This is a genomic window from Streptomyces sp. A01 (assembly GCF_059026195.1).
The window spans coordinates 113007-170677 of sequence record NZ_JBWLKN010000016.1 but is presented as its reverse complement, the minus strand read 5'-3'; the positions used below and the strand labels follow the sequence as shown (position 1 = coordinate 170677).

General features: G+C 70.9%; 48 protein-coding genes (2 of these 48 cut by a window edge). 24 read left to right on the top strand and 24 right to left on the bottom strand.

The genetic code is table 11. The features are described 5' to 3' along the window. From AC5P1B_RS22540 to AC5P1B_RS22500, 9 genes are all read left to right on the top strand, one after another. On the top strand, window positions 1-17 hold the 3' portion of the coding sequence (locus AC5P1B_RS22540) for a phosphatidylglycerol lysyltransferase domain-containing protein (protein WP_493889178.1). It extends 1747 nt beyond the left edge of the window; the window shows 17 of its 1764 coding nt (coding positions 1748-1764); its start codon lies off the left edge, out of view; it ends in the stop codon at window positions 15-17. After that, on the top strand, window positions 14-721 hold the full coding sequence (locus tag AC5P1B_RS22535; protein ID WP_493889176.1) for a hypothetical protein: 708 nt from the start codon (window positions 14-16) through the stop codon (window positions 719-721). Before AC5P1B_RS22540 ends, AC5P1B_RS22535 begins: the two co-directional genes overlap by 4 nt. An 84-nt stretch (window positions 722-805) precedes the next feature. Further along, the gene (locus AC5P1B_RS22530) at window positions 806-1651 is read left to right on the top strand and encodes an adenosylcobinamide-GDP ribazoletransferase (RefSeq protein ID WP_493889174.1); all 846 of its coding nucleotides are present in this window, start codon (window positions 806-808) and stop codon (window positions 1649-1651) included. 476 nt (window positions 1652-2127) lie between these two features. Next, entirely contained in the window at window positions 2128-3663 is a 1536-nt protein-coding gene (locus AC5P1B_RS22525) for a leucyl aminopeptidase (protein ID WP_493889173.1), read from the top strand. Window positions 3664-4096: 433 nt separating this feature from the next. After that, entirely contained in the window at window positions 4097-5485 is a 1389-nt protein-coding gene (gene lpdA / locus AC5P1B_RS22520) for a dihydrolipoyl dehydrogenase (RefSeq protein WP_493889171.1), read from the top strand. A 50-nt stretch (window positions 5486-5535) separates the two neighbouring features. Next, window positions 5536-7311, top strand: a complete 1776-nt coding sequence (sucB, locus tag AC5P1B_RS22515; protein WP_493889169.1) for a 2-oxoglutarate dehydrogenase, E2 component, dihydrolipoamide succinyltransferase — start codon at window positions 5536-5538, stop codon at window positions 7309-7311. A gap of 289 nt (window positions 7312-7600) precedes the next feature. Further along, on the top strand, window positions 7601-8224 hold the full coding sequence (locus AC5P1B_RS22510; protein WP_493889167.1) for a GntR family transcriptional regulator: 624 nt from the start codon (window positions 7601-7603) through the stop codon (window positions 8222-8224). 473 nt (window positions 8225-8697) lie between these two features. Beyond that, the gene (aceE, locus tag AC5P1B_RS22505; protein ID WP_493889166.1) at window positions 8698-11403 is read left to right on the top strand and encodes a pyruvate dehydrogenase (acetyl-transferring), homodimeric type; all 2706 of its coding nucleotides are present in this window, start codon (window positions 8698-8700) and stop codon (window positions 11401-11403) included. Window positions 11404-11490: 87 nt separating this feature from the next. Then, window positions 11491-12456, top strand: a complete 966-nt coding sequence (locus AC5P1B_RS22500) for a helix-turn-helix transcriptional regulator (RefSeq protein WP_493889164.1) — start codon at window positions 11491-11493, stop codon at window positions 12454-12456. A 95-nt stretch (window positions 12457-12551) separates the two neighbouring features. On the opposite strand, the gene AC5P1B_RS22495 is transcribed toward AC5P1B_RS22500, so the two are convergent. Continuing rightward, window positions 12552-13565, bottom strand: a complete 1014-nt coding sequence (locus AC5P1B_RS22495) for an SDR family oxidoreductase (protein ID WP_493889162.1) — start codon at window positions 13563-13565, stop codon at window positions 12552-12554. A 270-nt stretch (window positions 13566-13835) separates the two neighbouring features. Here AC5P1B_RS22495 and AC5P1B_RS22490 point away from each other — a divergent pair, with 270 nt between their 5' ends. Beyond that, complete coding sequence (locus AC5P1B_RS22490; protein WP_493889213.1) at window positions 13836-14363, top strand: DUF4240 domain-containing protein; 528 nt, start codon at window positions 13836-13838, stop codon at window positions 14361-14363. 34 nt (window positions 14364-14397) lie between these two features. On the opposite strand, the gene AC5P1B_RS22485 is transcribed toward AC5P1B_RS22490, so the two are convergent. Beyond that, the gene (locus AC5P1B_RS22485; protein ID WP_493889161.1) at window positions 14398-14895 is read right to left on the bottom strand and encodes a GNAT family N-acetyltransferase; all 498 of its coding nucleotides are present in this window, start codon (window positions 14893-14895) and stop codon (window positions 14398-14400) included. 438 nt (window positions 14896-15333) lie between these two features. Between AC5P1B_RS22485 and AC5P1B_RS22480 the strand changes: the two genes are divergently transcribed. Then, entirely contained in the window at window positions 15334-16260 is a 927-nt protein-coding gene (locus AC5P1B_RS22480) for a TIGR01777 family oxidoreductase (protein ID WP_493889160.1), read from the top strand. 299 nt (window positions 16261-16559) lie between these two features. Then, window positions 16560-17876 (top strand): NAD(P)/FAD-dependent oxidoreductase, encoded by a 1317-nt coding sequence (locus tag AC5P1B_RS22475; RefSeq protein WP_493889159.1) that lies wholly within the window; start codon window positions 16560-16562, stop codon window positions 17874-17876. Between the two features lie 223 nt (window positions 17877-18099). On the opposite strand, the gene AC5P1B_RS22470 is transcribed toward AC5P1B_RS22475, so the two are convergent. After that, window positions 18100-19791, bottom strand: coding sequence for an NsdA family TPR-like regulatory protein (locus tag AC5P1B_RS22470; RefSeq protein WP_493889157.1), 1692 nt, complete (start codon window positions 19789-19791; stop codon window positions 18100-18102). A 257-nt stretch (window positions 19792-20048) separates the two neighbouring features. Here AC5P1B_RS22470 and lipB point away from each other — a divergent pair, with 257 nt between their 5' ends. The 4 genes from lipB (at window position 20049) to AC5P1B_RS22450 (ending at window position 23118) form a co-directional block, all read left to right on the top strand. Further along, a complete protein-coding gene (lipB, locus tag AC5P1B_RS22465) occupies window positions 20049-20858 on the top strand; it encodes a lipoyl(octanoyl) transferase LipB (RefSeq protein ID WP_493889156.1) in 810 nt (269 codons plus the stop codon). A gap of 189 nt (window positions 20859-21047) precedes the next feature. Beyond that, window positions 21048-21998 carry a lipoyl synthase gene (gene lipA, locus AC5P1B_RS22460; protein WP_493889155.1) on the top strand — a complete coding sequence of 317 codons (951 nt, stop codon included), beginning with the start codon at window positions 21048-21050 and terminating at the stop codon, window positions 21996-21998. 219 nt (window positions 21999-22217) lie between these two features. Beyond that, window positions 22218-22427: an SCO2195 family GlnR-regulated protein gene (locus AC5P1B_RS22455; protein ID WP_493889211.1), complete on the top strand. Its 210-nt coding sequence runs from the start codon at window positions 22218-22220 to the stop codon at window positions 22425-22427. Between the two features lie 10 nt (window positions 22428-22437). After that, entirely contained in the window at window positions 22438-23118 is a 681-nt protein-coding gene (locus tag AC5P1B_RS22450; protein WP_493889154.1) for a DUF4191 domain-containing protein, read from the top strand. A gap of 288 nt (window positions 23119-23406) precedes the next feature. On the opposite strand, the gene AC5P1B_RS22445 is transcribed toward AC5P1B_RS22450, so the two are convergent. Further along, complete coding sequence (locus tag AC5P1B_RS22445) at window positions 23407-23874, bottom strand: RDD family protein (RefSeq protein ID WP_493889153.1); 468 nt, start codon at window positions 23872-23874, stop codon at window positions 23407-23409. A 242-nt stretch (window positions 23875-24116) separates the two neighbouring features. On the opposite strand from AC5P1B_RS22445, the gene glnA reads away from it, so the two are divergent. Further along, window positions 24117-25526: a type I glutamate--ammonia ligase gene (gene glnA / locus AC5P1B_RS22440; protein ID WP_493889152.1), complete on the top strand. Its 1410-nt coding sequence runs from the start codon at window positions 24117-24119 to the stop codon at window positions 25524-25526. Between the two features lie 209 nt (window positions 25527-25735). On the opposite strand, the gene AC5P1B_RS22435 is transcribed toward glnA, so the two are convergent. The 3 genes from AC5P1B_RS22435 to AC5P1B_RS22425 all read right to left on the bottom strand — a co-directional run bounded on the left by AC5P1B_RS22435 (window position 25736) and on the right by AC5P1B_RS22425 (window position 29538). Continuing rightward, window positions 25736-27565: a choline/carnitine O-acyltransferase gene (locus AC5P1B_RS22435; protein WP_493889151.1), complete on the bottom strand. Its 1830-nt coding sequence runs from the start codon at window positions 27563-27565 to the stop codon at window positions 25736-25738. Window positions 27566-27971: 406 nt separating this feature from the next. Beyond that, window positions 27972-28841, bottom strand: a complete 870-nt coding sequence (locus AC5P1B_RS22430) for a HalD/BesD family halogenase (protein ID WP_493889150.1) — start codon at window positions 28839-28841, stop codon at window positions 27972-27974. 409 nt (window positions 28842-29250) lie between these two features. Next, window positions 29251-29538, bottom strand: coding sequence for a hypothetical protein (locus tag AC5P1B_RS22425; protein ID WP_493889149.1), 288 nt, complete (start codon window positions 29536-29538; stop codon window positions 29251-29253). A 120-nt stretch (window positions 29539-29658) separates the two neighbouring features. Between AC5P1B_RS22425 and AC5P1B_RS22420 the strand changes: the two genes are divergently transcribed. Next, window positions 29659-30021 (top strand): arsenate reductase family protein, encoded by a 363-nt coding sequence (locus tag AC5P1B_RS22420; protein ID WP_493889148.1) that lies wholly within the window; start codon window positions 29659-29661, stop codon window positions 30019-30021. A 142-nt stretch (window positions 30022-30163) separates the two neighbouring features. Here the strand turns inward: AC5P1B_RS22420 and AC5P1B_RS22415 are convergent, their stop codons facing one another. Next, window positions 30164-30661: a MarR family winged helix-turn-helix transcriptional regulator gene (locus AC5P1B_RS22415; protein ID WP_493889146.1), complete on the bottom strand. Its 498-nt coding sequence runs from the start codon at window positions 30659-30661 to the stop codon at window positions 30164-30166. 163 nt (window positions 30662-30824) lie between these two features. On the opposite strand from AC5P1B_RS22415, the gene AC5P1B_RS22410 reads away from it, so the two are divergent. Continuing rightward, window positions 30825-31238, top strand: coding sequence for an organic hydroperoxide resistance protein (locus tag AC5P1B_RS22410; protein ID WP_493889144.1), 414 nt, complete (start codon window positions 30825-30827; stop codon window positions 31236-31238). 190 nt (window positions 31239-31428) lie between these two features. Here the strand turns inward: AC5P1B_RS22410 and AC5P1B_RS22405 are convergent, their stop codons facing one another. The 12 genes from AC5P1B_RS22405 to AC5P1B_RS22350 all read right to left on the bottom strand — a co-directional run bounded on the left by AC5P1B_RS22405 (window position 31429) and on the right by AC5P1B_RS22350 (window position 46819). Further along, window positions 31429-32280, bottom strand: a complete 852-nt coding sequence (locus tag AC5P1B_RS22405; RefSeq protein WP_493889142.1) for a DJ-1/PfpI family protein — start codon at window positions 32278-32280, stop codon at window positions 31429-31431. Window positions 32281-32565: 285 nt separating this feature from the next. Then, window positions 32566-33390 (bottom strand): ABC transporter ATP-binding protein, encoded by an 825-nt coding sequence (locus AC5P1B_RS22400; protein WP_493889141.1) that lies wholly within the window; start codon window positions 33388-33390, stop codon window positions 32566-32568. Between the two features lie 102 nt (window positions 33391-33492). Then, complete coding sequence (locus AC5P1B_RS22395) at window positions 33493-34530, bottom strand: FecCD family ABC transporter permease (protein ID WP_493889140.1); 1038 nt, start codon at window positions 34528-34530, stop codon at window positions 33493-33495. Beyond that, entirely contained in the window at window positions 34527-35582 is a 1056-nt protein-coding gene (locus AC5P1B_RS22390) for an ABC transporter substrate-binding protein (RefSeq protein ID WP_493889138.1), read from the bottom strand. Before AC5P1B_RS22390 ends, AC5P1B_RS22395 begins: the two co-directional genes overlap by 4 nt. 72 nt (window positions 35583-35654) lie before the next feature. Next, on the bottom strand, window positions 35655-40340 hold the full coding sequence (locus AC5P1B_RS22385) for an amino acid adenylation domain-containing protein (protein ID WP_493889137.1): 4686 nt from the start codon (window positions 40338-40340) through the stop codon (window positions 35655-35657). Continuing rightward, the gene (locus tag AC5P1B_RS22380) at window positions 40327-40584 is read right to left on the bottom strand and encodes a phosphopantetheine-binding protein (protein WP_493889136.1); all 258 of its coding nucleotides are present in this window, start codon (window positions 40582-40584) and stop codon (window positions 40327-40329) included. The genes AC5P1B_RS22385 and AC5P1B_RS22380 overlap by 14 nt, the downstream gene beginning before the upstream one ends. Before the next feature lie 45 nt (window positions 40585-40629). After that, window positions 40630-42267: a long-chain-fatty-acid--CoA ligase gene (locus AC5P1B_RS22375; protein ID WP_493889135.1), complete on the bottom strand. Its 1638-nt coding sequence runs from the start codon at window positions 42265-42267 to the stop codon at window positions 40630-40632. A gap of 87 nt (window positions 42268-42354) precedes the next feature. Beyond that, window positions 42355-42894: a (2E)-enoyl-ACP glycyltransferase gene (gene scoD / locus AC5P1B_RS22370; RefSeq protein ID WP_493889134.1), complete on the bottom strand. Its 540-nt coding sequence runs from the start codon at window positions 42892-42894 to the stop codon at window positions 42355-42357. Then, window positions 42891-43778 (bottom strand): (3R)-3-[(carboxymethyl)amino]fatty acid oxygenase/decarboxylase, encoded by an 888-nt coding sequence (scoE, locus tag AC5P1B_RS22365; protein WP_493889133.1) that lies wholly within the window; start codon window positions 43776-43778, stop codon window positions 42891-42893. The genes scoD and scoE overlap by 4 nt, the downstream gene beginning before the upstream one ends. A 99-nt stretch (window positions 43779-43877) precedes the next feature. Next, window positions 43878-44114, bottom strand: a complete 237-nt coding sequence (locus AC5P1B_RS22360; protein WP_493889131.1) for an acyl carrier protein — start codon at window positions 44112-44114, stop codon at window positions 43878-43880. Between the two features lie 49 nt (window positions 44115-44163). Continuing rightward, window positions 44164-45144: a beta-ketoacyl-ACP synthase III gene (locus tag AC5P1B_RS22355; protein WP_493889210.1), complete on the bottom strand. Its 981-nt coding sequence runs from the start codon at window positions 45142-45144 to the stop codon at window positions 44164-44166. Window positions 45145-45403: 259 nt separating this feature from the next. Continuing rightward, a complete protein-coding gene (locus tag AC5P1B_RS22350; protein ID WP_493889130.1) occupies window positions 45404-46819 on the bottom strand; it encodes an MFS transporter in 1416 nt (471 codons plus the stop codon). A gap of 903 nt (window positions 46820-47722) precedes the next feature. Here AC5P1B_RS22350 and AC5P1B_RS22345 point away from each other — a divergent pair. Next, on the top strand, window positions 47723-47980 hold the full coding sequence (locus tag AC5P1B_RS22345) for a hypothetical protein (RefSeq protein WP_493889129.1): 258 nt from the start codon (window positions 47723-47725) through the stop codon (window positions 47978-47980). Window positions 47981-48187: 207 nt separating this feature from the next. Here the strand turns inward: AC5P1B_RS22345 and AC5P1B_RS22340 are convergent, their stop codons facing one another. The 3 genes from AC5P1B_RS22340 to AC5P1B_RS22330 form a co-directional block, all read right to left on the bottom strand. Next, the gene (locus AC5P1B_RS22340) at window positions 48188-48940 is read right to left on the bottom strand and encodes an aspartyl/asparaginyl beta-hydroxylase domain-containing protein (RefSeq protein WP_493889128.1); all 753 of its coding nucleotides are present in this window, start codon (window positions 48938-48940) and stop codon (window positions 48188-48190) included. A gap of 183 nt (window positions 48941-49123) precedes the next feature. Continuing rightward, window positions 49124-49735, bottom strand: coding sequence for a sigma-70 family RNA polymerase sigma factor (locus AC5P1B_RS22335; RefSeq protein WP_493889127.1), 612 nt, complete (start codon window positions 49733-49735; stop codon window positions 49124-49126). Window positions 49736-50302: 567 nt separating this feature from the next. Further along, window positions 50303-51037 (bottom strand): hypothetical protein, encoded by a 735-nt coding sequence (locus tag AC5P1B_RS22330; RefSeq protein WP_493889126.1) that lies wholly within the window; start codon window positions 51035-51037, stop codon window positions 50303-50305. Between the two features lie 271 nt (window positions 51038-51308). Here AC5P1B_RS22330 and sph point away from each other — a divergent pair, with 271 nt between their 5' ends. From sph to AC5P1B_RS22315, 3 genes are all read left to right on the top strand, one after another. Beyond that, window positions 51309-52370: a sphingomyelin phosphodiesterase gene (gene sph / locus AC5P1B_RS22325; RefSeq protein WP_493889125.1), complete on the top strand. Its 1062-nt coding sequence runs from the start codon at window positions 51309-51311 to the stop codon at window positions 52368-52370. Between the two features lie 291 nt (window positions 52371-52661). After that, window positions 52662-53273 (top strand): winged helix-turn-helix domain-containing protein, encoded by a 612-nt coding sequence (locus tag AC5P1B_RS22320; protein ID WP_493889124.1) that lies wholly within the window; start codon window positions 52662-52664, stop codon window positions 53271-53273. Window positions 53274-53329: 56 nt separating this feature from the next. Then, window positions 53330-53869 carry a hypothetical protein gene (locus tag AC5P1B_RS22315; RefSeq protein ID WP_493889123.1) on the top strand — a complete coding sequence of 180 codons (540 nt, stop codon included), beginning with the start codon at window positions 53330-53332 and terminating at the stop codon, window positions 53867-53869. Window positions 53870-54008: 139 nt separating this feature from the next. Here the strand turns inward: AC5P1B_RS22315 and AC5P1B_RS22310 are convergent, their stop codons facing one another. Continuing rightward, window positions 54009-56213 carry an MMPL family transporter gene (locus AC5P1B_RS22310; protein ID WP_493889122.1) on the bottom strand — a complete coding sequence of 735 codons (2205 nt, stop codon included), beginning with the start codon at window positions 56211-56213 and terminating at the stop codon, window positions 54009-54011. A 234-nt stretch (window positions 56214-56447) separates the two neighbouring features. On the opposite strand from AC5P1B_RS22310, the gene AC5P1B_RS22305 reads away from it, so the two are divergent. Beyond that, window positions 56448-57671, top strand: the 5' portion of a protein-coding gene (locus AC5P1B_RS22305; protein WP_493889120.1) for a sensor histidine kinase. Its footprint extends 57 nt past the window's final position; the window shows 1224 of its 1281 coding nt (coding positions 1-1224); it begins with the start codon at window positions 56448-56450; its stop codon lies beyond the right edge, outside the window.

Below are 57671 nucleotides of genomic sequence, written 5' to 3'. Positions count from 1 at the left end.
TGGAAACCGCGCGGTGAGCCTGTCGGCACCGCGCCGGGCCGCGCGTGCCGAATGGGGACCACTACTGGGAGCCGTACGTGCCGGGCTGGCGCGCGGCGGGGTGACGGCGATCCCGATGACGCTCGTCGCCGTCGCCCTGACCGGCCTGTGCCAGGCCGTCCAGAACCAGCCCTGGGGCTATGAGCCGGTCCGGTTCCTCGGCATGGTCCAGGCGTCCCAGCCCTGGTGGTCCGCGCTGCCGCGCACCCCGCTGTCGCTGTTCGTGCCCGCGCTCGACCTGCCGGTGTGGGGCGCCCTCGTACAGCTCCTCGTCGTGTTCGGGATCTGCGAGCTGGCGCTGGGCCGTGGCCGCACCCTGCTGATCGCGTACGTGGCCACCCTGGCCGGCACGACGTACGCGCGCCTGGGTATCGCGGTCGGCCCCGGCGGCCTCCTCGGCCTGCCCGCCTCCGACGCGGCCGTGCACGACACCGGGCCCTCGGCGGCGGTCGTCGGGCTGGCGGTGTACGTGTGCTGGCGCCACCGGGCCCGGTTGACCTGTGCGCTGGTGGTGGCGGCGATGGTGGCGGAGGCGTTCATCAAGCCGAACCTGGCGGGCAAGGAGCATGTGGCCGCGGTCGTGGCGGTGCTCACGGTGTGCGCGGTGAGCACGTACCGGCAACGGCGCCGAGCACGCGCCGACCGCGCGGCCCGGCCGGGGGCCCGCGCGCCGGGCGGCTGAGCGCCCGCCGCCGGTCCGCGGCCTCCCCCCGCGCCTCAGGGCCCCGCCAGGCCGCTCAGCGGGTGCGCGATAGCCTGCGGCCCGATGGACACCACGCCTTCCCAGCCCCCGCGTCAGCCGCCCGCTCGGCCGGTCCGCCCGCCGCGCGCCGGTTCCGGCACGCTCGTCGACGGGCTGCGGTTCGCCTTCGGCACGCTCACCGCGCTGCCGGTGCGGGTGACCCGCTGGGACCGGGAGGCAGCGCGTGCGGGCATGCTGTGCGCTCCGCTGGCCGGGCTGACCGTCGGGCTGGCGGCCGCCGGTGCCGGGGGGCTGCTCATGCTCTGTGGTGGCGGGCCGCTGCTCGCCGCCGTCGCCACGGTGGCCGTGCCCGCGGTGGCGACCCGTGGCCTGCACCTCGACGGCCTCGCCGACACCGCGGACGGCCTAGGCAGCGCGAAGCCCGCCGATGAGGCGCTGAGCATCATGAAGCGCTCCGACATCGGCCCGTTCGGCGTCATCACCCTGCTGTTCGTGCTGCTCGCCCAGGTCGCCGTCGTGTACGAGCTGTACGCGGACCACTGGGCGCGCGGCGCGCTCGCCGTGGCCGTCGCCGCGCTCACCGCGCGCTGCGCACTGACCCTCGCCAGCCGCGCCGGGGTCCCGGCGGCCCGTCCCGAGGGGCTCGGCGCCGCGGTCGCCGGGGTGGTCCCGGCGCGCGCCGCGGCCATCGCCGCCGTCCTGGCCGTCGCCCTCTGCGCGGGCGCGGGCGCGCTGGACGGACCGTACGGCGCGCTGCGGCACGGACTCGCGGTGCTCATCGCGCTGGCCGCCGCCGAACTCCTGCTACGGCACTGCCGACGCCGCTTCGGCGGGGCGACGGGCGATGTGTTCGGCGCCCTGGCCGAAACAGGGGCGACGGCGGCCCTGGTCGTGCTGGCGTGTGGCTGACCGGCCATCACCTGGCACCCGGGAACAAGCCGGACGCTCCCGTTCCGCGCCGCGACACGCCCGCACCGTCAGCTGACGGCTGTGGTCAGCCGCGGTCGGCCGGGATCACCGCACCCCGGATCTCGGCACGTTACCGCGCGAGCCCCACCCGGGGGCGTCGTGAGGAAGCAGCCCCGGCCCAGCGCAGGGGCATCCCCCGTCAGGGGCGCGGGGAACCGCGCGACCGGCCACCACGCACCCGCGGTCCGCGACGCGCACACAGGAACTCCCCCAACACGATCCGCCGCACACGGCGCAGGCCGGCCACCGCGTCGTGCGCATAACACGCCCCGTACAGCGCGAGTTAGGCTCGCGATGGCCGCCACGACCGCCGCACCAGGCCGCTCCCTGTCAGGGACCGGCGCATACGATGCCCACCGGCGCGGTCGGCCCACCCAACGGCCGTGACTTTTCAACGGAAGAGAGACCCCACCACCGTGACTGCTCTGACTCTCAGCACGTCCAGTGCGACCTCACTGCGTGCGGACGCCATCGTCGTCGGTGTGGCGAAGGGCGCCAAGGGCCCCGTCGTCGCACAGGGCGGCGAGGCCATCGACAAGGCGTTCGGCGGGAAGCTGGCCGCCGTCCTCGAAACGCTCGGCGCGACCGGCGGTGAGGGCGAGGTCACCAAGCTCCCCGCCGCGTCCGGTCTCAAGGCCCCGGTCGTGCTGGCTGTCGGCCTCGGGGACAGCCCCGCCGACGACGAGGTCTTCGACGCCGAGGTGCTGCGTCGGGCCGCCGGTGCCGCCGCCCGCGCGCTGGCCGGTGCGAAGAAGGGCGCGTTCGCGCTGCCGGTGGACGACGCGCATGACGTCGCCGCCATCGCCGAGGGCGCGCTGCTCGGCGCCTACGCCTTCACCGCCTACCGCGCCTCGGCCAACGGCAAGGGCAAGGGCAAGGCCGCGGCGAACCGTGCGCCGCTCGCCGAGATCGCCGTGCTCGGGGGCAAGCCGCGCGACAAGGAGTTCAAAGCCGCGGCAGAGCGGGCCATCGCCGTGGCGAGCGAGGTCAACCGCGCCCGGGACCTGGTCAACATGCCGTCCAACGACCTGAACCCGAAGACCTTCGCGGCCGAGGCGCAGACGGCGGCCAAGGAGTACGGCCTCAAGGTCGAGGTGCTGGACGAGAAGGCGCTGAAGAAGGGCGGCTACGGCGGCCTGCTGGGCGTCGGCCAGGGCTCGGAGAACCCGCCCCGCCTGGTGAAGCTCGCCTACACGCACCCCAAGGCGAGCAAGACCCTCGCACTGGTCGGCAAGGGCATCACGTACGACTCGGGAGGCATCTCCCTCAAGCCCGCCGGGCACAACGAGACGATGAAGTGCGACATGAGCGGCGCGGCCGCCGTGTTCGCGACCGTCGTGGCCGCGGCCAGGCTGGGCCTTGAGGTCAACGTCACCGGCTGGCTGGCGCTCGCCGAGAACATGCCGTCGGGCTCGGCCACCCGCCCCGGCGACGTGCTGACCATGTACAGCGGCAAGACGGTCGAGGTGCTGAACACCGACGCCGAGGGCCGCCTGGTGCTCGCCGACGCGCTCACCCGCGCCTCGGAGGAGAACCCGGACGCGATCATCGACGTGGCGACGCTGACCGGCGCGATGGTCCTCGCGCTCGGCAACCGCACCTTCGGGATCATGTCGAACGACGACGCGTTCCGTACGACGATCCACGAGGTCTCGCAGGAGGCCGGCGAGCAGTCCTGGCCCATGCCGATGCCGCCGGAGCTGCTCAAGGCCATGGACTCCCCGGTCGCCGACATCTCCAACATGGGTGAGCGGGCGGGCGGCGGTCTGGTCGCCGGTCTGTTCCTCCAGGAGTTCGTCGGCGAGGGCATCACCTGGGCGCACCTGGACATCGCGGGCCCCGCGTTCCACGAGAGCGCGCCGTACGGGTACACCCACAAGGGCGGCACCGGTTCCGCCGTACGCACCCTGGTCCGGCTCGCCGAGCGCACCGCCGCCGGCGACCTGGGCTGACCAGCCCGGCTTGATCCGGGGGACCCGGCATACGGACACCGGCCCCCGGATGAACGTCGCGGTACCCACGGCCCCGTGCGACTGCGCCCGGGGCCGTCGCGCGTTCGCTGAGAGCGATCTACTCGCCGGTAGGTGTAGCGCCGACCGTCTCGTGTGTCCGTCTTTATGGGCATACACCCGCTTTAGCCCACCTCAGACCCCGGCCCGCCGTCCCGTCACCCGGCAACAAGTGCGAAGATGTTGTCTCGGCAGGACAGGGCCCCCGGCTCACTCACACACCGAGCCAGACCGCAGGGCCGAGTATTACAGCGGCCGAACAACAGCCGCCGCCCGGTCACGGGCTCTGCTTCCGTAGGCTCTGCTGGAGACAGCAGAGAAACCGAAGCGCAGCGGAGTGACCGGCTCCGGCGTACCCATGCATGGAGGACGTGACGTGGCGAACGACGCCAGCACCGTTTTCGACCTAGTGATCCTCGGGGGCGGCAGCGGTGGCTATGCCGCTGCCCTGCGCGGAGCTCAGCTGGGCCTGGACGTCGCACTGATCGAGAAGGACAAGGTCGGCGGCACCTGCCTGCACAACGGCTGCATCCCCACCAAGGCGCTTCTGCACGCCGGTGAGATCGCCGACCAGGCTCGCGAAAGCGCCGAGTTCGGCGTCAAGGCCAGCTTCGAGGGCATCGACATCGCGGCGGTCCACAAGTACAAGGACGGCGTGATCTCCGGCCTGTACAAGGGCCTGCAGGGCCTGATCGCCAGCCGCAAGGTGACGTACGTGGAGGGCGAGGGCCGACTGTCCTCCCCGACATCCGTGGACGTGAACGGCCAGCGTTACGAGGGCCGCCACATCCTGCTCGCGACCGGCTCCGTGCCGAAGTCGCTGCCCGGCCTGGAGATCGACGGCAACCGCGTCATCTCCTCGGACCACGCGCTGGTCATCGACCGCGTGCCCCAGTCCGCGATCGTGCTCGGCGGCGGCGTCATCGGCGTCGAGTTCGCTTCCGCGTGGAAGTCCTTCGGGACCGACGTGACCATCGTCGAGGCGCTGCCGAACCTCGTCCCCGTCGAGGACGTGAACAGCTCCAAGCTGCTGGAGCGCGCCTTCCGCAAGCGCGGCATCAAGTTCTCCCTCGGCTCCCGCTTCTCGGGCGTCGAGTACACCGCCGACGGTGTGAAGGTCTCGCTGGAGAACGGCAAGACCTTCGAGGCCGAGCTGCTGCTCGTCGCCGTCGGCCGCGGCCCGGTCTCGCAGGGCCTGGGCTACGAGGAGGCCGGGGTCACTATGGACCGCGGCTACGTCCTCGTGGACGAGTACATGCGGACGAACGTCCCGACCATCTCGGCCGTCGGTGACCTCGTCCCGACGCTCCAGCTCGCGCACGTCGGCTTCGCCGAGGGCATCCTGGTAGCGGAGCGGCTGGCCGGTCTTCAGACCGTGCCGATCGACTACGACGGCGTGCCGCGCGTCACGTACTGCCACCCCGAGGTCGCCTCCGTCGGCATCACCGAGGAGAAGGCCAAGGAGCTGTACGGTGCCGACAAGGTCGTCGCTCTGAAGTACAACCTCGGCGGCAACGGCAAGAGCAGGATTCTGAAGACGACGGGCGAGATCAAGCTCGTCCAGGTGCGTGACGGCGCCGTGGTCGGTGTCCACATGGTCGGTGACCGTATGGGCGAGCAGGTCGGCGAAGCGCAGCTGATCTACAACTGGGAGGCACTGCCCGCCGAGGTGGCGCAGCTCATCCACGCACACCCGACGCAGAACGAAGCCCTCGGCGAGGCCCACCTGGCTCTGGCCGGCAAGCCTCTGCACTCGCACGACTAGCAGTCCCGGGCGCGACCACATCCGCAAGATCGTTAGGAGCAACCGAAACCATGGCGGTTTCCGTAACCCTGCCGGCGCTCGGCGAGAGCGTCTCTGAGGGCACCGTCACCCGCTGGCTCAAGGCCGAGGGTGAACGCGTCGAGGCCGACGAGCCGCTGCTCGAAGTCTCGACCGACAAGGTCGACACCGAGATCCCGGCCCCCGCGTCCGGCGTCCTCGCCTCCATCAAGGTGGCCGAGGACGAGACGGTGGAGGTCGGCGCAGAGCTGGCCATCATCGACGACGGCTCCGGCGCCCCCGCCGAAGCCCCCGCCGCGCAGCCCGAGCCCACCCCGGCCGCCCAGCCCGAGCCGACCCCGGCTCCGGCGCGGGCCGAGGCCCCGGCTCCGGCCCCGGCGCAGGCCGAGGCTCCCGCCCAGGCGGCGGCTCCGGCCGGTGGCGCCGAAGGCACCGCTGTCACGCTGCCCGCACTGGGCGAGTCCGTGACCGAAGGCACCGTCACCCGCTGGCTGAAGGCCGTCGGCGACTCGGTCGAGGCCGACGAGCCGCTGCTTGAGGTCTCCACCGACAAGGTCGACACCGAGATCCCGGCCCCGGCCTCCGGCACGCTGCTGGAGATCGTGATCGGCGAGGACGAGACCGCTGAGGTCGGCGCGAAGCTGGCCGTGATCGGCGCCGCGGGTGCTGCCGCTCCGGCCGCCGCCCCCGCTCCGGCCGCTCCGGCCCCGGCGCAGGAAGCCCCGAAGCAGGCCGCTCCGGCGCCCGCCCCGCAGGCTCCGTCGGCTCCCGCCCCGCAGGCGGCCACCCCGGCTCCGGTCGCTCCGGAGCCGACCCCGGCCGCCCCGGTGCCCGCTCCGGCTCCGGCTGCCGCCCCGGCGGCTCCGGCGTCGGCTGACGCCGAGGGCGCGTACGTCACTCCGCTGGTGCGCAAGCTGGCCTCGGAGAGCGGCGTCAACCTGTCCACGGTCAAGGGCACCGGCGTCGGTGGCCGCATCCGCAAGCAGGACGTCATCGACGCCGCCGAGGCCGCGAAGGCGGCGAGCGCCGCTCCGGCGCCCGCGGCCGCCGCGGCACCGAAGGCCCCGGCGCTTGAGGCGTCGCCGCTGCGTGGCCAGACCATCAAGATGCCGCGCATCCGCAAGGTCATCGGCGACAACATGCTGAAGGCCCTGCACGAGCAGGCGCAGCTGTCCAGCGTGGTCGAGGTGGACGTCACCAAGATCATGAAGCTGCGGGCCCGTGCGAAGGACGCCTTCGCGCAGCGTGAGGGCGTCAAGCTCTCGCCGATGCCGTTCTTCGTCAAGGCCGCCGTCCAGGCAGCGAAGGCCCACCCGGCCGTCAACGCCCGGATCAACGAGGCCGACGGCACGATCACCTACTTCGACACCGAGAACGTCGGTATCGCTGTGGACGCCGAGAAGGGCCTGATGACCCCGGTCATCAAGGGCGCGGGTGACCTCAACCTCGCCGGCATCGCCCGTAAGACGGCGGAGCTGGCGGGCAAGGTCCGGGCGAACAAGATCAGCCCGGACGACCTGGCCGGTGCGACGTTCACCATCAGCAACACCGGCTCGCGCGGTGCGCTGTTCGACACGATCATCGTGCCCCCGAACCAGGTGGCCATCCTGGGCATCGGTGCGACCGTCAAGCGCCCCGTGGTCATCGACCACCCGGAGCTCGGCGAGACCATCGCCGTCCGCCACATGACCTACCTGACGCTTTCCTACGACCACCGCCTGGTGGACGGCGCCGACGCCGCCCGCTACCTGGGTGCCGTGAAAGCAGTCCTGGAGGCCGGTGAGTTCGAGGTCGAGCTCGGCCTCTGAACAACACCGCCGCCGAACACGCGGTAACGGCCCGGCCCCGGTTCATCCCATGAACCGGGGCCGGGCCCTTTCCCGCATCCCGCCGGCTGCCACTCCTCCCGAGCGGACGGTTCCCACCGTCCGGACGGGAACGTATCGCTGCCGCGCTACAGGACGGACATGCGGGGACAGGGATACGGGGACGAGGGGCGGGGATACGGTCGGCGACCGCGATACCGGGATACCGGGATAATGGCCCTCGTTCACCGCGCTCACCCTCATACAGCGCGCGACCGCAAGGAGCGCTTTTATGACCCCGCCCGTCGTCCATTCGCTGCGCGAGCAGATCCGCGAGCACATCCTTGAGGGGATCGTCAGCGGCCGATGGCAGCCGGGCCAGCGGATCGTGGAGCGGCACATCGCCGTCGAGCTGGAGGTCAGCCAGACGCCCGTACGGGAGGCGCTGCGCGAACTGGAGTCGCTGCGGCTGATCGAGTCGGCCCCCAACAAGGGCGTGCGGGTCCGCAACCTCACCGCCGACGACCTCAAGGAGAGCTACCCGGTGCGCGCCGGGCTGGAGCAGGTGGCCGCCGAGCTGGCCGCCTCACAGCTGATGAAGGACGCCACGGCACTGGAGCGCGAGGTGGCCGCACTCCGCGACGCCGACCGCGAACACGACGGAGAAGCCCAGGTCAGGCACACGGTCGCCTTCCACCGCGAGATAGTACGAGCCTCCGGCAACAGCGTCCTCCTGCACACCTGGGAGTCCCTGGGTATCGAGGTCTGGACGACCCTGTCCATCCGCTGGCTCAGCCCGGAACCCCGCTCCCACGCCGACGAGCACCAGCAGATCGTCGACGCCTTCCGCCGCCACGACCCCCACATAGGCGAACTCCTGAGAACCCACGTCCTCAGCTGCGCCCCAAAACTCTGACCCGCCGCAGCCCGTCCGACGGATGAGGCATCCGATTAAGCCCGTCCGGCGATTGAGGACGAAACTCCGGCGGCTGGGGGCCCATCAACCTGGCGCCATAGGGCACCCGTCGTACGTGCCCGATGGATGAGGCATCCGATTAAGCCCGTCCGGCGATTGAGGGCTGGGGCCTGGGGCGAAGCCCCAGGAAACGAAACCCGCCACCGGACACCACACGGCTCACGCGCCCCGTCAGACCCACCACACCCACCCCACCTGGGCGGAGCCCCACCCGGGCAGAGCCCGAAAACCCCGGCACTCCGTGCCGAAGAAAACGGCACTCCGTGCCGACTTTTACGGATTCGTAGAGGCGCCATTGATCGATCATCGATCAGACGCGTATCGTCGAACACGGGCGCGACACCCCTGCCCGCAACCCAAGCTCACAGCCCAAGCTCAAGCTCAAAGCTGCACCGTCCGGAAAGGGGCCACCCATGCCCGACCCCGTAGGCGTTCCTTACGCACAGCTCGACCAGATCCCGGACCGGGACCCGCAGGAGACCGCCGAATGGCGGGAGTCGCTTGACGCCGTGACGAAGGCGGCAGGCCCCCACCGCGCCGCCTACCTGATGCGCCGCACGCTTGAGCACGCCGCGCACACCACCCAGTCCGCGGAAGGCCGCTTCGGCCTGCCCGCCCTGCTGGAGACCGATTACGTCAACACCATCCCCACCGCCGCCGAGCCCGCTTTCCCCGGCGACGAGGCGATGGAGGCGCGGATCACCGCGTGGAACCGGTGGAACGCCGCCGCGATGGTCACCCGTGGCGCACGCTTCGGCCTCGGCGGGCACATCGCCACCTTCGCCTCCGCCGCCTGGCTCTACGAGACGGGCTTCCAGCACTTCTTCCGGGGCAAGGAAGCCGCTGACGCGGCCGGTTCCGGCGACCAGCTGTACATCCAGGGCCACGCCTCCCCCGGTATCTACGCCCGCGCCTTCCTCGACGGCCGGCTCACCGAAGCCCACCTCGACCGCTTCCGCCAGGAGGCTGGCGGCGGCGCCGTCCCGGGGCTCCCCTCCTACCCGCACCCGCGTCGGCTCCCGTGGCTGTGGGAGTTCCCCACCGTCTCCATGGGCCTCGGCCCGCTCTCCGCGATCTACCAGGCCCGCTTCAACCGCTACCTGGAGCACCGGGGCGTCAAGGACACCTCCAGCTCGCACGTGTGGGCGTTCCTCGGTGACGGCGAGATGGACGAGCCCGAGTCGACCGCCGCCCTCGCGCTGGCGGGCCGCGAGGGCCTGGACAACCTGACGTTCGTCATCAACTGCAACCTCCAGCGGCTCGACGGCCCGGTGCGGCCCAACTTCAAGATCGTTCAGGAGCTGGAGGCCCAGTTCCGCGCCGCCGGGTGGAACGTCGTCAAGTCGCTGTGGGGCGCCGCCTGGGACGAGGTCTTCGCCCGTGACAGCGAGGGCGCCCTGCTGCACCGCCTGCGCGAGGTGCCCGACGCCCAGTTCCAGACGTACGCGACGCGTGACGCCGCGTATCTGCGGGAGCACTTCTTCGGCGCGCGCCCCGAGCTCGCGGCGATCGGCCGCGAGCTGAGCGACGCGAAGCTGCTTGAGCTGTTCCAGACCTCCCGCGCGGGACACGAGCCGCGCAAGGTCTACGCGGCGTACCGCGCGGCCGTGGAGCACAAGGGCGCGCCGACCGTGATCCTCGCGCAGACCGTCAAGGGCTACACGCTCGGTCCCGCGTTTGAGTCCCGCAACGCCAACCACCAGATGAAGAAGCTGACGGGCAAGGAGTTCCGTGCCATGCGGGACCTGCTGGAGCTGCCCATCCCGGACAGCGCGCTGGACGTCGACCTCGTGCCGTACGCGCATCCCGGTGAGAACTCGCCCGAGATCCAGTATCTGCGCGAGCGGCGCGCCGCCCTCGGCGGTCCCGCCCCGGCCCGCAAGGTCGTGCCCAAGCCGCTGCCCGCCCCGCCCGCCAAGCCGTTCGAGGCGCTGCAGAAGGGGTCGGGCAGCCAGGAGATCGCCACGACGATGGCGTTCGTCCGGCTCGTGAAGGACCTCATGCGGGACAAGGAGACCGGCCACCGCTGGGTGCCGATCGTCCCGGACGAGGCCCGGACGTTCGGCATGGAGTCGCTGTTCCCGTCGGCCGGGATCTACTCGCCCGTCGGCCAGACCTACGACCCGGTCGACCGCGACCAGCTCCTTTACTACAAGGAGGCCAAGGACGGCCAAGTCCTGAACGAGGGCATCACCGAAGCGGGTTCGCTGGCGGAGTTCACCGCGGCGGCGACGGCGTACGCCACGCATGGCGAGCCGATGATCCCCTTCTACATCTTCTACTCGATGTTCGGCTGGCAGCGCACCGCCGACCAGTTCTGGGCGCTCGCCGACCAGCTCGGGCGCGGCTTCGTCATCGGAGCGACGGCGGGCCGTACGACGATGACCGGCGAGGGCCTGCAGCACGCCGACGGCCATTCGCATCTCATCGCCTCGACCAACCCGGCAGCGATCTCCTACGACCCGGCCTTCGCCTACGAGGTCTCGGTGATCGTCAAGGAGGGCCTGCGCCGGATGTACGGTCCGGAGGCGGAGGACGTCTTCTACTACATGACCGTCTACAACGAGACCAAGGTGCAGCCCGCCATGCCCGAGGGCGTGGAGGAGGGCATCCTCAAGGGTCTCTACCGCTTCCAGGAGGCGGCAGCGGCGGGCGACGACAGCCCGCGCCTTCAGCTGCTCGCCTCCGGCACCGCCATCCACTGGGCGCTCGACGCCCAGCGGCTTCTCGCCGAGGACTGGGGTGTCTCCGCCGACGTATGGTCGGCACCCTCCTGGACCGAGCTGCGCCGCGACGCCCTGTCCTGTGACGCGGCGCAGCTCAAGGGAGAGGACCGGGTCCCGTACGTCAACCGTGCCCTGGCCGGCGCACCGGGCCCGGTCCTCGCCGTCAGCGACTGGATGCGCGCGGTCCCCGACCAGATCGCCCCCTGGGTGGAGCAGGACTGGACGTCGATCGGCACGGACGGCTTCGGTCTGTCCGACACCCGTGAGGCGGCCCGCCGTCACTTCGGCGTGGACCCGCAGTCGATCGTGGTCGCCGCGCTCGCGGCGCTGGCCAAGCGCGGCGACGTCAAGCCGGAGACGATACGGGAGGCCGCCGAGCGCTACGGGCTCTGAGGCTCGTCCCCCAGGTTCTCAGCGCTGCGGCGATGTGATCTCACCCCAGGGTCGGCGGCTGTCAGTGGCCGCGTGCATGATGACGTCATGCGCGCGGCCCGACTGATCAAGATGGTGCTGCTGCTCCAGTCCCGGCCGTCGATGACGGGTGCCGAGCTGGCGCGGCAACTTGAGGTATCGGAGCGTACGGTCTCCAGGGACGTGCTGGCCCTGTCAGAGGCCGGGGTCCCGGTGTACGCGGACCGTGGGCGGGCCGGTGGATACCGCCTGATCGGCGGGTACCGCACCCGGCTCACCGGCCTCGGCCGGACCGAGGCGGAGGCGCTGTTCCTGTCCGGAGTGCCGTCCGCGCTGCGCGAGATGGGGCTCGCCGACGCGGCGTCGGCCGCCCGGCTGAAGGTGTCGGCGGCGCTCCTCCCGGAGTTGAGCGACGCGGCGGACGGCGCGGCCCAGCGCTTCCACCTGGACGCGCCCGCCTGGTATCAGGAGCCGAGCACGCCCGAGCTGCTGCCGGTGATAGCGGACGCGGTCTGGGACGACCGGCGGATGACCGGGCGGTATCGCCGTGGTGAGTCGGAGGTGGAGCGCGTCCTGGACCCGTACGGTCTCGTGCTGAAGGGCGGCATCTGGTATCTGGCGGCGCGGTCGGAGGGTGACCTGCGGGTCTACCGCGTAGACCGCTTCACCGCCGTGGAGCTCACCCAGGAGCACTTCGACCGGGACCGCGACTTCGAGCTGCCCGAGTTCTGGGCGGAGCGGGCGGCGCAGTTCGCCCGTTCCCTGCTGCGCACGGAGGTCGTGCTGCGGCTGAGCGAACTGGGGGCGTGGCGGCTGCCGTACGTGGTGGACCGTGCGGCGTCCCAGGAAGCCATCGCGGCGGCCGGCGAGCCCGACGGGCAGGGCCGGATCACGGTCACCCTGCCCGTCGAGTCGCTGGACGTCGCCTACGGCCAGCTACTCACCCTCGGCCCCGAAAGCGAGGTGCTGGAGCCGCCGGAGCTGCGTCAGCGCTTCGCGGCAGCGATGGCGCGGGCAGCCGCACTGTACGCGTAGCGCGCCACCCCGCCCTGTGCGCCTGGCGCGCCGCCCTGTCCGCGCCCGCACCCCGCGCGCCCGCACCCCATGCGTCCCGCCAGGAGCTGCGCACGCTAGCGGTAGTCCTCGGCCGTCCCCTCCTTGCCGCCGAAGACGACGTCACGGAAGTAGCCGATGGCGTCCGGCTGCGACCCGTCGGTGTCGGTGAAGCCGTACGCCTTGGCGAGTTCACCGCTGAAGACCGAGTCGCCGTTCCAGCGCGCCCTGTCCTTGTCGGCGGCGAGTGCGGCGACCGCCTTTCCCACGAAGGCCGGGGATTCCGCGACAGCGAAGTGCGGCTCCTGCCGTACCGCGTCGCGCCAGTTCGCCTCGGTCACCCCGAAGTGGTCCAGCATCTCCTCCGACCGCAGAAAGCCCGGCGACACGCTGACGGCCGTGCCGCCGTACTCCCTCAGCTCGGTGGCGAGACCGAACGCCGCCCGGATCGGGGCGTTCTTCGCGAGGTCGAAGAAGAGGTTGCCGCGGTAGGTCTTGTTGAATTCGGCCGTCCCGTCGGTCATCTCGACCAGCAGCCCGCCAGGCCGCCGGATCAGCAGCGGCAGCGCGTAGTGACTGGTGATGAGGTGCGTCTCCACGCCGAGCCGCAGCATGCGCAGCCCCTTGTCCAGGTCGACCTCCCACGCCTTCGTCTCGAACTCGATCAGCCGGTCGCCGCCCCACATCCCGTTCACCAGGATGTCCAGCCGTCCCTGCTCGGTGTCGATCCGCTCGACCAGCGCCCGCACCTGGTCCCGCTCCAGGTGGTCGGTGCGCACCGCGATGCCGGTGCCCCCGGCCGCCGTCACCAGTTCCGCCGTCTCCTCGATGGTCTCCGAGCGGCCGACCTCGCTCGTCACCACCTCACCGCCGGTGCCTCCGGGCTTGCGCGTCGTACGGCCGGTCACGTACACCGTGGCGCCCGCCGCCCCCAGTGCCACGGCGATCGCGCGGCTCGCTCCCCGGGTGGCCCCGGCGACGAGTGCGACCTTGTCCGACAGTGCGAGTGAGCCCTGAGTCTCCACGTACGTACGTCCCTTCGGGTTGTGCTGCTGTTGCGTACGGACGACCCTTCCAGTCAATGTGGACATCCTCTGTCGTAATTTCCGTCGTGATGCGCGAGCCGGTTCGTCCGCACGTGTCGTACGGAGTACACGGCGGCCGACGGCTCCCCTCCGGCCGCATCACAGGGGGACTGGCTGCTCACCCCGGCCGGAGACCGGGCCGGAATCGCCGCGCGACCGGTGCGACAGTCACACGATGTGGTGGATAACGAGCCGACCCGTGGGCGATAACGACACAGCGGCATCCGGGTGACTCCGCGTGCACGGTGCGGCAGGAGGAACGATGCTGGTCCCGTGATGGACGAGACCGAGTTCTGGGCGTTGATCGACGCATCCCGCGACGCCGCCGACGGCGACCCCGAGTACCAGGCCGACCTGCTCATCGACCGGCTCCTACGGCTCGACCCCGAGTCCGTTCTTGACTTCGCCCGCCACTTCGAGGCCCGCTACAACCGCGCCTGCCGCTGGGACCTGTGGGGAGCGGCCACCGTGCTGCTCGGCGTCGCCAGCGACGACGCGTTCGACGACTTCCGGTGCTGGCTCATCGGTCAGGGCCGGGAGGTCTTCGAGGGCGCGATGCACGACCCCGACGATCTCGCGAACCTGCTGGAGAGCTTCGACGCGCGCCAGGACGGGGACGCTGAGGACCTCGGCTACGCGGCCGACGAGGCATACGAGCAGCTCACTGGCGCCGAGACGCCGGATCTGGGCCTGCCGGAGCCCCCCGGCGAGCCGCTGGGCACCGCCATCGACCTCGATGACCACGCCACGCTGACCGATCGCTTCCCGCAGCTCTGGGACCGCTTCAGGGCAGCGGACGACTGAGCCCGGCGCCACCGTGGCAGCCCGCCGTCGCAGCTCAGCCAGTGAGCGCGCGGCCCATCAACACATCGTCCACGTACGCGCCGTGGAGGAAGAACTCCCCGGTCAGCACGCCCTCGACGACAAAGCCCTCCGAGGCGTAGAGGCGCCGTGCGGGGGCGTTGTGCCCGAGTACCCGCAGCGTCATCCGGACCGCGTCCTGTCGCCGCGCCTCCTCGTACGCCGCGCGCAGCAGCGCCCGCGCCACTCCCCTGCCGCGCGCCCACTCGTCCACCGCCAGCCCCTGGATCTGGCGTACGTGCGCGTTGCATGCCAGCGGGGTCGGCGGCACCAGGCGCAGGTATCCAGCGAGGCGCCCGTCGGCCTCGGCGGCGAGGATGTGCTCGGGAAGGTTCCGTTCGGTGAAGAACGGCTCGTACGGCGGCTCGTCACGCGGCTGTACGGAGTGCAGCGGCGACCAGGTGCGCCGGTCCAGCTCAGCGAGGCCCGCGCCGTCGGCGAGCGCGGCACGGCGAATGATCAGTGGCTCGGACACGGGGGTCACTGTGCCGCACGCGCACGGCACCGGCAAACGAAAAAGGCCCCCAGGGCACCTTGCTACGCGCCCGGCCGCACCGCACCAGCCGGCAGGCCGCGTTCCGTGGTCGCGCCGCGGCCGGATATGCGCGGCCTTTCCGCAGCCGCACGGGATTCCCGCTCGACGACACGTCACACATTCCGCTCACACCCGTCTCATGCCACCAAACCCGGCACCGGCTCCGGCACCGGCATCACCGGGGCCGCAGATCGCCACGGGGCGGGCGCAGGCCATAAGACACAGGCCGCAATAATTCCCCCCTTTCCATGCCGGAACACAGAGGCCGAATTCCCCAGCACAGCAACGCGATAACGGCAAACCCGAGCGGCGACTCATAACTCAGCGCTCTCATCTATAACTCGGGATATTTCCGGGAGAACGGGAGAGGATACGTCCATGCAGATCGCGATTACCGGTTCGACCGGCCTCATCGGCTCCGCACTCGCCCACTCGCTCCGCGCGGATGGGCACCATGTCGTACGTCTCGTACGGCGCACGCCCCATACGGACTGCGAGGTCGAGTGGGACCCGCGCCGCCAACGGGTGGACACGGCCGGGCTGAGTGGCTGTGCGGCCCTCGTGCATCTCGCGGGGGCGGGCATCGCCGACCGGCGCTGGACCACCGCGCGCAAGAAGGAGATCCGCGACAGCCGGGTGCTCGGCACCTCCGCCATCGCGGAGGCGGTCGCCTCCCTCGACACACCGCCGCGGGTCTTCGTGTCCGGCAGCGCCATCGGCATCTACGGCGACACCGGTGACCGCGCCGTCGACGAGACCTCGCCGCCTGGCGACGGCTTCCTCGCCGAGATCTGCCAGGAGTGGGAAGAGGCAGCGGCGCCCGCCGAAGAGGCGGGCGTCCGCACGGTGTTCGCCCGTACCGGACTTGTCGTGGCGCGCGAGGGCGGGGCCTGGGGCAAACTCTTCCCGCTCTTCAAGCTCGGCCTGGGCGGGCGGCTCGGTGACGGCCTCCACTACTGGAGCTTCATCGCCCTGCGGGACCACGTCGCCGCGCTCCGCCACATCATCGACACAGAGACGCTGTCAGGCCCGGTCAACCTCACGGCGCCCGAGCCCGTCACCAACCGCGAGGTCACCGCGGCCATGGGCCGGGTGCTGCGGCGGCCGACCCTGCTGACCGTCCCGAAGCCCGCACTCCGGCTGGCGCTGGGCGAGCTGGCCACGGACGTCCTCAGCAGCCAGCGGGTGATCCCCCGACATCTCATCGACTCCGGCTTCCCGTTCGCCTTCCCGCGCATCGACGACGCCGTCCAGGCCGCGCTGACCGGACGCGGAGCCGAGCGGGGCATGACCGGCAGGCGCTGACACGGAGGGGCGCCAGACCGGCCCCGCCCCGCTCCGCTTTCCTCCGCTCTCCGCCTCAGCGCCCCGTCCGGGGACGGCGCACTCAGCGCCCTTCGCGCGCGCCCGACCGGCAGAGCGCGATTCCGCCTCCATACGACCACTGTGCGACGCATGTGCGACCGCCGTGCGTCCGTGCTCGTCCTATGCGCGACTGCCTTTGAACGTTTTTCTTCTTACCGTCGAGTCCGATCCACGCATCCCCAGAGCTTGTTGGGGGCATCAGGCCCCCGAAACCACGGACCGACCTCGGGGAGGGGCACGTGCTGGACAGCGCACGCCAAACGGACGTCGTCATCATCGGAGCCGGGCTCTCGGGTCTGTCCGCGGCCCATCAGCTGACCAGTGCGGGGCTGACCGTCACGGTGCTGGAGGCGGCCCCTCATGTCGGGGGCCGGATGGCGACCGACGAGATCGACGGCTTCCGGCTGGACCGCGGCGGCCAGTTCTTCGCCACCTCCCTCGCCGAACTGCGCCGTACTCCGGGGCTCAGCGAGCTGCCGCTGCGGCCGTTCTCCTCCGAGATCCTGGTCCACAGCGAGGGGCGTACGCATCGCGTCGGCGCACCCCGGAGCACGGGGGGCGCATTCCCCACGGCGCGCGCCCTAGCGACCGCCGCCCGCACGCCCCGTACGGGCGGGATCGACCAGGCGCGGCTCGGAGCCGCCCTCGGCAGACTCGCCACGCTCCCCACCCAGCGGCTGCTCGCCCGGCCCGAACGTCCGGCATCGGCCGCACTGGCCATCCGCGGGCTCCCCGCCCGCACCGTCAACGGCTTCCTGCGCCCCTTGCTGACCTCGCTGCTGTGCGACCCGGAACTGATCACCTCAAGCCGCTGCGCCGACCTCGCACTGCACGGCTACGCGCGTGGCCGTCTGTGCCTGCCTGCAGGCGGTGCGGCCACCGTCCCGGAGCTGCTCGCCGCCGCGCTGCCCTCTGGGACGATCCATACGGGGGTACGGGCCGTGACGGCGTCGACCACGACCGTTGCCACCGCCGAGCACGGCGAACTCAGCTGCCGCTCCGTGCTGGTGGCGACCGGGGCGGAGGCGGCCGCCCAACTCCTGCCGGGGCTCCGGCTCCCCGCCTTCCACCCCGTCACCGTGCTGCACCACACGGCCGACGAGGCACCCCTGCGCGAACCGGCGCTCATCCTCACCGCCGACCGGCGCGGCCCCGTCGCCCACACCACCGTCGCCAGCGAGGTGGACCCCTCCCGCACCAAGCCGGGCCGGGCGCTCATCACCTCCACGGTGCTCGGCGCCGCCGCCACGACACCGACGGCCGCACTCGACACCGCCGTCCGCGCCCAGCTCTCCGGCGTCTACCGCACCTCGACCACCGGCTGGCGGCTGCTCACCGCCCACCACGACCCGTACGCCGTCCCGGCGATGCCCGCACCGCACGACATGCGGCGCCCCGTCCGGCTGCTCGGCGGCCTGTACGTGTGCGGCGACCACCGCGACACGAGCACGGCGCAGGGCGCACTCGCCTCCGGACGCCGGGCGGCCCGCGAAGTGCTCAGGGACTTCGGACTGCGCTCCTGTCACGAGACGGCACCACTGCGCGCGGCGGCGTAAGCCGCGGTCGGCGGCGTAAGCCGCAGACCGCAAGCCCGACCAGGTGCCACGCCGGACCACCGAGCGGACCGTACGACTGGACCTACGACGGGACCGTACGACTGGACCGGACAGCCGGACCACCGGGCCGACCCGGCGCACCCGCCTACGGGCCGGACCGGGCAGCCGCGCCGGACAGCCGGCGCCCAGCCGCCCGGCCCGGCCAGGACGCGCCAGGTCATCGCTACCCGAGCGCGGCCACCCGCTCCCGGTAGCCGCGCACCGGCGCCGCGTCGCGATAGGGCTCCAGCCGCCGCTCGAACTCGCGCACGTACTCCACCGCGCGCACCGACCGCATCTCCGACGCCTGCTGCGCCGCCTCAGCGCCCAGCACGCACGCCTGCTCAAGCTCCCCGAGCCCCAGCCGGGCCGTCGCCAGCACGACCCGGCAGAAGACACGGCTGCGGGCGAATCCCGCGCCGCGCAGCTGGAGGGAGCGCTCCGCGTGCTGCGCGGCCGCCCGGTACTGCTGGAGGTCGCGGAAGCAGTGGCCGAGGTCGTCGGCCAGTTGTGACTCGTCGAAGAAGCGCGCCCAGTACGGCACGTCGTCGCCCGGCCGAGCGGTCTCCAGGGCCCGCTCCGCCCGCGCCATCGAGGCCGTGCAGGCCCGGGCCTCGGAGAGGACCCCGTGCCCGCGTGCCTCGGCCGCGTGCAGCAGCGCCTGGACCACCGGTGGCGCGCCGGAGCCGACACCCTGCTGCGCGACCCGCGCCAGCTGCACCGCTTCCCGGCCGTGCCCCAGGTAGACGGCCTGGCGGCTCATCGTCACCAGGACGTAGCTGCCGTACGCGCGGTCCCCGGCGGCCTGGGCGAGCCGGAGCGACTGGACGAAGTAGCGCTGGGCGAGGCCGTGCGCCGCGATGTCGTACGACGTCCATCCGGCGAGCCGGGTCAGGTCGGCGACGGCGGCGAAGAGGCGGCGGCCGATGGCTTCCCCGTAGGTGCCGCGCAGCATGGGCTCGCCCTCGTGCTCCAGGTAGCGCACCAGGGCCTGCCGGGCGTGCCCGCCGCCGTAGGCGTGGTCGAGGGCGCGGAACAGCTCGCCGACCGAGCGCAGCGCGGCGATGTCGCCGGTGGTGACCCGGTGGCCGGGCCCCCGGTCGGTCCGCTCGGTGAGCCGCTGCCTTGGCACGACGACCCGCCCCTGGAGGGGGACCCGCGCGCTGCCCGTCACGGTGGCCTGCCCGGCGGCCGTGCCGCCGGGTCCGCTCGCGCCGCCGGCCCCACCGGAACCGGACGCCCCATGGGCGCCGTGCGCCCCGTGCACGCCGTGTACCGCGGCGGACCCGCGCGCCGCGTGGGACCCAGAAGGCCCGCCCGCGCCGCCAGGGCGGCCGCCGGGCGCCGCTGCCCCGCCGGGGCCGCGACCGGGGCCCTCGGGGGCGCCCGGCCCCGTCCGGGCGGGCGCGGGCGCGGGCACCCCGTGCGCCACCCGTTCGTCGGCACGCCCGATGAGCCAGTCCCTGCTGGGCACCACGAGTCCGGCCGGGGTGAAGGCGATCTTCCGCAGTTCGCTGTGGGTGCCGGAGTCCTTCCGCCACAGCCCGCTGACGATGTCCACCGCCTCCTCGGGGGAGGACGCGAACTCCAGCCCCGCGTAGACCGGGGCGCACGCGTCGAGGCCGAGGTCCTGGGCGGAGAGCCGTCTGCCGAGCCGCCGCGTGAAGACCTCGGCGATCAGTGCGGGGGTCGTACCGCGCGGCTGCTGGCCGCGTAGCCAGCGCGTCACCGACGTCTTGTCGTATCGCAGGTCCAAGCCGTGCTCTAGCCCAAGCTGGTCCACCCGCCGGGCGAGCCCGGCGTGCGAGAAACCGGCCTCGGCGATGAGCGCGGCGAGCTGACGGTTGGGGGTGTGCTGCGGGGGTCGTTCCGTCATCAGCCTGCCGGTCTCCCTGATCGCATCGCTCTGTGGAACGGCGTGAATTTAGCGGTTGAGCGTGCCTTTCTCGCCACCTTCGCCCCACATTCATCCGATCGTGTGAGAAGCGATGAGATACGTAACGCGCTCCGTGCGCCCGATGGCGCCTGTCCGCACCTTGAGCGCTCCCCCAGGCGGGCGCGTACGGGTGCGGCGCACCGCCGCCGTACAGTGGCTGAGGCGCATCGGTTGTGAGTTTGTTCGAAGGAGCTGCCATGGAGCTTCCCCGGCCTGGCGAAGAGCGGCATGAGCTGCGTTTCGTCCACTTGGGCTTCGGCGCTGAGGCCGTCGAGTACCAGGAGGCGTGGCAGGAGCAGCGCCGGGTGCACGCGGCCCGGTTCGCGGACGAGATCCCGGACACCTGCCTGCTGCTGGAGCACCCGCCGGTGTATACGGCCGGGCGCCGCACGCACGACAGCGAGCGCCCGCTGGACGGCACCCCGGTGGTGGACGTGGACCGTGGCGGCAAGATCACGTGGCACGGCCCCGGGCAGCTCGTCGGCTACCCGATCCTGAAGCTGCCGCGCCCCGTGGACGTCATCGCGCACGTGCGCCGGCTGGAGGACGCCTTGCTGCGTACCTGCGCGGAGTTCGGCGTGGAGGCGACCCGGGTGGAGGGCCGCAGCGGCGTCTGGGTGCTCGGCGACCCGGTCGACGAGCGCCCCGGCGTCGGCGGGCTGAAACTGGACTTCGACCCGCGCCTGGCGGACGACGAGTTCGACCCACGCCTGAACGGCCCCGAGTACGCGCCGTCCAACGCGGGCCAGCGGCGCGAGGACCGCAAGCTCGCCGCCATCGGCGTGCGGATCGCCAAGGGCGTCACGATGCACGGCTTCTCGCTGAACTGCGACCCGGACAACACCTGGTTCGACCGCATCGTGCCGTGCGGCATCCGCGACGCCGGGGTGACCTCGCTCTCCAACGAGCTGGGCCGCGACGTCCCGGTGGCCGAGGTCGTCCCCGTCATCGAGAAGCACCTGCTGGATGTGCTGGGGGCGGCCGTGCCGCTTCCCCGGGCCGTCTGAGGGAATGCGGACCGCGCCGCACAGGTTGCCCTGAGACCGCCTCGGGGCGTCGGTACGGGCCCGCTCCCAGTCGTCGGCCGAGGCCGCCCATGGCCGCCAGTCAGGGGCGTAAGAGCACACAAAAGACAGGCGTACCCTGGTGTTCGCCGAAGATTCGAATGCCGCGCCAAGCGAAGGGGAGTGCCGGACGTGTCCGCAGTCGCACCCGACGGACGCAAGATGCTGCGCCTGGAGGTCCGGAACAGCCAGACCCCCATCGAGCGCAAGCCTGAGTGGATCAAGACCCGGGCGAAGATGGGCCCGGAGTACAACCACCTGCAGAAGCTGGTGAAGACCGAGGGCCTGCACACGGTGTGCCAGGAAGCCGGCTGTCCCAACATCTTCGAATGCTGGGAAGACCGCGAGGCGACGTTCCTCATCGGCGGCGACCAGTGCACCCGGCGCTGCGACTTCTGCCAGATCGACACGGGCAAGCCGCAGGCGCTGGACCTGGACGAACCGCGCCGCGTCGCGGAGTCCGTGCGGACCATGGAGCTGAAGTACGCCACGATCACCGGCGTCGCCCGCGACGACCTGGAGGACGGCGGCGCCTGGCTGTACGCGGAGACGGTCCGCCAGATCCACGCCCTGATGCCGGACACCGGCGTCGAGCTGCTGATCCCCGACTTCAACGCCGTCCCCGAGCAGCTGGCCGAGGTCTTCTCCTCCCGCCCCGAGGTGCTCGCCCACAACGTCGAGACGGTCCCGCGCATCTTCAAGCGCATCCGACCCGGCTTCCGCTACGAGCGCTCGCTTGAGGTCATCACCAAGGCCCGCGAGGCCGGCCTGGTCACCAAGTCCAACCTGATCCTGGGCATGGGCGAGGAACGGTCGGAAGTCAGCCAGGCCCTGCGGGACCTGCACGACGCGGGCTGTGAGCTGATCACGATCACCCAGTACCTGCGGCCGTCGCCCCGGCACCACCCCGTGGAGCGCTGGGTCAAGCCACACGAGTTCGTCGAACTGAAGGACGAGGCTGACGAGATCGGCTACGCCGGTGTCATGTCCGGCCCCCTGGTCCGCTCGTCGTACCGCGCCGGCCGCCTGTACAAGCAGGCCATCGAACGGCGTAACGCCACGGCACCAGCCCAAGCCGGCTGACCAGCGGCGCAGCGAAGCGCCCGCCACTCCCATACGGCCTTACTACGCGGCCCGTACGACCCGCAAGCAGCATGCGGCCGTGCGGGCCGTGTCTGCGTTTCCTAGGGGTTTGACCGACTGGACACCCACTGGTAACAACAATGAGTGACACTTGAGGCACACACTGTTCGCCAACGAATACCCGCCGCGATACCCACCGCCTCCGAGGAGACTGCCGCCATGCTGGCCGTGCCCGTACGCCCGTCCGTACGTCCCACCGTCACCGACGCTCTGCGCTCTCTGGAAGGCCTGCTCCTGAGCGGCGGACAGCGCACCGCCCGCCGGAACGCCTGGACATCGGTCCTGGAAGACCGCCGCAGAGCCAAGGACCGCCTGGAGGCCCAGCACGTCATGGAGGCCGTGGCCACTCGCACGCCACAGGCGACGTAAACTGCCGTACATGGCGAGGAAGGAAACATCCGAGAACCCCGGGCGACTGAAACAGATCGCCCTGACCTACAAGATGACCAAGAAGGTCGACTCGAAGGTCGGTCTTGTCGTCGCGGCTGTGGGAATCATCACCTTCGGTGTCTTCCTCGCGATCGGCCTGCTGATCGACCACCCGATCCTGCTGGGCATCCTGGGCTTTGTCCTGGCCTTCCTCGCGATGGCGATCATCTTCGGTCGGCGCGCCGAGCGAGCGGCTTTCGGCCAGATGGAAGGCCAGCCGGGCGCGGCCGCGGCGGTCCTGGAGAACGTGGGCCGCGGCTGGACGGTCACCCCCGCGGTGGCCATGAACCGCAGCCAGGACGTCGTCCACCGGGCCGTCGGCAAGGCGGGCATCGTACTGGTCGGCGAGGGCAACCCGAACCGGCTGAAGGGCCTCCTGTCCGCCGAGAAGAAGCGGATGGCCCGCATCGTCACCGACGTACCGGTCCACGACGTGGTCGTGGGCGACGGTGAGGACCAGGTCTCGATCAAGAAGCTCCGCACCACGATCCTGAAGCTCCCGCGCGTGCTGCCCGGCGCCCAGGTCACCGTGGTCAACGACCGCCTCCGGGCGCTCGGCGACCTGATGAGCAACATGCCGATCCCGAAGGGCCCCATGCCCAAGAACATGCGCATGCCGAAGGGGCGCTGACCCGCACCCCAGGCACGCACGCACGCCCCAGAACACACACGACGATGGGCGGCCCGGAGACTCCCGGGCCGCCCATCGTCGTGTCGGGGTATCCGGGCGGACTTCCGCGCCACGTGGGCGCCACCTGGTTCCTACGCGCGCCAACGCCATAGGGGGCTCAGCCATAGGGGGCTCACAGGCAGCGCAGGGCAGGGCGCAGGACCGTGAGGAACCCACGCACGCACACGAACACGCACACACCCCGGCACGCGCCGAAGAGCAGGTGGCCGACCGGCTCCGGCTAGCGACTCACAGACGGACCTGGACGGCGCCCACAGCCCGGTCGTGGAGGCCACGGGTGTCCCGGTCCCAGATGACCGCGGGGATGACCAGGCCGAGCAGCACGCAGCGCATCAGCGTCCGCAGCAGCGGCAGCCGGTTGCCGTCCAGGCCGATGACCCGAAGCCGCAGCAGCATCTTGCCGGGCGTGCAGCCCAGCGTGCCGACGGTCAGCAGGGACATCACGAGGAAGACGCCCAGCGCCCAGTTTCCCGCAGCGGCGAGATCACGGTCGGTGAACAGCCCGTACGCGATGAGGAGGCACAGGCCCCAGTCGATGAGGAGGGCGAGGATGCGCCGCCCAGGCGGCGCGATCGATCCGGGCCCGTCCTGCGGCAGCCCAAGCTGCTCGCCCCGGTAGCCGAGGTCGACGCCCATCTCCTCGGCCGCCGCGCGGGGCCCGGAGAGCCACGATCCGAGTACGTGCCTGTTATCCACTCCCCCACGGTACTGCGAGGGCCCTCTCCGGTGTCCGGGCGGGGCGCGGGATCGGCCTGATCACGCCGTTGCCGAGCGAGCCAATACCGCACCCCGCACCCGCGTGCCGGTTAACCTCTGCGAAACAAATGGGTCATGCTCGGGAAATCCCGGCTACCTATGGTCGGGCCAGCGCACCACCGCACATCGGCAGCGCGACCGAAGCAACCCCGACCGCGTACGGCCGGGCTAGGAGGAGTTGGATGTTCCAGAACGGCGACGACGCCAAGAAGTTCATCTCGGATGAGGACGTCAAGTTCGTGGACGTCCGGTTCTGCGACCTGCCTGGCGTGATGCAGCACTTCACGATTCCGGCAGCGGCGTTCGACCCGTCCGAGGAACTCGCGTTCGACGGCTCGTCGATCCGCGGCTTCCAGGCGATCCACGAGTCCGACATGGCGCTGCGTGCGGACCTCAGCACGGCGCGTGTCGACCCGTTCCGCCGGGACAAGACCGTCAACATCAACTTCTTCATCCACGACCCGATCACGGGCGAGCAGTACAGCCGTGACCCCCGGAACATCGCGAAGAAGGCCGAGGCGTACCTCGCCTCCACGGGCATCGCCGACACCGCGTACTTCGGCCCCGAGGCCGAGTTCTACGTGTTCGACAACGTCCGTTTCAACACCGCCGCGAACGAGTCCTTCTACCACATCGACTCCGAGGCCGGCGCCTGGAACACCGGCGCGGTCGAGAACAACCGTGGTTACAAGGTCCGCTACAAGGGCGGCTACTTCCCGGTCCCGCCGGTCGACCACTTCGCCGACATCCGTGCGGAGATCTCCCTGGAGCTGGAGAAGTCCGGCCTCCAGGTCGAGCGTCAGCACCACGAGGTGGGCACGGCCGGCCAGGCCGAGATCAACTACAAGTTCAACACGCTGCTCGCCGCGGCCGACGACCTGATGCTCTTCAAGTACATCGTGAAGAACGTCGCCTGGCGCAACGGCAAGACCGCGACCTTCATGCCGAAGCCGATCTTCGGCGACAACGGCTCGGGCATGCACGTCCACCAGTCGCTGTGGTCCGGCGGCGACCCGCTCTTCTACGACGAGCAGGGCTACGCGGGCCTCTCGGACACCGCCCGCTACTACATCGGCGGCATCCTCAAGCACGCCCCGTCGCTGCTGGCCTTCACCAACCCGACGGTGAACTCCTACCACCGCCTGGTCCCCGGCTTCGAGGCCCCGGTCAACCTGGTCTACTCGCAGCGCAACCGCTCCGCCGCGATGCGCATCCCGATCACGGGCTCGAACCCGAAGGCCAAGCGCGTCGAGTTCCGCGCCCCGGACCCGTCCTCGAACCCGTACCTCGCGTTCTCGGCCCTCCTCCTGGCCGGCCTCGACGGCGTCAAGAACAAGATCGAGCCCGCCGAGCCGATCGACAAGGACCTCTACGAACTCGCCCCCGAAGAGCACGCGGGCGTCCCCCAGGTCCCGACCTCCCTCCCGGCCGTCCTGGAAGCCCTTGAGGCCGACAACGAGTACCTCCAGCAGGGCGGCGTCTTCACGTCGGACCTGATCGAGACCTGGATCGACTACAAGCGCACGAACGAAATCGCCCCGATCCAGCTCCGCCCGCACCCGCACGAGTTCGAGCTGTACTTCGACCTTTAAGGGGCGGGGTCGGGTGGCCTCGACCGGAGACCTGGAAGCGGGTTGTGACCTGCGGAGGCACCGCTCGGTGTTTCTCGTTGGCGCCGCTGGTCTTCCAGGGTGTTTCGCAGCTGGTACGCACCGTTCGACGCATAACCTGACTTGACGACAGAGACAGCGATTGAGGGCTGCTTCCCCGGATCTGGGGAAGCAGCCCTCGCTGTCTGCTGTCAGCCCCCCAGTCGCTCCGACGACAGCAGCTCCCGTAGCTCCGCGACCGCCTCGCGGAGGTGGGTGGCGAAGGCGTGCATCTGGTCGGCTACCGGGAGGGGGGTGCTCAGGTAGATGTTGAAGTGGTCGGGCAGCAGGACGTACGCGACGCCGATGCAGCGGCTGCTGGTTGAGCCGAAGCCGAAGTACTGGATGTTGGCGGAGGGGGCGGAGCTGGTGCTCAGGTAGTCGTCGCGCATCGTGAGCCAGCCTGGGGTGCGGTAGAGGGCGGGTTGCTCCGTTACGCCCAGTTCTGGTCCGCGGCGGCGCTGGATCAGTTCCAGCTCCCACAGGTGCTGCTCGGGGGCTTGGCCGGTCTGGCACTCCTTCGCGCGGGCCACGTGCTTCTCGGCGGCGGTGCGGAACGCGGCGCGGCGGGCGTCCGCGGTCGTCGCCGGGTCCTCCATCGCCGCCACGAAATCCGCGATCTCGGGGGTGATGACGCGCATCGCCTCGGTCCGTCCGCGGCGGTACTGCCGGGTGGCGATCGACTCGTACGTGGCGCCGAGACGGCCCTTGGCGCGCTGGTGGGCGAGTTGGTAGGCCAGCTGGACGAACGCGTCCGGTGAGACGCGCAGCGACTTGGCGGTGTTGCCGCCGAAGTCGTCGAACGAGACGACACGGGTCGCGGTGTTCTCCCCGTACGCGGCGAACGCGTCGGCGGCGGAGCGCACCTGGGACCGGAGGGCGTCGTCCAGCTCGAACACGATCGGCCCCAGCTCCGGCAGGCCCTGGGAGCGGGCGCCGGACTGCTGGGACTGCTCGTCGGCGGGGGTGCTCAGCAGGGCGTCGACGAAGCTGAGGATCGTGGTGCCGTCCAGCTCGCAGTGCTCGACGTTGATGCCGGCGCGGCCGTCGCCGAACACGACCAGCGTCACGGCCTTGTCGAACCAGCGGTTGCCGCCGTCGCCGTACAGCAGCTGGTCGCACGTCTCCTGGGTGTCGGCGGGTGTGAAGTCCTCCAGAGAGAGGCAGAACAGGGCGGTCTCCACGTCGTCCAGCGCGGCCGCGTTGCGGGGGTGGCAGGCGAGCAGGGACTCCCGGGCGGCCGCCCACTCCGCGCGGGCCATGGTGGTGAGGTGGCCCACCGGGGCGGTGGCACCCACCGGCTCCGCCCCGCCCTTCAGCACGGCGCGCAGCCCCGCCTCAAGGTCGTCCAGGCTGTGCGGCACGCCGTCCGGGCCGAGCACGTCCAGCCGGAACATGCCGCCACGGAAGAACACCACGATGTGCCGCGCGCTGGACGGGCCGGGCCACTCCTCGGTGTACGGGGCGCGGACGGTGTCCTGTTCCGTGCCGGGAATCCGGGTGGCGGAGAACAGGAACTTGTTCTGCTCCATCGACTGCGGCTGACCGCGTTGCACTATCGGGGGGACGATCTCCTGATCGAGCTGCCGCTTGTAGTTGACGGCCCCCGCGATGAGCCCGGCGGCCCGCTCCACCTGGGACTGCGGGGAGTCCTTGAACAGGAAGAAGAAGTTGGCATTGAGCGCGATACGGTCCCTGCGGCCGAGGTAGCGGTACGGCCAGAAGGTGTCGAGCCAGCTGTGCACGCCGTCGGTTGCGTCGTACTCCTCAAGCACCGCGTGCAAGGCCCGGCCGTGACCGCCGGGCTGGAGGAAGGCGGTCACCTCCGCTTCGGTCGCCGCCCGCTCGTCGTCGGTCAGCAGTGGCGCGCACCAAGCGAGGAACCTCTCGCAGCTCGCCTCCAGCGTGGGCAGTGGCACGCGCGGCAGGCTGTCCTCCAGCGCGAAGGTCGGTGTGGGCGCCTGTTCCTGGCTGGCATTCAATTCTGGACTCACTTCGGCTCGTGGCTCGTCGTGGGGGTCGTGGGAATCGTGGCAATCGTGGGAGTCGTGGATCAAGTGGTCGATGGGGCTCGTCGTGGGCTGCGGGCGGCGGACCGCCAAGCCACGGACGGCGGGTGGCGGGTGGCGGAGGTGATGTGCGGCTGTGTGAGGGCGAGTTGGGTGAGCGGGAGTTGTACGCGGGGCTCCAGCCTTTCGTCTCCGGGCGCTCGGCAGCCACCCCGGCGACCGGCATCATCCGGACGCGGGATGCCCGACGCGGGATGCCGGGCGCCGGACGCCTGGCGCGCCGCGTCGGTCGCGGAGCACGCGCGTGTGCGCACGCGTACGTCCGTACGGAGATCCGTACGGAGAGCGGTCGCGGTGACCACGCGGCCTTCGTCGGCTGTCAGTCCAGCAGCTGGTCGCCGCGCACCGCCCGGCCCTCGGCCGCCGTGTGCTCGGGCAGTACGCGGCCGAAGAGCTGCCTGGTCCGCGCCACGCTCCCGATGACGCCGGGGCGCTCGCTGTAGGCGAAGATCGCCGAGTGGCGTGCGGCGTCGCCCCGCACGGGGCTCACGCGGTGCAGCGAGTAGCGGCCCTTGAACAGCTGGAGATCGCCCGGCCGCAGGGGCAGGCGCCGCGCCAGGTCTCGGCCGTTGCCCTCCAGTACGTCGCGTACGGCATCGAAGTTCTCGTGGTCCGCGGACCTGAGGTTCGGGCAGTACTCGAAGTCGCCGCCGGACCGCGCCTCCTGAGTCAGCATGCTCACCGTGTACTCGTTGGTGTCGAAATGCCAGGGATGCTCCTTGCCTGGCTCCACGACGTTGAGGACCAGCCCGGAGAGCGGGTCGGCCAGCTCGTACAGCTGCGGCAGTTCGAAGCAGTGGGCGATGAAGCGCTGGAAGGCCGGGTGGGAGTAGAGCTGGCTGATCAAGGCGTTCGCGGGGATGAGGTCGCGGGCGACGAACGCGTTGCCCCGTTCGAAGACCGTCCGGCCGGGGTGGCTCTCCGGGAGTGCCGAGTCCACCGCGATGTTGTAGACGTTGACCGTTTCGACGTCGAAGTGCGCCCGGGGGGCGATGGCCGAGCACTCCTCCCGCAGGGCATCGCGCAACGACGGACGGACGAAGTCCGGCAGTACGGTGCAGCCGAGCGACAGCAGTTCGCGCCGGGCACGGGAGACCACGGCCTGCCCCTCGGCGCTCTCCAGTTCCGACAGGGGATACCGAGCCGTGTCGACCACCTGGTCGAGCGTCATGGCTTCCAGAGTGCTCATTCGATCCTCTCCACGTACGGGCCGACCGTCCCGAGCCGAACTGCCCACGCGGACACGCGATTACGCGTCCGGCGCCCGGCCAGGACGACCGGCGCGACGCCACGGTGCCGTCCGAGTCCGCCCTCGGGTGGTCCGCAACTCTACTGGCGAGTAACGCACTTGTGGGCGGCTAACGCTGGAAGCTTGTCTGTGACACGTCACACTCCCCGCCGTGCGCGGCACGCTGGGCCATGGATTCGGTGCGAAGCGGCTCTCCGGGGCCGCTGTCGGTAGTCGCCGGGTCGCTGGCGGCCTGGCCGCCCCGCCGACGATCGGGGGCCCCGGAGCGCCGAGCGCCGCCCTGTGCGGGCGGCGCTCGGCGGTCGGACACACCCCGCCGCGCCGCGAACGGCACGGCGGGGCGCCGGAATCAGTGGTCGTCGAAGTGGATGAGGGAACGGACCATGTGGCAGGTCGTGTCGGAGGGCGGATGCACGCCGATCCGGCCCGCTGTGTTCCGTATCTTGCGGTTGGACGCCTGCTCGGGGCGATACACACCCGAGTTGAGCAGGGCGATGGCGAGGCGCATGGCCTTCAGGCGGCGGTGGTGGGTCTCGTACCACTCGCGTGGGTGCCCGGCAGGCACGCGCTTCTTCGGCAGCGTCGGGAAGCTCGGCAGGTCCGGCATGTACGGAAGAGGTGTTGCGGCAACGGCCATCGGCGTCCTCCTGAGGCGGTCGGGAACCCTCTCTCTTACTGCCTCCATTCTACGACCCACCACTGACAATCGGCCCAGGCCAGAAGGGGTTTGAGGGGTTCGCGAGGTACCGTGTGCGCCATGGAGATCTGGATCAATCCCGCGTGTTCGAAGTGCCGCAGCGCCATGACCTTGCTCGACGCGGAGGGCGCCGGTTACACCGTTCGCCGCTATCTCGACGACGTACCGAGCGAGGCCGAGATCAGCGCCGTGCTCGACCGGCTCGGACTCGAACCCTGGGACATCACGCGCACCCAGGAGACCGCCGCGAAGGACCTCGGGCTGCGGGACTGGCCGCGCGATGAGAGCGCGCGCGGCCGTTGGATCGCGGCGCTCGCGGCGCATCCGAAGCTGATCCAGCGGCCGATCATCACGGCCGACGACGGGACGGCCGTGGTGGCCCGTACGGAGGAGGCCGTGCGGGACGCGATGGCACGGAAGTGACCCACGACTGAGGGGGGTGCGCGGGCTGGGGTGGGGGTCCGCGCCCGCGCTGAGGCTCGTGCTCGCTGAGGCTGGGGCCGGCGGTCGCGCCCCTGCTCGTGTTCGCCGGTGCCGACGTCGGGGCAGGGCCCGGCCCGGTCGCCTAGGCCGGGTCCTGCGATCCGCAGTCCGGAGCGTCCAGCGCGGCGGCGTCCAGTGCCTCGGTGAGGTCGTGGAGGCGGCCGCGCAGCTCCGTGAGGTCGGCGAGGCCCAGGCCCGTGGCTCCCGCGATCTGGCGTGGGACGTCCTGGGCGCGTTCGCGCAGCGCGGTGCCGCTCGGGGTGAGGTGGACCGTGACCGAGCGTTCGTCCTCGGGGCTGCGTTCGCGGCGTACGAGGCCGCTCGCCTCCAGCCGCTTCAGCAGCGGCGACAGCGTGCCGGAGTCCAGCCGCAGGTGCTGGCCGATCCGCTTCACCGGCATTTCGCCGTTCTCCCAGAGCACGAGCATCACGAGGTACTGGGGATATGTCAGCCCCAGGTCGCGTAGGGCGGTGCGGTACAAGCCGCCGAAAGCGCGGGAAGCAGCGTGCAAGGCGAAGCAGATCTGCTGGTCGAGGCGGAGGTAGTCCTCGGGGACCGGTGCTGGATGACTCTGCGGCATATCCACAGCGTACCTTTAGATTGTGCACAATTTAATTGTGTGCTGTACTCATGGCTGTGAGGGTGCGGCGGCTGGTCCGCCGCACCGACCCTGGGTCGGCATGGCTGTCGGCCGGACGGACGGGCTCGTCTGCGGGCGCGGCCCGAGGAGAGGAATGGTTGCCATGAGTGCGCTCTACACGGCGGTTGCCACGGCCAATGGACGCGAGGGCCGCGCTGTCAGCTCCGATGGGCAGCTGGACCTGCCGCTGTCGATGCCGCCCGCGCTGGGCGGTAACGGCAAGGGCACCAACCCGGAGCAGCTGTTCGCGGCCGGGTACGCGGCGTGCTTCTCCAGCGCGCTCGGCCTGGTCGGACGGCAGGCGAAGGTCGACACCAAGGATGTGTCGGTGACCGCCGAGGTCAGCATCGGCCCCGACGCGGCCGGCGGCTTCGAGCTGGCGGTGACCCTGCGGGTGGAGCTGCCGGAGCAGCTGGTGGGCACCACCGGTGAGCAGCTGATCGAGCAGGCGCACGCGGTATGCCCCTACTCCAAGGCCACCAAGGGCAACCTTCCCGTCGAGATCGTCGTGGAGTGAGTTGGGTGAGTTGGGTGAGTTGGGTGAGTTGGGTTAGTTAGGTGAGTGGTGGGGTGTGAGTTGGGTCTGTGGAAGTTGAGTGAGCGGAGTGAGTGCGGTGGGTGGGGTGGGGGTGAGGTGGTGAGGTGCGCTGCGGCACGGGCGCGTCTCGGCTGGACGGCCGTCCCGGGCTCGGGGCGGCCGTCGCGCCTCAGAGCGCGAGTGCCCGCTGAAGGCCCGGCCCGTCGTACTGGATTCCGCGACGCACCGCCGCGGCCGCCGTCTGGCTGTCGAAGCGGCCGACCAGATGCAGTGCCATGTCGATCCCAGCCGACACACCCGCGCTGGTGATGACGCCCCCGGTGTCGACATAGCGCTCGTCGGGGCGCACCTCCACCGACGCGTCGATCCCGGCGAAATCCTCGATGAAGTCCCAGTGCGTGGTGGCGGGCCGCCCGGCCAGCAGCCCGGCGGCCGCGAACACCAGCGAGCCGGTGCAGACGCTCGCGAGGACGGTTCCGCCGCCGCGCAGCTCCCTGAGCCACGCCAGGTGCCGTTCATCCCGCTGGAGGCGTTCCGTGCCGTCTCCCCCGGGATGCACCAGCAGGTCGAGTGGCGGAGCTGTCGCCACGCCGTGGTCGACCGCCAGGCCAAGGCCCTTCGCGCATCGGACGATGCCGGGCTCGTCCCCGATGGCCAGCACCTGGACGGGGGTTTCGGCGACGTGGGCGGCCCAGTAGGCGAGGACTTCCCAGGGGCCGACGACATCGAGTTCCTCGGCGTCGGTGAAGAGGAGGACACCAACGGTCAGTGGAGTGTTCATGAGGTGCGGTGACCAGCTTTCGGGCGGATCGCGGACGTTGGGGGTGGGGGGATGGCGATGGTCGCGTACGGCGACGGGAGCCGGGCGCGGGCGGCGGTCGGCGGGGTAGAAGGGCGGGGCAAGCCGACCCGCGCGCACGGGCGGCACCGTGCGGGGCAGGGCGGAGAGTTGGACAGTGAGCTGGGCAGGGAGCTGGACGGAGAGCTGGGGCGGCTGGCTGGGCAGGGCAGGCCGAGGCACGCGCGGGCGCGCGCCCGTTCCGCACCTCCCACCGGGCCGCACCGCCCGTCCGGCCCTGCCGGCGCCCGGCGGGACGGTCAGCGGCCACGCACCGCCAGCGGCCACGCCGTACAGCCGACAGCGACAGCGACCGAGCACGAGCACGAACGCGGTCGCACGGGCACTCGTGCAGGCAGCCGCGTGCAGGCAGCCGCACGCGAACGGTCGCGCAGGCCGTCGCGTAGCCCGCACAGCCAGGCAGGCGGCGCCCCGCCCGGCAGCCAGCCGACCGGCCGACCGGGCCGCTCAGCCCAGGGCGGCTTCCGGCGCCCGGTCGGCGGCTTCCGTCGCCCGGTTCAGGGCCAGCGGGGCCGCGTCGTAGGTGATGCGGATGACGCCGTCGGCGTGCCGGTCGGCGGTGGCCAGCACGCCGAAGACGTCGTGGAGGGTCTGGGAGGTCAGGACGTCGAGGACGGGGCCCGCCGCCGCCACGACACCTTCGTTCAGGACGACGAGGTGGTCGCAGAGCCGGGCGGCGAGGTCGAGATCGTGCAGGACGGCGAGGGTGGTGGTGCCGGTGGAGCGGATGAGGTCGAGGAGTTCGAAGCGGGCTCGGATGTCGAGGTGGTTGGTCAGCTCGTCGAGGACGAGAAGTTTCGGGCGCTGTGCCAGTGCGCGGGCGAGCAGGACGCGTTGGCGTTCGCCGCCGGACAAGGAGGTGAAGTCGCGCTCCCCCAGTGAGCGCACGCCGCAGGCGTCGAGCGCTTCCTCGACGGCCTGGTGGTCCTCTATGCCGTCGCGGCCGAGGAGGCCGTGGTGGGGGGTGCGACCGAGGGCGACGATCTCCTTGACGCTCAGGCCCGTCGCGTTGCTGGTGCTGTCCTGGAGGACCGCCGCGGTGCGGCGGGCGGCGGCGCGCGTGGGCAGTTTCCACACGTCGTCGCCGTCGACACACACCGTGCCGCGCTCGGGGCGCAGCGATCGGTAGACGGTGCGCAGCAGGGTGGACTTGCCGCTGCCGTTGGGCCCGATGAGCCCGACGATGTCGCCTTTCTGGGCGTCCAGGCTCACCTCGCGCAGGATCGGCTGGTGGTCGAGGGTGACGTGGAGCCCGTCCACGGTGAGTTTCATACGGTGTCCCAGTCCTCAGCCGTCATGCGGTGTCCATGGCCAGGTCTCAAGGGTCTGCGGGTGCGGTCCGGGTGCGGGTCGCTCATGCGTTCCTCACGCTCCTCATCCGGTGTCCAGGCTCTTGTTACGCCGCAGCAGCCAGAGGAAGAACGGTGCCCCGAACAGGGCGGTCAGGATGCCGAGCGGCAGTTCGTTGGGCCGGTTCACGGTGCGGGACAGCAGGTCGACAACGACCAGGTAGATGGCCCCGACGACGGCGGCCAGGGGGAGCAGTCTGCGGTGGTCGGCGCCGACGGCGAGGCGTACGAGGTGCGGGATCATCAGGCCGACGAAGCCGATGCCCCCGGCGACGGCGATGACGGTGCCGGTCAGCAGCGAGGAGAGGACGAGCAGTCCGGCGCGCAGCCGGTGCACGTTCACGCCGAGCGCGGTGGCGGATTCGTCTCCGGCGAGCAGCGCGTTGAGCTGGCGGCCGAACAAAGCCAGGAACATCGTGGACGCGATGACGACGGTGCTGACGAGGGGCAGTTGGTCCCACTTGGCGCCGGCGACGCTGCCGAGCATCCAGAACATCACGGAGCGCAGCTCCGTGGGGGTCGCCCGGAGTTGCAGATAGCTGGTGCCGGCCAGGAAGAGGTAGCCGACGGCGACGCCGGAGAGCACGAGTCTCGTGGGGGCGAGGCGTCCTCTGGTCTGGCCGAGGAGGAAGACGAGGCCCACCGCGAGCATCGCACCGGCGAAGGCCGCCGCCGACACGCCGAGTCCGCCGAGCGCGCCGCTGGCCATGGTGATGACCATGACGGCGCCGAGTGAGGCCCCGGAGGAGACGCCGAGGACGTACGGGTCGGCGAGCGGGTTGGCGACCACCGCTTGCAGGACCACTCCGGAGACGGCCAGTCCGGCGCCGACGAGGGCCGCCAGGACGACGCGGGGGGTGCGGAAGTTCCACACGATCTGGTCGAGGGCGGGATCGTCGGAGGCGCCCGCGCCGGTGAGGTGGTGGAAGACGATGCTCCACACGTCGGCCAGGGGGATGGTGACCGACCCGATACTGACGGCCACCATCATGATGAGGGCGAGCAGCGCGATCAGGCCCACGAGGACGGCACCGGCCGGGACCTTGGACGCGCGGGGGGTCACCGGCCCTTGAACGCGTCCGGGTGCAGCGTCTTGGCGATCTTGTCGACCGCCAGGTCGTTGCTCGGTCCGAGGTAGACCGAGTCGGACAGCACGACGTACCGGTTGTTCTTGGCGGCCGGCCACTGTGGGAACTCCTTGATCAGCTTGCGGGCGTAGGCCGCCGGGTTCTTGTCCTGGTAGCCGATCACCACCAGCGCGTCGACGGGCTCGGCGGCGACCTTCTCCTTGCTGAGGTCGGCGAAGGCGTTGTCCGTGGCCGAGGCGAAGGCGTTGGTGCCGCCCGCCTTGTCGAGGATGTCGTTCCAGATGCCGTTGGCGGCGATCGAGCTGAAGTCGTTGCCGCCCATCGACATGTTGGAGAAGACCACCATCACCCGGGGTCGCTTCTTGCCCTTGACCTGCGCGCTGACCTGCGCGCTGACCTTGGCGATCTGCCGCTTGGAGTCGGCGATCAGCTTCTCGGCGCGGTCGCTGACCTGGAAGATCTTTCCGAGGTCGCGCAGCAGCCGGTAGCTGTCGTCGATGGTCATCTTTGAGGTGTCCTGGTCGCAGCCCTGGGGTGAGACGTACGTGTTGGCCGCCACCGAGCCCAGATCGTCGCGGGTGGCGAAGCCGTTGCCGGAGGAGAAGCCGTAGGACGTGGTGGACAGCACGAGGTCGGGGCGCAGGCCCAGCATCGCCTCGCGGGGGATGTCGAACGCGTCGTTGGCCTTGACGCCGCCGTCGGGGAGCTTCTCAATGGCCTCGGCCCGGCCCTTGACCTCGGATCTGCCGTACTTCTGCTGGTTGGCGACGATACGGTCACCGAGACCGAGGGCGAGCATCGCGGAGACCTCGGCGACCGAGGCGCCGTTCATGACGACGACGCGGCTGGGGGCCTTCTCGTACATGGTGCTCCGCCCGCAGTTCTTGAGGGTGACGGGATAGCCGACGCCGGAGCGCTCGCCCTTCACCTCGGAGTCGGTGGCCGTGGACGATGATCCGCCGCAGGCCGCCAGGGTGAGGCAGAGCGCTCCGGCCAGCACCGCGATGGCGGGCCGATTCTTTGTCATGCGGGCTCCTCGTGATGGGGCGGGCTCCGCCTCAGTAGTCGTGGCGAAGCCCGCCCGAGTTCCCGCAAGCGGCTAACCGGCCGTGATCGGGCCTGGCCGGTCGTCGCCGGTGGGGCGCGGCAGCGTTCCGGTTTTGACGCAGTGGTCGAGGTACCTGAACACCAGTGACCGGTCGATCGGCGGGCAGGAGATCCCGCTGCCGTCCAGTCCGCGCAGCACGTTGTCCGCCCGGATGTGACCGAGCCCCAGCTCGGGTTCGGCCGACCCGGGATCGCCGGCCTCACTGCCGGTGCTCACTCCGCCGACGGGAGCGCGGTCGCCGTTGCCGGCGCCGTCGCCGTCGAACGAGTCGAAGAACGCCAGCGTCGTCGCGGCCACGTCGGCGGCCCTGGGCAGTTCGGCCCGCCACTGGGCGAGCGGCATCCGGCGTACGGGATAGCCGTACGCCCGTACCCACTCGTACACATCGGCCAGCCGGACCTGCTCGATGGGCGCGTGGTTGAACACCGGTCCGCCGGTCCGGCCGCCGGACAGCGACAGCCGTACGACGGCTCGCGCCACGTAGTCCACCGGCGTCCAGACCTCGGCCTCGAAGAGGTCGGGCACGATGCCCGCCGGGATGCCCGCGCGGAGCACGCTCCACACGAAGTCCCGCTCGTTCACGTAGCCGGTCTCCGGGGCGCCGACGACCCGGCCGAGGCGGTGCAGGGTGACGGGAAGGCCGCGCTCGGCGGCCTGCTCGACCAGCCGTTCCGAGACCCACTTGCTCTGCTGGTAGCCGTAGACGAGGCCGGGGTGCGGCGGCAGGAACGCCTCGGGCACCTCGGGGCGCTGGCTGCGTGGCGGGGCCACGGACAGCGTGGAGACCAGGTGGAAGGGGACGCTCCGGGCGGCTGCCATGCGCAGCAGCTGCCGGGTGGACTCGGCGTTGGCGCCCCGCAGGCTGGCGTACTCGCGCATGATGCTGACGGTGGCGGCGTTGTGGAAGACCGCGTCGCAGGTCTCGGCGAGTTCCGCGAAGCGGCCCTGGGTCAGGCCCAGGTGGGGCCGGGCGAGGTCGGCGGGCTCGGCGATGATCCGGTGCTCGGCTCCGGCGACCGTGAGCTGCTGGTCGGCGAGTGCCTGCCGGATACGGCCTGTGCCCTCCTCAGGGGTCCGCGCGCGGACCAGGCAGACGACCTCTGCGTCGGTGGTGGCCAGGAGTTCGGCCAGCAGCTGGGCGCCGACGAAGCCGGTGGCCCCGGTGAGCAGGACCCGGCGCGGTGCGGCGGAGGTGTCCCGCGCACGGGCCGCGGCGCCGGGGACGATGTCGGCGTCGAGCACGGCGTCGGTGGCCATGGCCTCGGGGAGACCGGTGCCGGGCCCCGTGCTCCGTGCGGCGTCCTGGCTGTCACCGGCCCCGGCTGCGGCTCCCGTCGCGGGGGCCGTCGCACCGCCCGCGGTCTCGCTCTGGGTCCGGCCGTCGAGGAAGGCCGCGAGTTCGGCGGCTGTCGGGTACTGGAAGAGCCAGGCGACCCGCACCTCGCGGGCCAGTTCCACGCCGAGCCGGTTGGCGACCTGGATCGCCTGGAGCGACTGGGCGCCGAGGTCGAAGAAGTCGTCCTGCGGGGAGATCCGTTCGGCGCCCAGGATCTGCTCCCAGACACCGGCGATGGCCCGTTCCAGCGGGCTGTCACCGGCCTCCCCCGCGCTGTCGCTCGCGCCGCCCTGTTCCCGATCCGGGGAATCCGGGGACGCCGCGGAAGCAGCGGAAGCAGCGGAAGCGGCGGAAGCGGCGGAAGCGGCGGAAGCGGCGGAAGCGGCGGGCCCGGTGAGCGCCTTGCGGTCGATCTTTCCGGAGCCGGTACGCGGCAGCCGGTCGCGGAACTCGATCGCGGACGGCACCATCGCGGCGGGCAGCACCGCCCGCAGCCGCTCCCGTACCTCGGCCGCGTCGGGCGCGGGCTGCTCGGTGACGAGGTGGGCGGCGAGCCGCCGGGTGCCGTCGGGCAGCACCTGCCCGACGACGGCGGCCTCCCGGACGCCGGGCTGCCGCAGCAGCGCCGTCTCCACCTCCGTGGGGTGGACGCGGTGTCCGCTGATCTTGAACTCGCCGTCGACCCGGCCGACGAACCGCAACTGCCCGTCGTCACCGAGCCGTACGAGGTCGCCCGTGCGGTACGCGCGCGGCTGGCCGGGCAGCAGGGTGAGGGCGGCGAACCGGTCGCCGTCGGCCACCCGGTCACCCCGGTAGCCGGCGGCCAGCGCGTCGCCGACGAGGTACAGCTCGCCGACCACGTCCCCGGTGTCGGGTTCCGCGTCCGCGGCGTCACCGGGCTCTGACCGGGGGGTGACGAGGACCGCGCGGGTGCCGGGCAGCGGGCGCCCGATGGGCACGTCACCGGCGGCCAGGGCAGGGTCGTGCAGGTCGGCGACGGTGGCGACGACGGTGGCCTCGGTCGGGCCGTAAGTGTTGAACAGCCGCACCGAGGTGCCGACGGCCTTCCGCCACCGGTCCACGCGCTCGGCGACGGCGGCCTCGCCGCCGATGATGACGGTGCGCACCGTGGAGGGCAGCGCGGCGGCCCCCGTGGAGAGGGCGTACGCCAGCTCGTGCCAGTAGGCGGTGGGCAGGTCGAGAACGCTGATCCGCAGGCGCTCGCAGGCTTCGGTGAGGGCGGGGACGGACTCGGTCATCTCGTCGGTGCGGATGACGAGGGTCGCGCCGGTGCACAGGGTCAGGAAGATCTCCTCGACGCTGGCGTCGAAGTGCAGCGGGGCGAACTGCAGGACGCGGTCCTCGGCGCCCAGACCGTAGCGCTCGGTGGCGCCGGTGACGAAGTGCGCCAGCGCGCCGTGGCTGATCTCCACGCCCTTGGGCGTGCCGGTGGAGCCCGAGGTGTAGATGACGTACGCCAGTTGGCCGGCGCCGGTCGCCGGGGCCGGCAGGGGCTCCGGGGCCGTCCCGGCGGCCGTCTGCCCCGCGTCGTCGAGCAGCACCACCGGCACGCCGCCGGTGTCGCGCGGCAGCTTCCCGGCGTACGCGTCCGTGGTGAGGATCACGGCGGGTTCGGCGTCCGCCAGCAGCGTGGTGGTGCGGGAGGCGGGCGCGTTCGGGTCGATCGGGCAGTAGGCGGCGCCCGCGTACAGGACGCCGAGGATGGCGGTGACGGCGCCGATGCCGCGCGGGAGGGCGACGGCCACCAGGGAGCCGGGGCCGAGCTCGCGCCCGGCGAGGAGGTGGGCGACGCGGCGGGCGGAGGCGTCGAGTCCGGCGTAGCTGAGGCGTTCGCCGCCGTGCTCGACGGCGATGGTGTCGCCGTCGCGTGCGGCGATGGCGGTGATGTGGTCGAGCACGGGGCGGGCCGGTCGGCTGAGCGGACCGCCGTCGAGTATCACGTCCCGGCCGTGCGCCTGAAGCGGCTGTCCGGCGGATTCGCCGGTGGACGTCCGCGGCCCGACCTGTCGTGCGTCGCCGTCGCCCAGGGGCGCGGTGGGGTGGGCGATGGCGTGCCGCAGCAGTGCCAGCAGTTCCCGCTGGTGGGTCTCCAGGGCGGTCGCGTCGTACAGGTCGGGGTTGGCGTCCATGGCGATCCGCAGGCCCGCGCCCTCCGCGCGGTCGTAGACGTTGACCGACAGGTCGTCCACGGGACCGGCGGACACGTTGTGCACGCTGCTGGGGTGTCCGGCGAACCGCAGGTCGTACTCGAACGGCATGATGTTCACGCCGGGCCCCGACAGCCGCCGCTTGCCGCCCACCAGTTTCAGGTCGCGCCGCATGTGCTCGTAGCGGTAGCGCTGGTGGGGCAGGCCCGCGCGGAGCTCGGCGGAGACCCGGGGGGCGAGGTCGGACAGGCTGTCCCGCCCGGCGACCGGGACGCGCAGCGGCAGCACGTTGCGCACCATGCACGGCACACGCAGCGAGACCGACCCGAGACGGCCCATGACGGGCACGCTGAGAACGGGCTCCGGGGAGCCGCTCACCTGGTGGATGTAGCTCGCGGTGAGGGCGAGGATGACATCGGACCAGGTCACGGACAGCTCGGTGGCGACGGCGCGCAGCGCTCTGACCTCCGCCGCGTCGAGGTCGGTGATCCGCCGCAGGTAGTCCCGGGCGGGCAGCCCCGAGCTGCTGGCCAGGCTGGGCACGGCGGGGCGGTCCGCGTACCGGTCGCTCCAGTACGCGCGGTCCTTGGCGTGCCGGGGCGACTCACGGTAGGCGCGTTCCTCGTCGCGCACCGACTGGAGGGTGCCGAAGCCGCTGGCGGCCGGGGCGGTGCCCGCGACCAGCGCGGTGTAGACGTCGGCCACCCGGCGGGCGACGAGGGAGAGCCCGAAGCCGTCGAGCGCGATGTGGTGGACGTAGTGGTACCAGAGGAACGTTTCGGGGGCGATGCGGAACAGGGCGTGCCCGAAGACGGGTTCGGTCGCCAGGTCCCTGGGGCGTTCCATGTCGCGCGCCATCCACGCCAGGGCGGCCGCCTGCGGGTCGGCCTCGCCGGTGAGGTCGGCGATGTGCGGCTGCCAGTCGGTGGCGGGCACGGTGAGCTGCCACGGCCGGTCGTCCACGACGACGAAGCGGACGTTCAGCGCTTCGGTCTCGGCCACGACGTGCCGCAGCGCGCGCTCGAACGCACCCGTGTCCACGGGGCCGTTGATACGCACGTACTCGGCCGTGTTGAAGGCGGGGCTCTCCTGGTCGAGCTGCTGGCCGGTCCAGATGCCCTCCTGCGCGGCGAGCAGCGGGTGGCGCTCCCCCGCGCCGTCAGACCTGGGCATGTCCGGCCCCTGCCTGGCGGTCCGAGAGGAGCTGCCACCAGTCGGCGAACGAGGTCCGCTCCGCGAGCTCCACGAAGCTCACCTCCGCACCGGCGGCGCGCCACTTCTCGGCGAGGGTGACGATGCGGAGCGAGTCCAGGCCCGCGTAGAGGGGGTTCTCGGTGAGATCTACTTCATCGGGTTGCTGGTGCAGGACCTCAGCGAGGTCCGCGCGGAAGGCCGCCAGCGTCAAGGGCTCAGACATGTCGTTCTCTCTTGGGTAGCGGGTACGGATCGGGCGGCGCGGCGGTCAGTTGACCTTGCGTTCCGAGACCTTCCAGAAGCGGTCACGCAGCTCCCTGCGGAGGATCTTCCCGCTGGGGTTGCGCGGCACCTGGTCGATGAACTCGTACCGGGCGGGGAGCTTGAAGCTGGCGAGCCGGTCGATGAGGAAGCGGTGCAGGTCCCTCGGGGACGGCTGCTCGCCGGGGGCGGCGACGACGAAGGCGTGGATGGTCTCGCCCCAGCGCTCGTCGGGGGCGCCCACGATCACCGCTTCGGCGACGCCGGGGTGCCGCTCAAGGGCGTTCTCGATCTCGGCGGGGTACACGTTCTCCCCCGCGACGATGACGGCGTCCTTGATGCGGTCGCTGATGAAGACGTAGCCGTCCTCGTCGACGTATCCGGCGTCCCCGGTGTGAATCCACTCCCCGACCAGCGTCTCCCGGGTCTTGTCGGGAAGCCCCCAGTACTCGACCATGCGGGCGGGGGTGGCCAGGCAGACCTCGCCGACGGTGCCGGGCGGCAGATCGCGGCCCTGGTCGTCGATCACCTTGCTACGCACTCCCGGATACGGGTGGCCCGCGGCCTTCATCCTGGGGTGGCCGGGGATGTGGTCGGCCGGGGGCAGGCAGACGGCGGTGTTGCCGGTCTCGGTCAGCCCGTAGATCTGCGCGAACTCGCAGCCGAACATGGCCAGGCTCTCCTCCAGCAGCGCCTCCGAGATCGGTGAGCCGCCGTAGACGGTCTTCCGCAGGGTGGCGAAGTCGGCCGGGGTGACGCCGGGTTCGGCGAGCATCATCCGCAGCATCGCGGGGACGACGCAGGCGGTGGTGATGCCGAGGTCGCGGATGAGGGTGACGGCGTCGCGGGCGGCGAAGGCGCGCATCGCGACGACGGTGACACCCGCGTTGAAGTTCTGGGTGGCCCACCACAGGCCGCCGACGTGGAAACCGGGGATGCCGATCAGCGCGATGTCGCCCGCGCGCCAGTCGATCCAGTCCAGGCCCTCGCTCGCGAGCGCGTCGCGGATCGCGAAGAAGCTGCGGTGGGCGAGCACCACGCCCTTGGGCAGCCCGGTGGTGCCGCTGGTGTACAGCTGGGCGACGGGGGTGTCGGGGGTGGCGCCGGGTGCCAGCTCGGTGTCGGGCTGGGCCGCCTTCCACGTCGCGTACGCGCTGCTCTTCGCCGCGCCGTCCGGCTCCCCCGCACCTTGCTGGGTGGCCGCTTCGCCGAGGCGTACGAGCGTCACCGGGGCGGCGTCGGGGAGGCGCTCGATGACCGGCGCGAAGTCCGCTTCGAGGAAGAGGAGTTCGCTGCCGGAATCCTGGAGGATGTGGCTGACCTCGGGCGCGGTCAGCCGCCAGTTGATGGGCACCAGCACGGTCTCGCTCTTCGCGCAGCCGAAGAGGATCTCGTAGTAGTGCTCGGACTCCTTGCCCAGGTAGGCGACCCGCGCGCCGGGGGCGAGCCCGGCGGCCTTGATGGCGTGGGCGATGCGGTTGCTCTCCTGGTGCAGCTGCCCGTAGGACAGGGCCCGCCCCTCACACAGGACGGCCGTGGTCTCGGGCCGCTGCTGTGCGTGGAAGCGCGCCGTCTCGTCGAGGGTCCGGAGTTCGGGGTGGTACAGCCTGCTGTCGGATGTCCGCGTCATCGTGGAATCGGCCATGTCCGGCGCCTCCGTGGTCGGCCCGTGGTGCGTGCGCCGGCCATACGGCGGCACGCACCACGGGGTGGTGATTTCGCTGGGGGATCGCTAGGGGATATTGACGAAGGCGAGCTTGACTTCGCCGTCGCAGCGTCCGCCGTCAGCGTCCCAGTAACGGTGGGAGGTTTCCGCGAGCAGCATCGGGCTGCCACCGCCGGGCGACCTTCGTGTCACTGTCTCGAAGGTCATCTCACCGGAGAACGCACGCGGATTGATCGGGCGCCGGAAATTGCTGGCGAACCGGGCTATGAGAATGTCGGGAAGCTGGTGCTTCCAGTAGTCGTCCATCGTCCAGGAGGAGAATTCGGGCATCAGCCCTTCCTGTACGGACTTGGCGACCAGGTAATACATCATCTGGTTGTAGCAGATGTTCACCTCGACCGCGTTCAGGTGCCCGGTGTCGTCGATGTAGCACGATTCCGGGATCGAGAACTCACAGCGTGCCGTCGCCTGTCCGGAATGGGCGCTGACTTCGGCGGAGCGCAGGTACTTGCAGTTCTCCTTGTACGGGCGCAGCACCGGCGTCAGCAGAGCCTCGTCCGTCGGATACCACTCCCGGGTCCCGGCGAGTTCCGTGGCGGGCGTCACGCCGTCACCTCGTCGTACAGCTTCCGCTCGTCGTGCACGGTGACCCGGAAGGAGACCGTCGGCTCGGGGGCCGAGGTGTGCAGCGCGCGGTGGATGAGGCTGCGGTTGTCCCAGACGAGGAGGTCGCCCTTCTCGAAGCTCTGGAGGTGGATGTTGGAGTGCGTGAAGGTGTCGTCGAGCTGCCCGGTGGCCTCGAAGAGACGGTGCAGCAGGTCGGATTCGTCGGGCTTGCCGTCCGCTTCCTCGATGCCGACGGTGAAGCCCTCGGCGAGGTAGAGCACGGTCTCACCGGTCATCGGGTGGGTGAAGGTCGTGGGCTTGACCACCGGCGGGGTCTTGGTCTCCACCTCTTCGAGGATCTCGGAGATCGGGCGGTAGACGTCGTGCGGACGGATCTTGAAGTACTTGCGCACGGAGTGCCTGGCGTACGTCCCCGCGGCCTCCTTCTTCAGCTCCTCGGGCAGCGCCTCATACGCCTTGCCCATGTCGATGAAGTAGGTGCCGCGGCTCTTCTGCGGAATGACCTGCGGGTAGATCAGCGTGATGCCGAACGGGTCCGGCATGAACATGTAGTCGGCGTGCCAGAACTTACCGGTTTTCGGTACGCCGATCTGCTTGCCGTCCTTGGGCACATTGGAGGAGACGAAGACCTCCGGGACATCGGGGTGCTGGTACATCGGCTCGTAGTACGTCTCCGGGCGGCCGAGCCGCTTGCCCAGTTCCAGGAACTGCTCCGGGGAGAGATCCTGACCCTTGAGAACCGCGATCTTATGCGTGTAGACGGCTTCCTTCAGCTTGTCGATGTCCGTCTGCGACGCGCTGGTGTAATCGAAGCCGTGCACGGCGGCACCGAGCTTCTTGCCTGCCTGCGGAGTGATCTCCATGGTGTTACTGCCTTTCGCGGATGAGATACGGAAATGCGGATGCTGCGTGACCGTGCCGGATCGCCGGAAGGGGAGACCGGCGGGCCGGTGCCCCGGTCCTTACGGGTGAAGTCGTTCGTCGAGCAGCTTTACGGTCGCTGCGAGGCTGAGGCCCTCATGCAGCTCGTTGTCATCGATGCTCACGCCCAGTTCGCGTTCCAGATGCATGCTGATCTCGACCATGGTCAGTGAGTCGACGTCCAGCTCCCCGTAGGTCATCTCGGGGGTGATCTGGTCGGGCGGGGTGTCGTGCAGCTTCGTGAGGATGGTGAGCAGTCGGTCGTAGGTGGCACTCATGAGGCTTGTCGCCCTCCCATGTCTGCGCGTTCGTGTGCGGTTGGCGGTGTCAGTCCTGGGCGGGCCAGCGCAGGGCGCAGGAGCCCCAGGTCAGGCCGCCGCCGAAGGCGGTGAGAAGGACGCGGTCACCGGGCTTGATCACCTGTGCGGAGACCGCGTCGGCCAGGGCGAGCGGGATGGAGGCGGCGCCGGTGTTGCCGACGGACTCCACGTGGGAGACGCAGCGTTCGCGGGGCAGCCCCAGGTCGTCGGCCACGGCGTGCAGGATGCGCAGGTTGGCCTGGTGGGGTACGAAGTGGTCGACGTCGTCCACTTTCCACTCGGCGTCAGCGAGCGCGGCGCGCGCGGAGGCGGCCATGCGGGTGATGGCGTGCCGGTAGACCGCCTTGCCCCGCATGGTGAAGTGCTGGTCCTCGCGGCTCACTTCGCCCGGGGTGGAACGCTGCCGGGAGCCGCCCGCCGCCACCATGATCAGTTCTTCCTCGGCGCCGTCGCTGCCGAGGTCGAAGTGGCCGACGGCGCCCGGCTCCCCCGGGTCCCCGGCGCGCAGGACGACCGCTCCGGCACCGTCGCCGAAGATGATCGCGTTCGTCCGGTCCTCCGGGTCCACGATCGTCGAGTACGTGTCGGCGCCGATCAGCAGGACCCGCTTGGCCACGCCCGCGGCGATCAGCCCGGCGGCCGATGCCAGCCCGTAGATGAAGCCGGTGCATACGGCGCTCACATCGAACGCCGCCGCGCCCGTGAGGCCCAGCCGGCTGGCGACGAGGGGCGCCGTGGCGGGGCAGCTGCGGTCGGGGGTCGTCGTCGCGACGATGACGGCGTCCACACTGCCGGGCCCCGCGGAGGCCAGAGCGCGCCGCCCCGCTTCCACCGCCAGGTCGGAGGTCGCCTGCCCGGGCTCGATGAAGTGCCGTTGGCCGATCCCGGTACGGGTTCTGATCCACTCGTCGCTGGTCTCCAGCCGCGCGGACAGCTCCTCGTTGGTGACGACCCGCGGCGGCACCCAGCCGGCGAGCCCGCACAGCACGGCCGTACGTCCCCGTCGGCCCCCGTCCCACCGGTCGCCGGACTCCGCCGGCTGCGCGCCGGGCCTGGCGCCCGACGGGCTGGCGGCCAGGGGTGACCCCGCGACGGGCTCGGGTTCTCGGTCGTCGGAAGCAAGCGTCTGCGTGGCGGCGCTGGGCACGGCTGTTCTCCTCAGTTGGCATGCGTGGGGGGTGGGACGAGAGGGGGGCGGGGCTGTGGGGGCTGTGCTGGACGGGAAGGCCGGTCCGGGCGTGGGGCCCTTACCGGCTGGGAGCCTTGCGCAAGGCGAGGATCACCAGGGCCCCGCAGCAGATTCCGGCCGCGATCAGATAGGCGACGAGCCGGATTCCGTCGATCAGCCCGTCGTGGAGGGCGGCACCCCTGAGGCCGTCGGTGTGCGCGTTGGCCACGGCGACGAGGATGGCGAGCCCGACCGCGCCGCCGACTTGCAGCGTCGTGGAAGCGAGCCCCGAGGCGATGCCCTGGTCACCGGGGGCGACGCCGGAGGCGGCCACGATCCACATGGCGGTCCAGGCGGCGCCCTGCCCGAGGCTCACCAGCACGATGCCGGGCAACAGCCGTGCGTACGAGCCGTCTTCGGCGAAGCCGAGGCCGAGGGCCGCGGCTCCGGCGGCGCCGAGCGCCATGCCGCCGAGCAGCGTGGCGCGGACACCGAAGGCGGCGATGGCCCGTTCGCCGACCTGGGTGCCCGCCGCGACCAGCACGGCGGGGACGAGGAAGGCGAGGCCGGTGCTGAGCGCGCTGTAGTGGTGCACCGTCTGGAAATAGAGAGTCAGGAAGTAGGGCAGGGAGGCGAAGGTCGCGTTGAAGACCGCGGTCAGCGCCATGGCGGCGACCAGCGAGCGGTGTGCGAACAGCCGTGCCGGGGTGAGCGGGTCGCGGCTCCGCGCCTCGATGACGGCGAAGGCCGCCAGCAGCAGGACCGAGGCCGCCGCGCAGACGAGCACGGAGCGGCTGCCCCATCCGGCCTCGGGCGCGTGCACCAGGACGAAGACCAGCAGGGTGATGCCGCAGGTCGCCGTCAGCGCACCCAGGATGTCGAAGTCCCGCTCCCGCGACCACGGCGGGTCGGCGGGGAAGAGCAGCCAGCCCGCCACCGCGATCGCCCCCGCGAGGGGGACGTTCACGAGGAACACCGACGGCCAGCCGAACGCCTCCACGAGCACGCCGCCGAGCAGCGAACCGAAGCACAGCCCGCCCGCGCCCGCCGCACCCCACACGGCCAGTGCCCGGTTACGGCCCGGGCCCTCCTCGTAGATCGTGTTGATCAGCGAGAGGGTGGCGGGGAAGAGCAGGGAGCCGCCGATGCCCTGAACGGCGCGGACCGCGACCAGCAGCCCGGCGGAATCGCAAATTCCGCCCACCAGGGAGGAACCGGCGTACAGCCCGGCCGCGAGCACGAACATGCGGCGCCGTCCCAGCAGATCCGTCGCCCGCCCGCCCAGCAGCAGGAAGCCGCCGGTGGCCACGACGTAGGCGCTCACCACCCATTGCAGGTCCTGCTCGGAGAAGCCGAGACCGTCCTGGATGCTGGGCAGGGCCACGTAGACGATGTTGAAGTCGAGCGCGATGACGAGCTGCGCCGCAGCCAGCACGAACAGGGACAGCCCAAGCCGTGGGCGTGGTGGTGCATGTGACGACGTTATAGCGGACATCCCCGGACATTCCCCCTTAGGAACCTACCGGACTCGCATCCAGCGGTTCCCCATGCCTTGGTGCGACGGATCTCGGGCGGCTTCGGACACGTAGGGCCCACCCGGCGAACCGGCTTCGACTGCGGCCGCCCCCGACTCGCGGCCGGTTAGTCATATGCCCGTGGGCGGCTCGTTCTGGATGCTTACGCACGGCCTTCCGGCGCGGCAAGCGTTCTCCCTCCTTTTTGGCCTGGCTCAGATTCCGGTTGCGGAACCGTCAAGGCGTCAACTACAGGAGTCGTGCACAGAGAGAACCAGCCACTCGGAGCATCGGATTCCATTCCGCTCCGCGCCCGGAGACCCGAGGAGCCAGGGCACTAACGGCAGGAGAATCCCGGAACCTCATTCGATCTCCCGCTTTAACCCGCCTCGCCCACGCCTCGGAACCGCGCCTGGGCATCGCTTTTCAGCCATGCCCAGGGCAGCGTACAGCGCCAGGGATGGCTGATTCAAGCGGCTGGAACCTCAATTACCGCTCATACATGAGTCATTCCCGAAGAGATTCGGAAGCAACCGTTCCACCTTGCCGAGAAAGGGCTTTACCAGTAGTCGTACGACAAAGCTGTCTGGTTCCCCGGGATCTCAAGATTCTTCGTCACACGCGGCATGGGCATACCTCGCGGCAGCAGGGCGTTACCTGGTTGACCGGAGATACAGCACCGCTCACGCAGCAGTCGGGCATCGTTAACCCCCACGCCTCCCAGGCGGGTTAAGGGCCCACACCGGAGGACACGGTTTGGCCAGCCGGAAAAAATCCACGGTGCCCTGGTCTTCTGGCGCGGCGCGACCTTCCGCCTGGCAGAAGAAAGGCGAGTTGGGGGAGCGTAACGGGCCAGGGCGGGTTTACGGGGCCGCTTCCCGTGTTTGGCCGAAGTTTCGCCGCTCGACCGGGCCGGGCCGGGCAAGAGCCAGCCGGAGAACACGGCCGGTCCGGCGCGCTCGGTGCGGACCGCTCCCGCGTTCCTGATGCGCGGCGATGGCGCGCGGCGACTGGGCGGAGCGGTCGGGCGGGTGGCCGGGCGGCGGCGCTCGCCGGTTGAGCGGGGCCGGGCGGCGCGGACGGGATCACCGGTCGTGGGCGCCTGGGGCCGGGTCGGGGCCACCGCCGCCGAACCGGTGTGACCTGGGACGACCGCTTCGCGGGCCGGGTCGCCCGACATCGGCCGACCCGGCCCGCTCCGTCATCCGCCGCCCGTCATGCCTCTTTCTTCATCCGCCGTTCTTCATCCGCCGTTCTTCATCCATCGGCCGGCGTCCGGGCGGCCGCCAGCCGTCAACCAGCCTGCCGCCGCCCGGACTTCCACCGCCTGCCGGGGATGGGCTGTCGGCTCAGCCTTCGCCCATCAGTTCGCGGATCTGGGTAATGAGCGCGACCAGCGCCTTGCGCTCGGGAATGGTGGTGTCGGGGTGCCAGAGATCCACGAGCAGGCAGGTCCGGGGACGCGTTCCGCCATTCCACGCCTCGTGTTCAAAGGAATAGTCGAAGAGCAGGCACTTGCCCTCTTCCCAGCGGCGCGTTTCTCCTGCGACCTTGATCCCACAGCCCTCGGGGATATCGACCGCCAAATGCAGGTTGATACTGAAATTCCACAGATCGCAGTGCGGCGCGATCGACGCGCCAGGAAGCAGCGTGGAGAAGTGGCACTCAAGGAGCGGGCACAGCTTCTCGGTGTCGACAGCGAAGTCCTTCAGCACCTTGTACGCGGTCGGCACGGTGGCCTCCGACTCCTCGACAAGGCCGCCCTTCCGGTAGAGGTACAGGGCCTGCCAGTCCTGCTGCGAGGTCAGATAGTGCTCATAGTCCGAGAATGCCTCCCGGCGCCCGGACCAGGCCGTCTCCAGTTCCGCTTTGATGGAGGCGTGGTGGGATTCCAGCGCGTTCACCACAGGGGCCAGCTCGGCATGGCCGTACGGATCGTGCCAGGGCTGTTGGGATATCCCCGGCAAGATCCACTTGGCGCCTTTCTGTAGCGGGTGCCGCTCGTGCTTCTTGGGTTCCAGCATCTCTTCGACGCGCTCGATCGAAGCTGACCCGTACTCATTCCGGATCGCGGCGAAGGCGTTCTCAATCTCAGGTGTCATATCGGTCTCCTGGTAGGGGAAAACAGGGTACGGACTCCACGATGCCGCACACGGATGTGTCCGCCGGGCCGCACGACCGGGGGCATACCCATGAACCGGGTCGGGACGCGTCCGCAAGTGATCATCACGGTGACGTCGGTGACGGGACAACGACGCGCCGGAACGCGACGTCGGTGGCGGCAGTCAGGCGGCCATCGCCACACCACCGATCTCGGCGGTGCGCAGCAGCGTGACCAGGTCGTCCCGCGCCCGCGCCACTCGAGAGCGCACCGTACCGACGGGGCAGCCGACGACCTCGGCGGCCTCGGCGTAGGGCAGGCCGAGGAGTTGGGTGAGGACGAATGCCTCACGCCGATGGGTGTCGAGGGTGTCCAGCAGGTCGAGGAGCACCACTCCCTCCTCGAAGCCGGGAAGTCCGGACGGCTGGGCACCTTCCGCCGCGGTCTGCCAGTTCGCGGCGTCGGCGAGCCTGGGGCGGACAGCGGCTGAGCGGTAGCGGTCGACGACCACCCGGCGGGCGATCGACAGCAGCCAGGTGCGCGCGTAGGACCGGCCCGCGAAGCGGGGCAGCGAGCGCAGCGCGCGAAGAAAGGTTTCCTGAGTCAGGTCGTCAGCGCCGTGCGCATCGCCGCTGAGGTGCGTCACGAACCGCCAGACATCCCGGTAGGTGGCCCGGACGAAGCACTCGACAGCCAAGGGGTTCCCGTCCCTGGCGGCGAGCGCCCAGCCGGTCACCTCTTCATCGTCCACGGGGCCGGACGGCCCCGTGCTGTCCCGGACAAGAGCAGGAATCATCGCAACGGGTCCTTATGGAGAACGCTGTGGTCCGCGCCATGGGGAGGCATGGCACGGGTAGGGGAACGGCACCGCGCGCACCTGTCACACACCCGCCGCGATCGGCTCACGGGGCGCGTCCAGCCCGCGCGATGCGACCGGCTGACGGCGCGCCACCGACTCACCACGGCAGCCACGACAAGGCTCACGAAACGACAGGACCTGACCTGACCTGATTCGAGCTGATCTGATACCTGACCCGACACCTGGCCTGACCGGTCACGACATGGTCAGGCCGGACGCACAGAGCAGGACTTGGCAGATCTTGACAGGACTTGGCAGGACATGACGTCAGCACACGTGAGCCTTCAGCGGCACCGGCGTCACTGACGACACTGGCGACATCGGTGTCACTGACAACACCAGGGTCACCGGCGACATCGGTGTCATGAGCGTCATCGGCACGCGGACGGCGAAAGGAGCGGGGCCTGTTGCCGACGTGCGCGCAGGGACGCGGCAGTGGCGGCCGGGCACGTCGGTGCTGCGCCCGTCACCCGGGCGCGCCACGGAGCGCGGAGGGCGGAGCGGTCAGCAGTACGCGGCGGATGCCGGAGGGCTTCTGCCTCCGAGGCCGTAGCGCAGGAACACGCCGCGCAGCCTGCGGACGAGGAACGCGCCGACAGCGCGCGGGACCGGTCGCCAGACGGAGACAGGGCCCAGGCTGCGCAGCGCGACGCGCAGCGGCACGAAGGCGACGGCCGCGAGGGCACGGCCCAGCCGGAACGCGGCGGCCTCGCCGCGCCACAGCCACACGCCGCAGACCAGCGCGGCCAGTACATGGACGAGGAGCATGCTCCCGGAACCGTGCCCGATGAAGGGCAGGCTCACCATGTCACCGCTGGGAGCCGGTCCGGGGATGCCTCCGGTCACGCCCATGGGGTCAACGCCGGTGGCGGCATGGGTGTGCTCGCCGTGCGCGTGGGCCATGGGGGCGGAGGAGGCCGTATACGAAAGGGGTCCCGCGTGGGACATCGCGCTCGCGTGTCCGCCATCGGCCGCCGATGACGGAGGGAGCTGCGTGAGGCTGAACAGGAAGTGCAGGCCGAGTTGGGCGGCGACGGTGGCGCCCGTCACCACCAGCGCCCCGCGCTCGCGCCCGGTGAGCCACCAGGCGGCGGCGGCCGTCCCGGCGAAGGCGCTGCCCAGGGCCAGTGCCGGTAACTGGCTGCCCGCGGCCAGGGAATGCCCCGCGGCGGTGACCAACACGCATACGGCCGCGAAGGTCGCGGCTCGTATGGCGCGGCACGCCAGCCCAGTGGTCATACCCGTTATCGTGCCAGCCGCCACTGACAGGCGGACCGCCGCGGGGGGAAACTTTGCCGGGGGCGGCGCACGGGCGAGGGCCTCGTGAACGGTGTGTCCGGTGCCGCTCACTCAGGGCTCCGAACGGCCCTGATCACGCGGGGGCGGGGCCGGGTGCGCACGGCCGCCCGCCCGAGGCCACATGTGCGGTGCCGGGGTGTTACCTAGAGGTAACCGCAGCTGCTTTGATGTGCCCGCGACGTTCAACCCCCCACCTCCACAAGGAGATCCCGTGCAGCATGCTGTCCCCCGCCGTGCCCGGCGCGCGCTCATCGCGTCCGCTTTCGCCGCGGCCACCCTCGCCACCGCGCTGCCGTACGCAAGCGCGGCAGCGGCGGAAGGCCGGCCGACGGCTGGTCGCCAGGCCGACCGGACCGGTTCCGTTTCCACCGCCCCGCCAGCGCTTCGGGTACTGAGCTACAACGCCTTCCTGTTCAGCAGAAACCTTTACCCAAATTGGGGCCAGGACCACCGGGCCAAGGCGATTCCCGCCGCCGGCTTCTTCCGGGGCAACGACGTCGTCGTGCTTCAGGAAGCGTTCGACAACTCCTCCTCCGACGCCCTGAAGGCCAACGCCGCGGGCGCGTACCCGCACCAGACCCCCGTTGTCGGGCGCTCCAGGAGCGGCTGGGACGCCACCGGCGGCGACTACTCCGCGCTGACCCCGGAGGACGGCGGCGTGACCGTCCTCAGCAAGTGGCCGGTCGTACGGAAGGAGCAGTACGTCTACGACGAGGCGTGCGGCTCCGACGGGCAGTCGAACAAGGGCTTCGCCTACGTGGTCCTGAACGTGAACGGGACCAAGGTGCACGTGGTCGGCACGCACGCGCAGTCCACCGACTCGGGCTGCGCGGCGGGCGAGGCGGCGCGGGTGCGCTCCGCGCAGTTCAAGGAGCTCGACACGTTCCTGGACGCGAAGGCCATCCCGGCCGGTGAGCAGGTGCTCGTGGCGGGCGACCTCAATGTGGACTCACACAGTCCGGAGTACCAGTCGATGCTCAGCGGCCTCGACGTGGCGGCGGCGGACCGGCGCACCGGCCACGCGTACTCCTTCGACACCGCGGAGAACTCCATAGCGGCCGACCGCTACCCCGACGACCCGCGCGAGGATCTGGACTACGTGCTGCACCGCGCGGGCCACGCCAAGCCTGCGGGCTGGACCAACGAGGTGGTCAAGGAGTCTTGCGCGCCGTGGACCGTCAGCAGCTGGGGACAGAAGTACACGTACACCAACCTTTCGGACCACTACCCCGTGGTCGCGAGCGGCGGCTCGCGTGCCGGGGCGGCCACGTAGCCGGTGTGACCTGCGCCCCGGGCCCGGGACCACGGACGGATTGTCTGCTTCAATAGGCCCATGGCCAGCAACCAGTACGCCGCGACGGGTCGCAGTGACCTTGAGCCGTTTTGGCCTTCTCGGCAGGCGCATCACTTCGACCGCGAGTGTTGTCCCGCGCTGTGACGCGCGGGCCCGCTCGCCTCGCTGACGCCTGACGTTCGCTTCTCGCCGCGTCGGCATTCCCGGCACCAGCCCTGCCCGCGCGCATGACGTCCCCCAGACGCCCACTGCGCGAAAGAGCTGACCATCATGACGAACATACGCACACTGTCCGCTTCATCTGCTTCATCTGCCGCGTCCGCCGCACCCCTCGCGCCGGGTTCCGGTCCGCTCTCGCGGTCGCCGCACGCGTCGCCCCCGCAGCCGCCCCGCCAGCGGCTGCGGGCGGTGGCCCCCGATGAGGTGCCACCGGTCGCCGACCTGCTGCACGCGGACGCCACCTGGCTGCCCGCCCCCGCGCACAGCCTCCCCGCACTGCCCGGACGGCCGCCGATGGTGGGCTACCTGGTGCTGGTGCCCGCCGACCGGCGGTCCACCGCCGCGCCGCCGGACGGGGCGCCCGTTCCCGTCGGCGACGCGCTCATCCGGATCGACGCCGCGCGGCGGACCGTACGGGTCGCGGGCCGCCCGCTGGAGCTGACCTACCTCGAATTCGAGCTGCTGGCCCACCTGGTGGCGCACCCGCAGCGGGTGCACACCCGGGACCAGCTGGTGACCACGGTCTGGGGATACGGGCATGTCGGCGACGGCCGGACCGTCGATGTCCATGTCGCCCGGCTGCGCCGCAAGCTCGGCGCGGAGCACCGGGCGTCGATCGTCACGGTACGGCGGGTCGGGTACAAGTACGCCCCCGTCAATTGACCCAAGCGTGACCCAAGCCGCCCGCCGACAGCCAAGGCCCGGTATAGCGTGCCGCCATGGGACTCGACCGCTTCCTGCCCGAGCACGACTACCGGTCCAGTTACAGCCGCCGGATCGCGGCCGACCCGGACACGACGTGGCGCGCCTACCAAGCGCTGACCGCCGAGGAACTGCACATCACCCAACTGCTGACCGGCTTCCGCTCGCTGGGCACGTTGCGGCTCAGCGGGCGGCTCACGGAGACGGCCCCCGTCCCGCTGCTGGCCGTCGGCACGCGCGAGGAAGTCCGGGGCAAGGTGGCGAAGTTCTGGCATGTCCGCCCGGAGCTCGCGCCTGTGCCCGACGGTGACCCGGAGGCGTTCGTGGCCTTCACCGAGCCCGGCTGGGCGAAGACCGTCACCGGCGCGCGGGTCGTCCCGGACGGCGACGGCAGCCTGATGACCATCGAGACCAGGGTGCGCTGCACCGACGAGCGGTCCCGGCTGGTCTTCGGGGCGTACTGGGTGGCGATTCGGGCGGGCGGTGCGGCGTTCGTCCGGCTGGAGATGCTGCTGGCGGTGGCCCGCCGGGCGGAAGGGGCGGCGCTGGCCGCCTGACGCACTCGTACGCCCGCGAGCTCCCCGGGGATGGCCGGGGAAACTCGCGGGCGGTGTGGTGCCGTCCGGAGTAATGAGTGCGGTGCCGTCCGGTGCGGTGAGGGCACCACGGGCCGGTGGCCGCCTGCTCAGTTACTCATCAGCGGCCGTACGACGACCCCTCGTACACCGGCTGCGGCGCGACCGGCGCAGCCGTCGGCTCCTCGCCGTGTGAGAAGTGCGGCAGCCAGCCCAGCCAGCGCGGCAGGTACCAGTTCCGCTCTCCGAGCAGCGCCATGATCGCGGGCAGCAGCACCATCCGTACGAGGGTGGCGTCGAGCAGCACGGCGACGGCGAGGCCGACACCCATCTGCTGCATGTCCTGCATGGACAGCATCGCGAAGACCGCGAACACGGCGACCATGATCGCAGCGGCCCCGGTGATCGGTCCCGCGGTGGCCTGGATGCCCTCGACGATGGCCTCCCGGGTGCCGCGGCCCCGGTCGTGGGCCTCCCGGATACGCGAGACCACGAAGACGTGGTAGTCCATCGACAGGCCGAAGAGGATGACGAGGACGAACAGCGGCATCCAGGACTCGATCGCGCCGGCCTTCTCCATGCCGAGCAGTCCGGCGCCCCAGCCGTGCTGGAAGACGGCGACCATCGCACCGTAGGCGGCGGCCACCGACAGCAGGTTGAGGACGATCGACACCAGGGCGATGGGCACCGACCTGAAGCAGACCAGCATCAGCAGGAACGTCATGGCGATGATGAAGAGGAACACCGGCACGATGCCCGACTTCAGCTGATCGTTGAAGTCCACGGAGGAGGCCAGGTCGCCGGTCACGTACACCTGCTCGGCGGCATCGCCCAGCGTCCGCGGCACCAGGTCCTCGCGCAGGGTCTCCAGCGCCCGCTTGGAGTCGCCGTCCGAGCCGTTGCCCGCCAGCGGTACGTCGATCTCGACGACGCCCTTCGCCTGGTGCGTGACCACCTCGATCGTCTTGCCGAACTCACCGGTGGCCGCGGCCTGCTTCCTGAAGTCGGCGACCGCGCGCTTGAACCCGGGCGAGGACACGTCGCCGGCCTCGATGATCACCTGTGCCGGGGTGGGGCCGCCGGGGAACGTGCCGGTGATCTGCTGGAAGGACACGGAGATCTCGGCGTCCTTGCCGAACTGCTTCTCCAGTCCGAGCTGTTCGGTCTTCATGCCGAGCGCGGGTGCGCCCAGCACCACGAGCAGCACCGCCGCGGCGACCGCGAAGAACGCCGGCTTGGCCACGACCGGCTTGATGAGCGTGGCGGACAGCCCGCCACCACCGCGCGTGGCGCGCTTGCCCGCCCGGCGGCCCACGAACGGCAGCCGCCCCTTGTTGACCCGGTCACCGAGCCAGGACAGCATCGCGGGCAGCACCGTCACCGATCCCAGCATGGCCATGAAGACGACCACGATGGTGGCGACGGCGAATCCCTTGAAGAGCATCAGACCGGAGAAGAACATGCCCGCCATGGCGACCATCACGGTGAAACCGGAGACCAGCACCGTGCGGCCGCTGGTGGCCGCCGCGATCCGCAGCGCGGTCTCCGCGTCACGGCCCGCCGCCCGCTCGTCCCGCTCACGCCGCAGGTAGAACAGGCAGTAGTCGACGCCGACGGCCAGGCCGACCAGGAACATCACCGAGTTGATGGTGGGGGTCAGGTGCATCTGGTGACTGACCAGCGCCAGCACACCGAAGGTCGCGACGCAGGCGGTCAGCGCGAGGATCACGGGCAGCAGCGCGGCGACGACGGCGCCGAAGACGACCAGCAGAATGCCGAGCGCCAGCGGTACAGCGGTGAACTCGGCCTTCTTCATGTCATCGCTGAGCACCTTGTCCAGCCAGGTGCCCGAGCTGGCTTCGCCGAACTGGTAGACCTCCAGCTCCTTGTGCTCCCTCCCGGCCTTGTCCACCACGTCCATGACGGGACCGACGCGGTCGGAGGAGGTGTCGGCGTCGCCCTTCATGTCGAAGCTGATCAGCCCCTCCTTGCCGCTGTCGGACCGGACCGGCTCCTTGACCTCGGTGACCTCACCGGTCTTCGCGATGCCGGTGCTGATCTGCCGCGCCACATCCCGCCAGCCGTCCGGCTCGGCGCTGCGCACCATCACCATCTCGCCCGCGGGGGTGTCCAGACCGGCGTCCTCAAGGATCTTCTCGGCCTTGACCGAGTCGCCCGCGCCGTTCTCGGAGTTCGTCATCTCGACCATGCCGGAGGCGCCACCGCCGACCGCGATGAGCACGACGAACAGCAGCCAGCCGAAGATCGCGGTCTTGCGGTGGCGGGTGCTCCACCCGCCGAGCCGGGCCGCGAGGTTGTTCTTCATGGCGTTTTTCCCCCTGAGGTAAGGACCGAGTACGTCACGCCCCAAAGCTAGGAAGCGGCGCGCCTGGCCCCCAGCCGCTGAAGCACCCAGCCGCTGAAGCAAAAGGCGAGGTCACGGGGGTGGTGCTAGGTACACCCCCAGCCGGGGCCCGCGCCCAGTGCCTGACAATGGACAAGCGGCCAGACTGGGCCGTGTCCGAAGTCCGGGCGCAGTGACAAGACGGGGAGACACCACATGAAGGTCCGCAACGCGTTGCGTGCGACCGCCCAAGGGTTCGCGCTGATGTTCATCTCGCTCGCGGGCTCGATCCTCCTCTTCGTGCTCTCGGTCCTCTCGATCGCGTTCATCCTGCTCGGCGTAGGTCTCATCACCACCCCGTACGTGCTGGCAGCGACGCGGGGCTTCGCCAATTTCCGCAGGCACAAGGCCGCCGAGTGGGCCGGGATCACCATTCCCGAGCCGTACCGCCCCTTCCCCGCGGACCCGCGCCCCGGCTTCACCGGCCTCGTCGAGCGGTGCACGGTGCTGCTGAAGGACCCGGCGACCTGGCGGGACCTGCTGTGGCTGCTCGTCGACATGACGGGCGGCTATGTGACCGCGCTGCTGGCCTTCCTCCTCATCCCGTACGGGATCTACGGTTCGGTGCTCGCGGCGGGTGTGTGGCGGCCGATCGTGCACTCCGGCGGCAATGAGTGGTACGCGTTCATCCCGATCTCCTCGCAGTCCACCGCGAACCTCGCGGCGCTGCTCGGCCTGTTCTTCCTCGTGATCAGCCTGTACGTGACCCCGAAGCTGCTGCTCGCGCACTTCACCCTCGCCCGTGGCCTGCTGGCCCCGACCCCGCAGATGGCACTGGCCGCCCGGGTCGAGCGGCTGACCGCCACCCGGCATGACGCTGTGGACAACTCCGCCGCCGAGCTGCGCCGCATCGAACGCGACCTGCACGACGGCGCGCAGGCCCGGCTGGTCGCGATGGGCATGAGCCTCGGCACCATCGAGGCGCTGGTCGAGAAGGACCCCCAGCAGGCGAAGCAGATGCTGTCCATGGCCCGCGCGAACTCGGCGGAGGCCCTGTCCGAGCTGCGTGACCTGGTACGCGGCATCCATCCCCCGGTGCTCGCCGAGCGCGGTCTCGGCGACGCGGTGCGGGCCCTGGCGCTGCGCATGGCCGTGCCGGTCGAGGTGGATGTGGACCTGCCGGGCCGGACCGAGGAGCCCGTCGAGTCGGCGGCGTACTTCGCGGTCAGCGAGGTGCTGACGAACGCGGCGAAGCACTCGGGGGCGGAGCGGGTGTGGCTCGATGTGCACTACGCCGACGGCATGCTGCGGATCGCCGTCACCGACAACGGCAGGGGCGGCGCCGACACCGCGCTGGGCTCCGGGCTGACCGGCATCGAGCGGCGGCTCGGCGCGTTCGACGGGCTGATGGCGATCACTAGCCCGATCGGCGGCCCGACG

What these genes read in the sequence shown, in the direction of transcription:
- AC5P1B_RS22500 (WP_493889164.1), top strand. Translation starts at nt 11,491, where the DNA reads ATGCGCGCGGCCCGACTGATCAAGATGGTGCTGCTGCTCCAGTCCCGG.
- AC5P1B_RS22425 (WP_493889149.1), bottom strand. Translation starts at nt 29,538, where the DNA reads ATGGCCGTTGCCGCAACACCTCTTCCGTACATGCCGGACCTGCCGAGC.
- AC5P1B_RS22360 (WP_493889131.1), bottom strand. Translation starts at nt 44,114, where the DNA reads ATGAGTGCCACCTACGACCGACTGCTCACCATCCTCACGAAGCTGCAC.
- AC5P1B_RS22385 (WP_493889137.1), bottom strand. Translation starts at nt 40,340, where the DNA reads ATGCCCAGGTCTGACGGCGCGGGGGAGCGCCACCCGCTGCTCGCCGCG.
- glnA (WP_493889152.1), top strand. Translation starts at nt 24,117, where the DNA reads ATGTTCCAGAACGGCGACGACGCCAAGAAGTTCATCTCGGATGAGGAC.
- AC5P1B_RS22510 (WP_493889167.1), top strand. Translation starts at nt 7,601, where the DNA reads ATGACCCCGCCCGTCGTCCATTCGCTGCGCGAGCAGATCCGCGAGCAC.
- AC5P1B_RS22335 (WP_493889127.1), bottom strand. Translation starts at nt 49,735, where the DNA reads ATGATTCCTGCTCTTGTCCGGGACAGCACGGGGCCGTCCGGCCCCGTG.
- AC5P1B_RS22320 (WP_493889124.1), top strand. Translation starts at nt 52,662, where the DNA reads ATGACGAACATACGCACACTGTCCGCTTCATCTGCTTCATCTGCCGCG.
- AC5P1B_RS22415 (WP_493889146.1), bottom strand. Translation starts at nt 30,661, where the DNA reads ATGCCGCAGAGTCATCCAGCACCGGTCCCCGAGGACTACCTCCGCCTC.
- AC5P1B_RS22430 (WP_493889150.1), bottom strand. Translation starts at nt 28,841, where the DNA reads ATGAGCACTCTGGAAGCCATGACGCTCGACCAGGTGGTCGACACGGCT.
- AC5P1B_RS22490 (WP_493889213.1), top strand. Translation starts at nt 13,836, where the DNA reads ATGGACGAGACCGAGTTCTGGGCGTTGATCGACGCATCCCGCGACGCC.
- scoE (WP_493889133.1), bottom strand. Translation starts at nt 43,778, where the DNA reads ATGGAGATCACTCCGCAGGCAGGCAAGAAGCTCGGTGCCGCCGTGCAC.
- AC5P1B_RS22495 (WP_493889162.1), bottom strand. Translation starts at nt 13,565, where the DNA reads ATGTCCACATTGACTGGAAGGGTCGTCCGTACGCAACAGCAGCACAAC.
- AC5P1B_RS22315 (WP_493889123.1), top strand. Translation starts at nt 53,330, where the DNA reads ATGGGACTCGACCGCTTCCTGCCCGAGCACGACTACCGGTCCAGTTAC.
- AC5P1B_RS22470 (WP_493889157.1), bottom strand. Translation starts at nt 19,791, where the DNA reads ATGACGGAACGACCCCCGCAGCACACCCCCAACCGTCAGCTCGCCGCG.
- AC5P1B_RS22330 (WP_493889126.1), bottom strand. Translation starts at nt 51,037, where the DNA reads ATGACCACTGGGCTGGCGTGCCGCGCCATACGAGCCGCGACCTTCGCG.
- AC5P1B_RS22340 (WP_493889128.1), bottom strand. Translation starts at nt 48,940, where the DNA reads ATGACACCTGAGATTGAGAACGCCTTCGCCGCGATCCGGAATGAGTAC.
- AC5P1B_RS22420 (WP_493889148.1), top strand. Translation starts at nt 29,659, where the DNA reads ATGGAGATCTGGATCAATCCCGCGTGTTCGAAGTGCCGCAGCGCCATG.
- sucB (WP_493889169.1), top strand. Translation starts at nt 5,536, where the DNA reads ATGGCGGTTTCCGTAACCCTGCCGGCGCTCGGCGAGAGCGTCTCTGAG.
- AC5P1B_RS22530 (WP_493889174.1), top strand. Translation starts at nt 806, where the DNA reads ATGGACACCACGCCTTCCCAGCCCCCGCGTCAGCCGCCCGCTCGGCCG.
- AC5P1B_RS22380 (WP_493889136.1), bottom strand. Translation starts at nt 40,584, where the DNA reads ATGTCTGAGCCCTTGACGCTGGCGGCCTTCCGCGCGGACCTCGCTGAG.
- AC5P1B_RS22400 (WP_493889141.1), bottom strand. Translation starts at nt 33,390, where the DNA reads ATGAAACTCACCGTGGACGGGCTCCACGTCACCCTCGACCACCAGCCG.
- AC5P1B_RS22450 (WP_493889154.1), top strand. Translation starts at nt 22,438, where the DNA reads ATGGCGAGGAAGGAAACATCCGAGAACCCCGGGCGACTGAAACAGATC.
- lipB (WP_493889156.1), top strand. Translation starts at nt 20,049, where the DNA reads ATGGAGCTTCCCCGGCCTGGCGAAGAGCGGCATGAGCTGCGTTTCGTC.
- aceE (WP_493889166.1), top strand. Translation starts at nt 8,698, where the DNA reads ATGCCCGACCCCGTAGGCGTTCCTTACGCACAGCTCGACCAGATCCCG.
- AC5P1B_RS22455 (WP_493889211.1), top strand. Translation starts at nt 22,218, where the DNA reads ATGCTGGCCGTGCCCGTACGCCCGTCCGTACGTCCCACCGTCACCGAC.
- AC5P1B_RS22390 (WP_493889138.1), bottom strand. Translation starts at nt 35,582, where the DNA reads ATGACAAAGAATCGGCCCGCCATCGCGGTGCTGGCCGGAGCGCTCTGC.
- AC5P1B_RS22410 (WP_493889144.1), top strand. Translation starts at nt 30,825, where the DNA reads ATGAGTGCGCTCTACACGGCGGTTGCCACGGCCAATGGACGCGAGGGC.
- AC5P1B_RS22375 (WP_493889135.1), bottom strand. Translation starts at nt 42,267, where the DNA reads ATGGCCGATTCCACGATGACGCGGACATCCGACAGCAGGCTGTACCAC.
- AC5P1B_RS22480 (WP_493889160.1), top strand. Translation starts at nt 15,334, where the DNA reads ATGCAGATCGCGATTACCGGTTCGACCGGCCTCATCGGCTCCGCACTC.
- AC5P1B_RS22350 (WP_493889130.1), bottom strand. Translation starts at nt 46,819, where the DNA reads ATGTCCGCTATAACGTCGTCACATGCACCACCACGCCCACGGCTTGGG.
- AC5P1B_RS22310 (WP_493889122.1), bottom strand. Translation starts at nt 56,213, where the DNA reads ATGAAGAACAACCTCGCGGCCCGGCTCGGCGGGTGGAGCACCCGCCAC.